The following is a 57017-nucleotide window of genomic DNA, read 5'->3' on the forward strand; positions in this document are numbered from 1 at the left end:
CGTTGAGTGGGTTAAGCGTCAGACTGCCGGGATTGGCCGTGCGATGAAGGTCGGTAAAGAGGGGATCCTCGGCCTGACCTGCGCTATCGAACATTACCTGACCGCGCGTAAAGAGAGCGGTGATGAAATGGTCGCGAAGATGACCCCGTTCATTAACCAGCTTAATGCCCTGAACGGCGTCGCTGCCCGGGTGGTGTGGGACAGTGCGGGCCGTGATATCGCACGTACCGAAATCAAATTTGATGAAGCCGTTACCGGTATTGCCACCGGTGAGCTGGTCAGCGCGCTGAAGCAGGGCCAGTACGCCATTTACTTCCGTGGTTACAAAGCCAATGAAGGGATTATTGAGGCGGATGTCCGCAGCGTGAACGGCGAACAGCTGGATATCGTCGCCCGTCGTATTGCTGAAGTACTGAACAAGGAGCAACAAGCATGAAACTGACCCCGAATTTTTACCGCGACCGCGTCTGCCTTAACGTCCTGGCGGGAAGCAAAGCGAATGCCAGCGCTATCAACGAGGCGGCGGAAGGTCACGTACTGGTGGGTGTGCTCTCCAAAAATTATCCGGACGTGGCGAGCGCCGTGGCGGACATGCGTGAATACGCGAAGCTTATCGATAACGCGCTCTCCGTAGGACTTGGAGCGGGCGATCCAAACCAGTCAGCGATGGTCAGCGAGATTTCTCGCCAGGTGCAGCCGCAGCACGTGAACCAGGTGTTCACCGGCGTGGCGACCAGTCGCGCGCTGCTGGGGCAAAACGACAGCGTGGTCAATGGTCTGGTTTCACCAACCGGTACACCGGGAATGGTGAAAATCTCTACCGGACCGCTGAGCAGCACCGCGCCTGACGGTATCGTACCGGTGGAAACCGCGATTGCGTTACTGAAAGACATGGGCGGCAGCTCCATCAAGTACTTCCCGATGGGTGGCCTGAAGTGCCGTGACGAATACAAAGCGGTGGCAGAAGCCTGCGCCCGTCACGATTTCTGGCTGGAGCCGACCGGTGGCATCGATCTGGAGAACTTCGAAGAGATCCTGCAGATAGCCCTGGATGCCGGTGTCAGCAAAGTTATCCCGCACATTTACAGCTCAATCATCGACAAAGCCAGCGGTGATACCCGCCCTGAAGACGTTCGTACTCTGTTGGAAATGACGAAGAAGTTAGTGAAGTAGTTCGATAGCCCCTCACCTCAACTCTCGCCCCAAAGGGGTGAGGGCTGGGTGAGGGGATCCCTCAATATCTTCAAGGAGTTAATATGCTTACCGCACGTCATCTGCTTGTTGCTTCATGTTCCCTGCTGGCGGCTACCGCCACCGCCCAAACCCAGTTCGCCTGGGTCGGTACCTATAACCCGAACGGCGAGGGGCTGTACCGCTTCTCGGTTGACCCGCAAAGCGGCGCGCTCGGGAATAAAACCCTGGTCAGTGCATTGCCCAATGCCGCACAGCTGACCGTCTCCCACGACGGCAATACGCTTTACGTTGCCAGTGAAGTGGAGAAGGGCGTGGTGCAGGCGTGGCGTATCGGCGAGAAAGGTGAGCTGAGTGAGCTCAACGAGGTGGCCTCCGGTGGCGCAGGGCCGGTGTATCTTTCCCTGACGCCGGACGGTAAGCATTTGCTGGTGGCAAACTACGTCAGCGGCTCGATTGCGGTGCTGCCGGTGAAGGCCGACGGCAGCCTCAGCGAGGCGAGCGACAGCCATCAGGATGAAGGCCCTGCGGGAGCGGCAAAACCGGAAGCGGCGGTGGAAGGCAGTTTTGCCGTGAGCGATCATAATGGTCCACACGCCCATATGATAGCCGCCGATCCCAGCGGCAAATTTGTTTACTCCACCGATCTCGGTCTCGACAGAATTTATCAGTACCGCTTTGATGCGGCGAGCGGCAAGCTGACGCCGAACGATCCGCCATTTATTGCCGCGTCGTCAAAAGGGGCGGGGCCTCGCCACTTCGTCTTTACGCCGAAGGGTGACGGACTGTGGCTGATTAACGAAGAGTCTTCTACGCTGACGTACTATCATCGTGATCCGCAAAACGGCACCCTGCGTGAAGGTAAGACCCTCTCTTCATTGCCTGCTGCGTTTAAGGGGACCAACTTTGCCGCCGGACTGGTGCTGAGCCAGGATGGTAAACAGCTGTATGTCGCCAACCGTTTGCATAACAGCATTGCGCACTTTACTGTAACGGCAGAGGGGACGTTGATGCACCAGCAGGATGTCTGGACCCGTGGCGACTACCCGCGTTCGTTGACCCTGGACGCACAGGGGCGCTGGCTGTATGTCATGAACCAGCGTAGCGATAACATCACGCGTTTTAACGTGTCGGCGAAAGATGGCAAATTAACCTTTGCAGAGGACTACACGGCGGTGGGCAGCCCATCGCAAATGGTCATATCATCAAAATAGAATACAGCAGGACGGGCGCGGAAAGCGCCCGTGAACCCAAGAGGAAACTGGCGTGCGATTTCCCAACCAACGTTTAGCGCAACTGTTTGATTTGCTGCAAAACGAAACGCTACCGCAGGATGAGCTGGCGCAGCGCCTGTCGGTTTCCACCCGTACCGTGCGAGCGGACATTACCGCCCTTAACGCGCTGTTGCTGCACTACGGCGCGCAGTTTGTTCTTGCTCGCGGCAGCGGTTATCAGCTCAGGGTTGATGACCCAACACGTTATCAGACGCTGGCGGCGACGCCGGCAAAAGCATTACGCATTCCACGTACCGCCGTTGAGCGGGTGAATTACCTGTCGGTGCGCTTTCTGACCTCGGCCTTTTCCCTGAAGCTGGAAGACCTGGCGGACGAGTGGTTCGTCAGCCGTGCCACACTGCAGGGTGATATGGTCGATGTTCGCGAACGTTTCCAGCGCTACCAGCTGACGCTGGAGACCCGGCCGCGCCATGGCATGAAGCTTTTTGGCAGCGAAGTCTCGACCCGCGCCTGCCTGACGGATCTGCTGTGGGCGCTGGCCCAGGAAGACGAAACTAACCCGCTTATCACCGAAGAAGCACTGAACGCTGGCGTTCCCGAGCGTCTCGCCAGCGTATTGCCTGAAGCGCTGGCTCGTCATCATGTGCGGCTCACCGCGGAAGGTGAGCGTTTTGTACGTATCTACTGCGCTGTGGCGGTACGTCGCATCAGCGAAGGGTATCCGTTGTCGGAATTCAATGCGGAAGATGTTGCCCAGAACGTGCGCGACGCCGCGCGTGATATTGCCGCATCGCTGCAGCAGCTGGCAGGAAAACCGATCTCCCCGGCGGAAGAAGAGTGGCTGTGCATTCATATCACCGCCCGCCAGGTACAGGAAGTGGACCCGGGCACCATCAGCGCCGACGATGACGAAGCGCTGGTGAACTACATTCTGCGTTACATCAATACGCAATATAACTACAACCTGCTGGACGATGCGCAGCTGCATGCCGACCTGCTCACCCACATCAAAACCATGATCACCCGGGTGCGCTATCAGATAATGATCCCTAACCCGCTGCTCGATAACATTAAACAGCACTATCCGATGGCGTGGGACATGACCCTGGCCGCGGTATCCAGTTGGGGGAAATACACTCCCTACGTCATCAGCGAAAACGAAATTGGTTTTCTGGTACTGCATATCGGCGTGGGCCTCGAGCGCCACTACAACATTGGCTACCAGCGCCAGCCGCACGTGCTGCTGGTATGCGATGCCGGTAACGCCATGGTGCGGATGATAGAGGCGGTGCTGCTGCGTAAATATCCGCAGATTGTAATAAGTGAAACCCTGTCGCTACGTGACTATGAGCTACGCGATACCATCAGCGAAGACTTTGTTATCTCGACGGTTCGCATCAGTGAAAAAGAGAAACCGGTTGTGACTATCGCCCCCTTCCCGACGGACTATCAGCTGGAGCAGATAGGCAAGCTGGTGCTGGTGGACAGAACGCGCCCGTGGATGCTGGAAAAGTTCTTCGATGCTGCCCATTTCCGGGTAGTGAATGAGCCGATGGATCAGCAAACGCTGTTTCGTACACTGTGCGATGAGCTGCACGAGGAAGGGTTCGTCGATGCGGAGTTCCATGCTTCGGTGGTGGAGCGCGAAGCTATTGTCAGCACCATGCTGGGAGAAGGGATCGCGCTGCCGCACGCCCTGGGGCTGCTGGCGAAAAAAACGGTGGTTTATACCGTACTGGCCCCGCAGGGGATCCAGTGGGGCGATGAAACCGCACACGCTATTTTCCTGCTCGCCATCAGTAAAAGCGAGTACGAAGAGGCGATGGCCATCTACGATATTTTTGTCACCTTCCTGCGCGAGCGAGCCATGACGCGGCTGGCTTCCTGTCAGACGTTCAGCGAGTTTAAAACCGTGGCGATGGAGTGCGTTAGCCGGTTTTGAGACGCCGCTAGCACAAACACATTTCTGCTGATGGAAGGGGTGCCTGAGAGCCTCAGCCCTTGATACACTCGGTGATGGCAAAGGGGCGTGAACCCCTTAGCCTGGGTTGTAACCTTAACCATCGGAATGGCATGCCAATCGCGCGGCAACCTCCAGAGAGCCACTGCGAAAACGTATTTCACAGAGGGACTTCCGGTTTATCAGAGAGAGTGCGATCAAGGTTGCTGCTATGATCAACACAATTCTGGTAGTGGGTTGACGTCGTTTCATGGTTACACCTCCTTGCTTAAGGCGCTAACCCTCACGTCGGATCAGGACGTGAGGGGCAGCCCTTTCTCGATTTAGAATCTGAAAGAGGCTATCCACGTCCCGTCCCATGCAAGAGACAGTCCGTCTCAAGCACCCGCAACGACTCTATCCCATTGAATGAAGATGAACTGCTGGCGAATTTCGCTGCTGCGTAGCGTTATCAGGAGAATGTGTGCAACAGGAAATATTGCAGGGAAAAATGGAGTGCGGCCTGTAAAAGCCGCACTGAAGGAGGTTAACGCAGGTGATGTACCACCTGGTTGCTGCTGCCGCGCCAGATGAGCGCCGGGTCTTTCAAATCCTGCACAAACTTGCCGTCAACCAGCACGTTGATAAGGTTCACCACCGCCATCTGCGCGTCGTTCAGTTCATCGAGCTTATAGCCGGTCCATACCCAGATATCCTTGCCCGGGCACTCTTCGCGGACTCGCCGCACCAGCGCCAGAATATCCGGGACGTTCTGCGGGTGTAACGGATCGCCACCGGAGAGCGAAATCCCCTGACGCAGGATCCGCGTATCGTTAAGATCGGCAATGATGCGATCGGCCATTTCCGGCGTAAAGGGCTCGCCGGAATTAAGCCGCCAGGTGCTTTTGTTGTAGCACCCTGGGCACTCGTGGACGCACCCCGAGACAAACAGGGTGCATCGCGTACCGGGGCCGTTGACGATGTCGACGGGGTAGTACTGGTGAAAGCGCATTAGCCGATCTGCCCGTTCCCTAAATGTTTCACCCGACGTTTCACTTCTTCCTGTTTACCGGCGTTGAACGGACGTGCATCCGGGCTGCCGAGGTAGCCGCACACGCGGCGGGTGACCGACACGCGAGAGGCATCGTGGTTGCCGCATTTCGGGCAGGTAAAGCCTTTGCTGGTGCACTCAAACTCGCCGGTGTAGCCACATTCATAGCACTCGTCGATAGGCGTGTTGGTGCCGTAGTACGGCACGTGCTGGTAGCTGTAGTCCCAGACGTCTTCCAGCGCTTTCAGGTTGTGCTGGATGTTCGGGTACTCGCCGTAGCAGATGAAACCGCCGCTGGCGAGAGGCGGGTACGGTGCCTCAAAGTCGATTTTGTCGTACGGGTTGACCTTTTTCTCCACGTCGAGGTGGAAGCTGTTGGTGTAGTAACCTTTATCGGTTACACCGTCGACGACGCCGAACTCTGCGGTATCCAGGCGGCAGAAGCGATCGCACAGGTTTTCGCTTGGGGTGCTGTAGAGGCTAAAGCCGTAGCCGGTTTCCTCTTTCCACTGATCCACCGCATCACGCAGACGTTGCACGATAGCGACGCCTTTCTCACGCAACGCTGCGCTGTCGTAGACGTGCTGGTGAGTAAACAGGGCGTTGATAGTTTCGTGGATCCCAATGTAGCCGAGCGAAATGGACGCGCGACCATTTTTGAAGATCTCAGACACGTCGTCGTCGGCTTTCAGGCGCACGCCGCAGGCACCTTCCATATAGAGAATGGGTGCAACGCGGGCTTTCACCCCTTCGAGGCGGGCGATACGCGTCATCAGCGCTTTGCGCGCCAGCAGCAAGCGGTCGTCGAGCAGCTTCCAGAAGGTGTCTTCGTCGCCCCGGGCCTCAAGCGCGATGCGCGGCAGGTTGAGGCTGATAACGCCGAGGTTGTTACGACCGTCGTGAATTTGCTCGCCGTTCTCGTCTTCATAAACGCCGAGGAAGCTGCGGCAGCCCATCGGGGTTTTGAAGGAACCGGTCACTTTCACTACCTGGTCGTAGTTGAGAATATCCGGATACATACGCTTGCTCGCGCACTCCAGCGCCAGCTGCTTGATGTCATAGTTCGGATCGCCCGCACGGTGGTTCAGTCCATCGCGAATGGCGAAGACCAGCTTCGGAAACACCGCGGTTTTACGGTTTTTGCCAAGACCTGCAATACGGTTACGCAGAATTGATTGCTGGATCAGGCGTGACTCCCAGCTGGTTCCGAGACCAAAACCGAAGGTCACGAACGGCGTCTGGCCGTTGGCGGTATGCAGCGTGTTGACTTCATACTCCAGCGACTGGAAGGCGTCGTAGCACTCTTTCTCGGTGCGGGAATGTGCGTAGCCGTCGGCATCCGGGATCTGCCACTCTTCGGCAGTTTTACGATGCTTGTTGAAGCTTGCGGTGACAAACGGCGCCAGCACTTCATCAATGCGGTTAATGGTGGTGCCGCCATAAATGTGGCTCGCCACCTGGGCGATAATCTGCGCCGTGACCGCCGTGGCGGTAGAGATAGATTTTGGTGGCTCAATCTCTGCGTTGCCCATCTTAAAGCCCTGGGTCAGCATCCCTTTCAGGTCGATGAGCATACAGTTGAACATCGGGAAGAACGGCGAGTAGTCGAGATCGTGGTAATGGATATCGCCACGCTCGTGCGCCTGCACTACATCGCGCGGCAGCAGGTGCTGACGGGCATAGTGTTTGGCGACGATCCCCGCCAGCAGATCGCGCTGGGTCGGGATGACCTTGCTGTCTTTGTTCGCGTTTTCGTTAAGCAACGCCGAGTTGGTCTGTTCAACCAGGCCGCGGATCTCCTGATTCAGACGACCGCGTTTTTCACGCTGAACGTCACGATCGTGACGGTATTCGATATAAGAACGTGCCAGCTGCTTGTACGGGCCCGACATCAGCTGGTTTTCGACCGCGGTCTGGATCTCGCTGATATCAACCTGGGCACGGCCCTGCATTTGCTGGCTAACGACGCCTGCGACGGTGGCGCAATAGTCTGCGTCATCGACATCCGCTGCTTTTGCCGCACGCAGAATAGCTTCCTGAATGCGTTCTGATTTGAAAGGCACTTTACAGCCATCTCGTTTCATCACATGCGGTGTCATGATCACTCCATATTATAAGAACAGGTTATCCACAGAAGGGGGTACTGACGACAGGCGTTATTCATTCGGCTAACCAACAACTTCCTGTCATCCCGGCCCTTTTTATCCACATCCCATCACCGCCATCGTTCGATGAGAGTCGTTGACATAATAGACGATAAATACAATATGTAGGGCCGGGGTGCATTCTAAGTTCTATATATAGTGATTTGCATCAAACATGTTTGCGTTTTTTTTGATTCAGAACAAAGTAAAAATCGGATTGCACAGAGGACGGGCGCTGAGGGTAAATGTAAATTATGCGCTGAATTTTCTGAGTAAAAATTCAACAAAAACACGGACTCGCGGTGCCAGGCGGTGATCGACATAGCGGACGGAAAGGGGAAGCGCGGCGGGCCAGGCGTTTTTCAGCACCGGAACCAGCGTTCCGTTGGCAATATGCGGGGTAAGGTACCAGTCGGCGAGGGTGATGATACCCATACCGTTGATCGCCGCATCGACCAGCACATCGGGGTGGCTGGCGATAAGCCAGGCCTGCTGTTCATCCGGCTGCCAGCGGTCGTCGAGCCAGCGCTGCAGCTTACCGTTACCGGTATTGCGATGCACCAGGCAGCGATGATGGCGAAGATCTTCCGGCGTCTGTGGAACACCTTTCTCCGCCAGATAGGCCGGTGAGGCCACCATTTGCTGCTGCATGGCCTGCAGGGGGCGGCTGACGATGCGGTCGTCGTGCCCCAGGTTTTGTCCGATGGCGACATCGATACGTTCACCGATCAGATTCACCCGACGCGGATCCATCGCCAGATCGAAGCGCACCAACGGGTACTGCTGCTGAAACTCATGCAGTACCGGCACCAGCCGGTAGCGGCCGAAGCCGGGAATGACGCTGACGCGTACCAGCCCCTCTGGCTCGCTGTGCGGTGAGGCGAGCGCCTGGCCCAGCGCTGACCACAGCGGAGCGACCTGATCGCGCAGGGCCGTGCCTTCTTCCGTCAGCACCACGTAGTGCGTATTGCGGGTGAAGAGAATTCGCCCGAGGCGCTGTTCCAGCAGGCGGATGCTCTTGCTTATAGCCGCAGGCGTGATGCCCAGTTGACGGGCGGCAGCGGTAAAACTTTGCTGCTCGGCGGCGGCAAGAAACGCGGGTAAAAGACGGTGCACATCCCCCGGAAGCGACATGGTATTAACCTTTGGTTAAAACAGATGTGCCTGACTATAGACTACAGGTTGCCCTCCAGCCATGAAAAGATAGCCAGCCTGAATCGAACGGAGAATACATCATGAAAAAAGCGCTTATCCTGTCTGGTCATCGCTATCCCGAACGCTCACGAGTTAACGCCGCCGGGCTTGAGGCCCTTCGCGTACTGCCGAATGTCACTGTCCATGAGTTAACGAAGGCTTACCCTGATTTTGCTATCGACGTGCAGCGTGAACAGCGGCTGCTGGTGGAACACGACGTGGTGGTGATGCTGTTCCCGTTCTGGTGGTACTCTTCGCCATCGATCCTCAAAGAGTGGCAGGATCAGGTGCTGGAGTACGGCTTTGCCTACGGCTCAACGGGCACCGCACTGCACGGTAAGCCCTTTATGCTGATGGCCTCCACCGGTGGTTCGCCGGAGGCCTACTCGCCTGAAGGTTACAACCGCTACCCGGTGGAAGATCTTCTGCTGCCGTTCCATGCCATGGCTAACCTGACCGGGATGATCTGGCAGGAGCCTGCATTACTCATGGGAGCGAACGAGATTAGCGATGAGGCACTCGACCGCGGTGTTAACGGCTGGCTGACACGCCTGCATGCGCTGCTGGCCGTCTGAATCAGGCTATCAGCGTATCGTTGAGCAGATCGACCAGCATGAGCAGGGCGTAGCGTGCCAGCTGCGGGTTAGCGGGCAGCGGTAACACCCCGGCGGCCATATTGCTCAGCGGATGCTGTGACGGCGTCAGGGCAAAGATGGTCGCTCCCTGCATACGAGCCTGCAGCGTGGCGCTTTGCAGAACGCTATCGGCGTGGCCGGTTGCCAGCACCAACAGCAGATGCTCATCGCTGAAGGTGCTGGCCGTCATCCGCATTAACGTTGTGTCCTGGCATAAATTCATCACGATCCCGGGTGAAAGCAGCTGGTGTTGCAGCAGTGAGGCAAGGGCCACGTCCTGGGGACCGAGAGCAAAACAGTGCACCGCCCGGGCGTTGAGCAGGTGGGCTTTGAGCTTCTCAATGCTGTTTTCCTGGATCTGCTGCAGCTGGGTCGCCAGCGCATCGCCCACCTGGTTATACGTTTCTCGCCATTGATCCGGCAGCGCAGCAGTATCGGTATTGAGCCAGGTGGTCCGACGTTCGCTGGCCTGTGCCAGCTGTTTACGCAGATCGCGGATGTCTTCACAGCCGACGGAGCGGGCAAAGCGGGTGATAGTGGCCGGGCTGACGCCTGCGCGAGCCGCCAGTTCATCGATAGAGGCGCTGGCAGTGAAGCTCAGATTTTCGAGAATAAACGCCGCGACGCGTGACTCCTGAACACTAAAGTGCGCCGCCCCTTTCTGTAACACGCCTACGATATCCATCTCAGTTCCTTATCAACGACCGCCGCTTTGAAATTAATTTTCAATGGCTGATGTCTTTTTATACCACTGGCGACGCGGTCTGCCTACATTTCAGCGCGTTAAGCGGATGGTGTTGGGCTGAAATTGCGCAAAAATTAAGCCTCGATCACATCAATGAAAATAAATTTCATATAGTTTTCTCGATTACATAATCTTAACAATGTCGTCAGGGGGAGTTATGCATCGTATCGTGTTGTGCTGTGCCGCAGGGATGTCTACCAGCATGCTGGTGAATAAAATGAAGGCGGAAGCCCAGACGCGGGCGTTAGCGCTGGAGATCTACGCGGTGCCGGTTGCCGAGTTTGAACGCGAGCTGCCGCAGGCGGACGTTATTCTGCTGGGCCCACAGGTGAAATATGAAGCGCCACGCCTGGCCGCCATCGCAGAGCCGCAGGGCAAAGCCGTCGCGGTTATTGAAATGACCGACTACGGGATGATGCGCGGTGCGGCGGTGCTCGACAAAGCCCTGGCCCTGATTCGACGCTGATTTTCTCTTAATTTACGTAATCCATAACGTGCGAGATTTCTCTCGCGCGCAGGTCTTCTGCACGCTTTAAAAGAGGTCACCATGAAAGCATTAAAAATCGCCGTGATCGGCGGCGGTAGCAGCTACACGCCGGAGCTGGTCGAAGGGATTATCAATCGTTACCCGCAGCTTGCGGTGTCGGAGCTGGCGCTGGTGGATGTGGAATCGGGCCGTGAAAAAGTCGAGATTATTGCCGCGCTGACCCGCAGAATGCTGAAGCACAACGGGCTGGAGCAGGTCGCAGTCAGCGTTCACTTCACGCTTGATGAGGCCATTCGTGGGTCGAGCTTTGTACTGACGCAGCTGCGGGTTGGACAGCTGGCGGCAAGAGCCGCGGATGAGCGTCTCGGTCTGAAATACCATCTGCTGGGGCAGGAGACCACCGGCGTTGGCGGGTTTGCCAAGGCGCTGCGTACCATTCCGGTCATCCTTGAGGTGGCACGCAAGGTTGAGGCGCTGGCGCCCGAGGCTTTCATCCTCAACTTCACCAATCCGGCGGGCATTGTTACCGAGGCGGTAAGCCGTTACAGCAAAGCGAAAATCATCGGCCTGTGTAACGTCCCTATCAACATGCAGCACATGATAAGCGGCATGCTCAAGGCTAAAGATGACGAGGTGCGGCTACGTTTTGCCGGGCTGAACCATATGGTGTGGGTGCACAACGTGATGCAGGGTCGTGAAGACGTCACCGCGAAGGTGATTGACATGCTGTGCGACGGTACGGCGCTGTCGATGAACAATATTAAAGAGCTGCCGTGGCCTCCGGCGTTTCTCCGCGCCCTCAACGCTATTCCTTGCCCGTACCACCGCTATTTCTGGCTGACTCCCGCCATGCTTGCCGAAGAGATTGAAGCGGCAAAAACCAAGGGGACTCGCGCCGAACAGGTGATGAAGGTTGAACAGGAGCTCTTTGCGCTATACGCCAGTCCATCGCTGGAAGAGAAGCCGGAACAGCTCAGCTTCCGTGGCGGTGCGTACTACTCAGAAGTGGCGGTTGAGCTTATCAACGCCATCCACAACAACCTTGGCAAAGAGATGGTGGTGAACACGCGCAACAACGGGGCGATCCACGGCCTGGACGACGATGCTGTGGTGGAAACCAACAGCATTATTGATGCCCAGGGGGCGCGTCCATTGGCGTTTGGCCCGTTGCCGCCCGCCATGAACGGGCTTACCCAGCAGGTCAAAGCCTTTGAACAACTGACCATAGAAGCGGCCGTACACGGCTGCCGTAAAAGCGCGCTGCTGGCGCTGGTCACCAACCCGCTCGTCGGCAACGTCACCGACGCCCAGGCGCTTTTGGATGAAGTGCTGACCCTTAACCGTCAATGGTTGACGCAATTTAACTGATCGCAATCGCTTCTGGGGATCACACCATGTCGAATTCTTCGTGGATTGAACGTTACGTCATGCCGGCGGCGCTGAAAATTGCCGGGCAAAAACATGTGCTGTCGGTGCGAGACGGCATCATCCTCAACATGCCGTTTATGCTTATCGGTTCGTTTTTCCTGATTTTTGCCTATTTGCCGATCCCCGGATATCCGGAGATGATGACCCACCTCTTCGGCGACGTCTGGCGCGAGAAGATGCTTTACCCGGTGAAAGCGACGTACGACATCATGGCGCTTATCTCAAGCTTCGGTATCGCCTACCGTCTGGCGGAGAAGTACCGCACGCTGGATCCGCTCAGCGCCGGGGCGATGTCTCTGGTGGCGTTCGTCATGACCATTCCGCAACATACGCTGTTTGCGCCGGTTAACGGTGCCGCAGCGCAGGTGGTTAAAGGTGTTATCCCGGTCAATCTGGTGGGCAGCCAGGGGCTGTTTGTCGCCATAGTGATTGCCCTGCTGTCGACGGAAATCTACCGCTTTGTCGCCGGACGTAACCTGGTTATCCGCATGCCGGAAGGGGTGCCACCGGCGGTGGCCAAATCCTTCCTCGCGCTGGTGCCGGGCTTCTGCGTGCTGGCCGTGGTGCTGGCGCTGCGGTTGCTGGTAGAAGCGTCACCGTTCGGTGACATTAACAGCATGATTGCCACTATTATCGGCATTCCGATGCATCATGTTGGCGGCACGCTGCCGGGGATGATTATCTCGGTCATTCTGATCGGGATTTTATGGACGCTTGGCCTGCACGGCGATGCCATTGTGCTGGTATTCATCCAGCCGGTATGGTTGTCGAATATGTCGGAGAACCTGACGGCGTTCCAGAACGGACAACCTATTCCGCATATCATTACTCAGCAGTTTTACGATCTGTGGATCGCGCCCGGCGGCACCGGCGCACTGCTGGGGTTGGTCATCTTCATGCTGGTGCGTAGCCGTAGTCAGCAAATGAAACAGCTCGGAAAAATCGCCGCGCCGGGCGCGCTGTTTAACATCAGCGAACCGATGGTATTTGGGATCCCGCTGGTGATGAACCCGTACTTTTTCCTGCCGTTTATTCTGACGCCGGTGCTGCTGGTGATTGTCTCGTATACCGCGATGGCGACCGGGCTGGTCGCGCCGCCGGCGGGGATTGCGCTGCCGTTTACCACCCCGATATTCATTAGCGGGTATCTGGCAACCGGTGGGCATATTTCTGGCACGGTGCTGCAGGTGGTAAACCTCGGGATTTCTCTGGTGGTCTACTATCCGTTCTTTCGCGTCTGGGATCGCCTGAAGCTCAAAGAGGAGCAGGCCTCGCTCAACAAAGAGAAAGTGGCAGCCGCTGCCCCGGCAGGTATTACCCCGCCGGGAGAGAATGCCTGAGCACGGCTACTTCTGTAGCCACCATACGGCTTCAAACGGGCGCAGGGTCATGGCGCCCGGTTTGTCTGCCACTTCGGCGTAGTTGCTGATGAGCACCTGCCATTCGCCTGATACAGAAGGCGGTGTCCACGGCTGCACGCTATTGCTGAGGTTAGCGACCACCAGCAGCGTTTGTCCCTGCCATTCGCGGCGATAGCACCACAGCGCCGGGTGCTCCGGGAGCATATCCTGGTAGCTGCCGAAGGTCAGCACCGGCTCCTGCTTGCGCAGCGCGATAAGACGCTGATACGTATGGAAGACAGACTCCGGGTCGCGCAGCGCGCGTTGTGCGTTTATCTCACGATAGTTATCACACAAGCCAATCCACGGCTCGCCGGTGGTGAAACCGCCGTTGGCATCGGCGCTCCACTGCATCGGCGTGCGTCCGTTATCGCGGGATTTACTGGCGAGGATCGCCAGCAGTTCGTCGGCATCACGCCCCTCGGCGCTCAGGGTGGCAAACATGTTGTGGCTTTCAAGGTCGCGATAGTCGGTTATCTGGCGAAAATGCGGGTTGGTCATCCCCAGCTCTTCCCCCTGATAGATGTAGGGCGTGCCCTGCATCCCGTGCAGCACCATCGCCAGCATTTTGGCGGCCGGTACGCGTAGCGCGCCTTCATCACCAAAGCGTGAGACGATGCGCGGCTGATCGTGGTTACACCAGAACAGTGCGTTCCAGGCAACGTTGTGCATACCCTGCTGCCAGTGGCTGAACAGGGCTTTGAGCGCCACAAAGTCGGGCCGTGCCTGGGTCCATTTTTCACCGCCCGGATAATCCACCTTCAGATGATGGAAGTTAAAGGTCATCGACAGTTCGCCACCATCGAGAGCCGCGTAGCGCTGGCAGTGCTCAAGGGTGGTTGAGGACATTTCACCGACGGTCATCAGGTAGCCTGGCGTAAACACGTCGCGGCTCATCTCCTGCAGGAATTCGTGAACGCGCGGGCCGTCGGTGTAAAAGCGGCGGCCATCACCTTCATCGTCGTTCGGGAAATCGAGGTCTTTAGAGATGAGGTTCACGACATCAAGTCGTAAACCATCGACCCCACGATCGGCCCAGAACTCGCACACTTTTTTAAGTTCGGCACGTACCTCCGGGTTCTCCCAGTTGAGGTCCGCCTGCTCGGGGGCAAACAGATGCAGGTAGTACTGGCCGCTTTCGGCATGCCATTCCCAGGCGTTACCGCCAAATTTTGAACGCCAGTTGTTGGGCTCATCGCGCCAGATATAAAACTCGCGGTACGGACTCTGTGGATCCAGGGCTTCGCGAAACCACGGGTGCTGGGTGGAGGTATGATTGAACACCATATCGAGTACGATGCGGATATTCCGCACTTTCGCCTGCGCGACCAGCTCATCGAAATCGTCCAGCGTGCCGTAGGCCGGGTCAATGGCGGTGTAATCCGCCACGTCATAGCCGTTATCTACCTGCGGCGAAACATAAAACGGCGTCAGCCAGATGGCGTCTACGCCAAGCGTTTGCAGGTAATCAAGACGCGCCGTGACGCCACGTAAATCGCCGGTGCCGCTGCCGGTAGTGTCCTGAAAGCTCTTAGGGTAAATCTGGTAGATAACACCGTTTTGCCACCAGTGGGGAAGGGTATTCATTATGCATTCCTGGTAATACAAAGGGGGCGCAACGGCGCCCCAAACAAAGAGTTAAACGATTTGCAGCGTGCCCTGGCGGAATTTGCGCTGATAGACCATCGACGTCAGCACAATCGGTACCACTACCGCGATAACCATCGCGATGGCGTACACCTGCCAGAACTTAGGCTGAATAGAGAGAATGCCCGGCAGACCACCCACGCCAATGCCGTTGGCCATCACGCCGTTCAGGCCACAGAGCAGGCCCGCGAGGCCGGAGCCGACCATCGCGCAGAGCATCGGGAAGCGGTACTTGAGGTTGATACCGTACATCGCCGGCTCGGTGACGCCGAGGTAGGCGGAAATGGCCGCCGGAACCGAGATTTCGCGCTCGTTATGTTTGCGGCTGGAGATAATAATCCCGACCACCGCCGACGCCTGGGCGATGTTAGAGAGCGCAATCAAAGGCCACACCGGCGTTCCGCCCATGCTCTGAATCATCTGCATATCGATAGCAAGGGTGGTCTGATGCACGCCGGTGATCACCAGCGGGGCATACAGGAAGCCAAACAGCGCCGCGCCAATTGGGGCAAAGCTGCCGGTCAGCAGATGACGCACGGCGAAGGCCACACCGTCGCCAATCATGCGGCCGAACGGGCCAATCAGCGCGTGAGCGAGGAAAACCGCGAGGATCAGTGAGCACACTGGCACAACCACCAGATACAGGTAGTCAGGCACCACGCGCTTCATCCAGGTTTCGATATAGCCCAGCGCCAGGCCCGCCAGCAGTGCCGGGATCACCTGCGCCTGATAGCCCACTTTCGCAATGCTGAACAGACCGAAGTTCCACACTTCTGGCACCTGCTGGCCCAGCAAATAGGCATTCATTAACTGTGGAGAAACCAGGGTGACGCCAAGCACGATCCCTAGGATCGGCGTGCCGCCTACTTTCTTCACCGCCGACCAGCAGATCCCAACCGGCAGGTAGAAGAAGATGGCTTCGCCAGGTAGCCACAAGAAGTCGTAGAGGGTTTTCAGCCACGGGTACATCTGTGCCAGCGTCTGGCCGTTGCTCATCGGCACATCGCCAATGACGCTGCGGAAACCGAGGATCAAACCGCCGCTAATTAACGCCGGCAGCAGCGGGAAGAAGATCTCAGCAAAGTGTGAGATCAGCTGCTCGTGCCACTTCATGTTCTGACGAGCCGCCTGTTTAGCCTGCTCTTTATTCGCCGCCGACTGCCCGGTGGTTGCCAGCAGCGCTTTGTAGTAATCATCCACGTTGGTGCCGATCACCACCTGGAACTGCCCGGCGTTGGTAAAACAGCCTTTCACCATCGACAGGTTTTCAATGGCCTTTGGGTCGGCTTTTTCCGGAGCGTTCAGCACGAAACGCAGGCGGGTAATGCAGTGGCTGACCGTCGCGATGTTCTCTCGGCCGCCAACCAGCGTAATCAGGGAGTCGATATCCTGTTGTTTCACTTTGCTCATCATGAAGCCTCATGGCAGATGAAAGATGTTGCGTAATGACCTGAGCGTATAGTGTCCGTTTCGCTTTCCTGGGTAAATGGGAACGTTCCCGAAACGCAGCGAAGATCACATATTTGCCGAAAGGATGCTCAGCTGAGGTGGGCGGGAATGATGATTTGCTGCGGTGAGATGTGGCCGGAGATCTGCTCGATCAACTGCTGTGCGGCGCGGCTTCCCGCCTCGCCGTAGCCGGGATCGACGGTGATGATTTCCGGGTGCAGAAACTTCATCAGCGGCGTGTTACCCACGCTCGCCAGTTGCAGCGTGTCGATACGCTGCTCCTGCAGATATTTGCTGGCACCGAGCGCCAGGGTATCGGTCGCGCAGACCAGCGCCGTGGTATCGGTGTTCATCACGCTCGCCACGCTATCGTAGCCCTGCTTCATCGCAAGCCCTGGCAGGGCGGCGACCGGGTGCAGTTTATGAGCTTTACAGAATGCGAGGTAAGCCTCATGACGGCGTTTGCCGGTGGTGACATCGCTGTGCGGTACGCCGAGGAAGCTGATAGAGCGATGGCCGTCGTCGTACAGACGCTGCATCAGTATATTAATGGCGCCTTCATCGTCATAGCAGACGGAGGCAAAACCTTTGGCATCACGCGCCAGCAGCACCAGTGAAGACTGCCAGGGGGCCAGCGCCGCCTCGTTGATACCGGTGAAACCAAACAGCACTACGCCGTCGATGTTGCGGCGGCTCAGCATCCCAAGGTGCTCTTCGACAAGCGCCGGAGAGAACTGGCTTTCAATCATGATAGGGTCGTATCCGCGCTCGTAAAATGCCGGAAGCATGGTCTGCACCGCGAGGTTTTCCGACAGCGAATCCAGACGGGTGACGATAATCGCCACCACTTTGTCGCTCTGACCTCGCATAGCGCGCGCCGAACGGGAGGGGGAAAACTCGTGCTGCTGCATCACCGCTTCAACACGCTCGCGCGTGCGTTCGCTGACTCCGCTTTCGTTATTCAGTACGCGCGAGACGGTCGATTTACCGACTCCGCTTAAGCGAGCGATGTCTTTGATGGTCAGCCGGTTTTGCATCCTCTTTTCCCTGGTTAGCTAAAATAGTGAGCAAGGTCAGTTGCAATGTATTCGCCACGTGAAATAATTTGTTGAGGGGCGGTTTAGTTGCAAGCGCGTATCATAACGCCATAATCGCCCAGAACTGTAGCCTTTACATTGCTATACTGTGCGAATGAACAAAGGTTCGAATTTCTTTTCACTTACCGGAGGCCGTATGGATCCTGATCCCACGCCCCATCCCCGATGGAGCAACAATCTAGTCCGGTAAGCTAGTCTTCACTGCTTTGCCGGATGTGTAAGGCAGTGGCATCTTTGATGTCCCTGTAGTAAAGCGATGTGTCTGACAGGCACGGCCTTGCCGTGCCCGTTGATTATGCCGTGCTCGCGTGTCGCGGGCGCGTAGGGATGTACTATGTTGAAGAATTTTACCCGGCAGCTCCTTGATCAGCTTAGCCGCCATTTGCCTCGTCGCCTGATCCAGCGCGACCCAATGCCAGACGCTAAAAATCTGACCGGCGTCGCCATTCCCGACTCACTCAGCAAGCACTGTCTGAACGTCGCGGCGATGGATGAAAACGAAGTCTGGCGCGCATTCGACAGCCACCCAGAAGGGCTGAACGCACAGGAAGTTGAACAACATCGCGAAAAGCACGGTGAGAACAGCATTCCGGCCCAGAAACCCGCGCCATGGTGGGTGCATCTGTGGGTCTGCTACCGTAACCCGTTCAACCTGCTGTTGACGGTGCTGGCTATCATTTCGTATTCCACCGAAGACCTGTTTGCCGCCGGGGTTATCGCCCTGATGGTGGTCATTTCCACCCTGCTGAACTTTGTTCAGGAAGCGCGCTCCACCAAAGCCGCAGATGCCCTGAAGGCTATGGTGAGCAACACCGCGACCGCGCTGCGCGTCAGCAACGAGCTGGGTGAAAGCCGCTGGGTTGAAGTGCCTATCGATCAGCTGGTGCCTGGCGACATTGTGAAGCTCTCCGCAGGTGACATGATCCCGGCAGACTTGCGTGTGCTGCAGGCCCGCGACCTGTTCGTGGCTCAGGCATCGCTGACCGGCGAATCGCTGCCGGTGGAGAAGGTTGCCAGAACCCGCGATCCGGAGCAAAGCAACCCGCTCGAATGCGACACCCTGTGCTTTATGGGCACCAACGTCGTCAGCGGCTCCGCGCAGGCAATGGTGTACTCCACGGGGGGCAAAACCTGGTTTGGCCAACTGGCTGGTCGCGTGGGTGAGCAGGAAATCGAAGCGAACGCTTTCCAGAAAGGGATCAGCCGCGTCAGCATGCTGCTGATCCGCTTTATGCTGGTCATGACCCCAATCGTGCTGCTGATTAACGGCTACACCAAGGGCGACTGGTGGGAGGCGGCGCTGTTTGCGCTTTCCGTGGCGGTAGGTCTGACGCCGGAAATGCTGCCGATGATTGTGACCTCGACGCTGGCGCGCGGGGCGGTGAAGCTCTCGAAACAAAAAGTTATCGTCAAACACCTCGACGCCATTCAGAACTTTGGCGCGATGGACATTCTGTGCACCGACAAAACCGGCACCCTGACGCAGGATAAAATTGTGCTGGAGAATCACACCGATATCTCCGGTAAAGCCAGCGAGCTGGTGCTGCACACGGCCTGGCTGAATAGCCATTACCAGACTGGCCTGAAAAACCTGCTTGATACCGCCGTACTCGAAGGGGTGGATATCTCTGCGGCCCGCCAGCTGGCGAAGCGCTGGCAGAAAATTGATGAGATCCCGTTCGACTTTGAACGCCGCCGCATGTCGGTGGTGGTGGCCGAGCAGGGCGACGTTCACCAGCTCATCTGTAAAGGGGCGCTGCAGGAGGTGCTGAACGTCTGTACTCAGGTGCGCTACAACGGCGATATCGTGCCGCTGGATGACACCATGCTGCGCCGCATCGCGCGCGTGACCGAAACCCAGAACCGTCAGGGACTGCGGGTGGTCGCCGTGGCGACCAAATACCTCGCTGCCCGCGAAGGCGATTACCAGCGTGCGGATGAATCAGACTTGATCCTTGAAGGTTACATCGCCTTCCTCGATCCGCCGAAAGAGACGACCGAACCTGCGCTGAAGGCGCTGAAAGCCAGCGGCATCACCGTGAAAATCCTGACCGGCGACAGCGAGCTGGTGGCGGCGAAGGTGTGTAACGACGTGGGCCTCGACCCGGGTCATGTGGTGGTGGGCAGTGATATTGAAAATATGGGTGATGACGAGCTGGCGCTGCTGGCACGTCGCACCACGCTGTTTGCCCGCCTGACGCCGATGCACAAAGAACGTATCGTGACGCTTCTCAAGCGTGAAGGGCACGTCGTAGGCTTTATGGGCGATGGCATCAACGATGCCCCGGCGCTGCGTGCGGCGGATATCGGTATTTCCGTGGACGGCGCGGTAGATATCGCCCGTGAAGCGGCGGATATCATCCTGCTGGAAAAGAGCCTGATGGTGCTGGAAGAGGGCGTTATCGAAGGGCGTCGTACCTTTGCTAACATGCTGAAGTACATCAAAATGACCGCCAGCTCTAACTTCGGTAACGTGTTCAGCGTGCTGGTCGCGAGCGCCTTCCTGCCGTTCCTGCCAATGCTGCCGTTACACCTGTTGATTCAGAACCTGCTGTACGATGTATCCCAGGTCGCTATTCCGTTTGATAACGTTGACGATGAGCAAATCAAGAAGCCACAGCGCTGGAATCCGGCCGATCTTGGGCGCTTCATGCTGTTCTTCGGCCCGATAAGCTCCATCTTCGACATCCTGACTTTCTGCCTGATGTGGTTTGTGTTCCACGCCAATACGCCAGAACACCAGACCCTGTTCCAGTCAGGCTGGTTCGTCGTAGGGCTGCTGTCGCAGACGCTGATTGTGCATATGATCCGTACACGTCGCATTCCGTTCATCCAAAGCCGCGCCGCCTGGCCGCTGATTATGATGACGGTGGTGGTGATGATCGTGGGTCTGGCGCTGCCGTTCTCACCGCTGGCGTCCTATCTGCAGCTGCAGGCGCTGCCGCTCTCTTACTTCCCGTGGCTGGTGGCCATCCTTGCGGGTTACATGACCCTGACCCAACTGGTGAAAGGCTTCTACAGCCGTCGCTACGGCTGGCAGTAACCGCTGCTTTGCTCTGCCGCCCCCTTCTTTCCGGAGGGGGCTTCCTCGCAACTTCCTGCTCTCGTCCTTGACGGCTTTTTGCCTGCATGTTAACTCAATGTTTTGCTTATTTGGCCCGTCGTGAAGGAAAACCCATGAGAAAAACAATGCCTTACAGCCTGCTGGCCGCAGGGATGATGATAGCTTTTGGCGCTTTCGCCGCGCCTGCCGGGGATTTGCCGCTGATGCCGTGGCCGGCGCAGGTCAGCAAACCGGCTACCGACGGCGCGCTGGCGCTGGATTATCGCCTGACGATTAACGTTAACGGCGACGATATGGATGAAGCGGTAACGCGCCTGCGCGAGCGGATTTCCCGCCAGACCGGCTGGACGCTGGCGGCGCAAAGCTCGCCCGCCAAAACCCCAACCATCACCATCAATGTCGCCCGCAAAGTTTCCCCCATCCCACGACCGGACAGCGACGAAAGCTACAAGCTGAACGTGGATGCTAACGGGATCACGCTTAATGCCAATACCCGATTTGGCGCGCTGCATGGCATGGAGACCCTGCTGCAGCTCATTCAGAACGGCCCGGAGAAAACCAGCGTGCCGTTTGTGGCAATTAACGATGCGCCGCGCTTCCCGTGGCGCGGGCTGCTGCTCGATTCCGCCCGTCATTTTGTGCCGCTGGACGACATCAAGCGACAAATCGACGGGATGGCGGCCGCAAAGCTGAACGTACTGCACTGGCACCTGACCGACGACCAGGGCTGGCGCTTTGCCTCCACGCGCTATCCTAAGCTGCAGCAAAAGGCCAGCGACGGACTCTATTACACTCCGGCACAGATGAAAGAGATTGTGCGCTATGCCGCCGCGCGGGGTATCCGGGTGGTACCGGAAATCGACATGCCGGGCCACGCTTCCGCTATTGCAGTGGCCTACCCGGAGCTGATGAGTGCGCCAGGACCCTATGAGATGGAGCGCCACTGGGGCGTGCTGAAGCCGGTGCTGGATCCCACCAAAGAGGCAACCTATACCTTCGCCGACGCGATGATCGGCGAACTGACGGCTATCTTCCCCGATCCTTACCTGCATATCGGCGGTGATGAGGTGGACGACAGCCAGTGGAAAGCCAATCCGGCTATTCAGAAATTTATGCAGCAGAACAAGCTCGCCGACAGTCACGCTCTGCAGGCCTATTTCAACCGTAAACTGGAAACCATTCTTGAGAAGTACAAGCGTCAGATGGTGGGCTGGGATGAGATTTATCACCCAGATCTGCCGAAAAGCATCCTGATCCAGTCATGGCAGGGACAGGACGCGCTGGGAGAAGTGGCGAAGCACGGCTATAAGGGCATTCTCTCCACCGGCTTCTATCTCGATCAGCCGCAGTACACCGCCTATCACTACCGCAACGAGATCTATCCACAAGGGCTGAACGGGGTCGATACCCTCACCGATGCCGACAGTGCTCAGAGCTGGGCATTCTCCATGCCACGGCTGAAGGGCAGTGCGGTTGAGGGCAGCTTTACGCTGGTGAAAAATAGCGATGGCTGGCGTGGGTTTATTGATTTTAACGGCAAATCTCGCCGTGAAGTCCACGATATCGAGTGGATTTCTGACGACCAGCTGACCTTTACCGTGGATACCTGGATGGGGGAAACGCGCCCGGTTGTCACGGTGAATGACGACACGCTCAGCGGCTATTTCCTGATAGGCAACACCCGCTACCCGATCGCAGGCAAACGCCTTGAGGAAGTGCCGAAGGGCATTCAGCCGGTAGTGCCGGATGCGGAACAGCAGAAGAACCTGCTCGGCGGCGAGGCGGCGCTGTGGGCGGAAAACGTGGTGGCGCCGGTGCTCGACATTCGCCTGTGGCCGCGAGCCTTCGCGGTGGCAGAACGCCTGTGGTCCGCCGAAGATGTGAAGGATATCGACAACATGTACCAGCGCCTGCAGGCGATGGACAGCTGGTCGACGGTATCGGTCGGGCTTGAGCAGCACGCCCAGCAGATTGCGCAGTTCACCCGTCTGGCTAACAGCAGCAACACGCTCCCGCTGCAGATCCTCGCTCAGGCGGTGGAGCCTGCCCACTACTACACCCGCCAGCATCTGAAGTTCCAGGCCGGAAACTATCATCAGTTCGAACCGCTGAACCGCTTTGCCGATGCGATACCGGCTGAGAGCACCAGCGTGCGCCAGATGGACCGCTGGGTTGAACGCCTGATTAGCGACGCTGAGGACAATGAAAGCGCTGATGCGCTGCGCCATCTCTTCACCCGCTGGCAGAACAATACCGCTGACGCCCTGGCGCTCAGTGACGGACAATATCAGTTGAAGGCGATGAAACCGGTTATCCAGAACGTAGACAAGCTGGCGGCTATCGGGCTGCGCTTAACGGATCTGGTGGTGCGTCAGGGAACGCTTGATGACAAAGAGATCGCGGCGATTCAGGCACAGCTTGATGAAGCAGCAAAAACGCAGGACGAAGTGGTGATTGCGGCGGTGTATCCGCTGGAGAAACTGCTGCGCGCGACGCGCAACGAGTGATAGCAATTCCCCCTCGCCTGTGGAAGGTGAGGGGGGAGCGATTAGCGACGTACCGCGATCGCTTCGATTTCAATCTTCACGTCTTTCGGCAGGCGAGCCACTTCGACGCAGGAACGCGCCGGGAATACGGCTTTGTGCTCAGTGAAGAAAGCTTCGTAAGTGGCGTTAACGGTGGCGAAATCGTTCAAATCTTTCACGAAAACGGTCGTTTTAACAATGTCACCTACTTTCAGGCCCGCAGCTTCAATGATCGCCTGAACGTTTTCCAGGGACTGACGCGCCTGCGCTGCGACATCTTCTGCCACGGCGCCGGTTTTCGGGTCTACCGGGATCTGGCCAGAAGTGATTACCATGCTACCCAGATCAACGCCCTGTACGTATGGGCCGATGGCTGCAGGTGCACTTTCCGTCGCGATAATTTTACTCATGATATCTCCTGAATACAGCGGTAAAAGGGTCCCGCCCATTATAGGGAGAGCGGGACACGATACCAACCGCAATTAGTTAGCCAGCACCACATTATGAGAAAACTCTTTTTCGCAGTATTTGCATTTGAGACCGATGTCGTTTGCGCGCTTTTTCACTGTGAAGCTGGAAGAGACCGGTTCGGCATGGCTGATGCAGTTGCTGTTCGGGCAAACCAGCACGCTGTCGATGCGCCCCGGCAGGCTCGGACGTGATTTTCCGACGACTTCATAATCGTCGATGCGGTTAACGGTGGCATCCGGTGCGTACAGCGCCAGCTGGTTTACCTGCTCGTCGGTCAGGAAGGTGTTTTCAATTTTAATCAGGTCTTTACGACCCATTTCACCGGACGGCAGGTTGAGGCCGATAGTAATGCGCTGATCGGTTTTGGTCAGTTTGAACAGCGTCAGCAGCGTAAAACCAATCTGTGCAGGGATATGGTCGATTACGGTGCCACATTTGATGGCTTCTACCTGCAGTTTGTTATCGTGTGTCATGTTCATTCCCCTTACAGTTCCAAATCGCGATTCAGTACCAGCGCCAGCAGTGCCTGGCGTGCGAAGATGCCGTTACCGGCCTGCTGGAAGTACCAGGCATGCGGCGTTTTGTCGACGTCGGTGGTGATTTCATCGATGCGCGGCAGCGGGTGCAGCACCTTCATGTTGTTACGGGCGCCTTCGAGGTCGCTGGCGCGCAGAATAAACTGCGCCTTCACGTTGGCGTATTCCGACGGATCCAGACGCTCTTTCTGCACGCGGGTCATATACAGAATGTCCACTTCTGCCATCACTTCATCGATGGCGTTGTGCAGGCTCCAGGAGATACCTTTCTCATCCAGCATGTCGAGAATGTACTGCGGCATGGCCAGCGCATCCGGCGCGATAAAGTAGAAGCGGTTGCCGTTGAATTTCGCCAGCGCCTGGGTCAGCGAGTGTACGGTGCGGCCATACTTCAGGTCACCGACCATCGCCACGTTGAGGTTCTCGAGGCGGCCCTGGGTTTCCTGAATGGTGAAGAGATCCAGCAGGGTTTGCGTTGGGTGCTGGTTGGCACCGTCACCGGCGTTGAGGATTGGCACGTTGCCGGAGAACTCGATCGCCAGACGCGCCGCGCCTTCCTGCGGGTGGCGCATCACGATGGCGTCAACGTAGGTGCTGATAACCGAAATGGTGTCGGCCAGGGTCTCGCCTTTTTTGCCAAGCGACGTATTGCTGCTGTCAGAGAAACCGACCACGCTCGCCCCGAGGCGGTGCATTGACGTTTCGAACGATAAACGGGTACGGGTCGAAGCCTCAAAGAAACAGCTGGCGATCACTTTATGTTTCAGCAGTTCCGGTTGCGGATGTGCTTTCAGTTTCGCTGCGGTCGCCAGCACCAGTTCGAGGTCTTCGCGACCGAGATCGTTTATGGAAATGATATGTTTTTGATATAGCGGGTTGGCCATGGTTATCTCCTGATCGCTGGGCAAAAAAAAAGCCCCTTAAATAAGGGGCTTCGAATAGGTGAGCAACGGAAAGAAAAACGGCAGGCCAGCGTCCTTTTTCAGACGCGGTAAGACGAAATGTCGTACACACTGGACCATGCTTCCTCCCGGCAAATTGCCCGGCATTATACGCAGCTCATTTTTCGGATCAAGCGATTAATGCACGATTTAACCACGGCAAACGCTTATATGTGAATATTAATTCATCATGAGTAAGTAATTAATCTGCTTCTGTACCAGGGCGGTGCGCTTCACGCTGCGCGGAGCGACCCAGACAATACTGCTACCCGCAACGACCCCCAGGATTTCCGGTAACGCGTGATAATCAAGGATCCGCGCCACCGCGCGGCCGTATCCCGCGGCGGTATGGATAAGGATAAATTCGCTATTGTGCTCAACGCTGACCACCATTTCAGCAATCGATCGCGCGGCGTTGGGTGCCGGGCGCAACTGTGGATTCACGGAATAAATCTTTTGTCCCTTGGCATTTCTGATTTTTATGACGCCGAGCAATTTTAGCAACCGCGACACGGTAGACTGGCTGATGCTGCTAAAGCCATGGCGCTGCAGATCGCTGCGAAGTTCTTCCTGCGACAGATAGCTCTTCTCGGCAATCAGTCGCTGACAGACGGAAAGCTGCAGCTGCTCTTTGTCGCTGGTGGGCTGTTCAAATTTCATTATCGGATGTCCTGGTTGATAAAACATACGTGATGCAATCATCAATGACTTGCTTTCCGATTTTATGGCTAATCCTTTGTTTACCCAGAAAAAACGCCCCAAACGGGGCGTAAACCATTTTCAAGTAATAGAGATGGCGCCGGCAAAGATCTGCACCAGGGTGTAAACCGCCACAAGAATTAGCGCGATGAGCACGCAGGCTTCCATCCCGTTGAAGCAGCGCTGCTGACTGTGTTTTTTCTTCCAGACGTACACAATCGCTCCCGGAATAAACAGTAGTGAACTGAGCAGCATTGAGTTCCCTGCCGCAAAGCAGAGCCAGAAACCGTACACCGTGGCGATAATACTGATCACCCAATCGCGGGCCAGTTTCTCTCCTGGCTTGTAGTGTTCACGCGTCCACACCAGCTTCAGGCCGTAGGCGGCGCTGAACAGGTAAGGAGGCAAAATGGCCGCCGTGGCGATGGAGAACAGCACCTGATACCCCGCCTGGTAAAACAGCGCCAGCAGCAGGAACAACTGCACCAGACCGTTGGTAATCCACAGCGATACCGACGGCGACTGGCGGTGGTTTTCATGGGCAAAAATTTCCGGGAACACGCCGTCCTGCGCCGCGACTTTGGGCAGCTCAGAGGCAAACAGCGTCCACGCCAGCAGAGCCCCGGCAACGGACAGCACCACGCCGCCGGCGACAAATTTGGCGCCCCATGGACCAACCACGCTTTCCAGCACGCCCGCCATGGACGGGTTTTTTAACCCGGCAAGCGTTGCCTGATCGAGGATCCCCATCGACAGCACGCTCACCAGCACGTAGATAGCCAGTGCTCCAAGCAGACCGACCACCGTGGCCTTGCCGATATCGCGACGGTTTGCGGCGCGGGCCGAGACCACCGTCGCTCCTTCAATTCCGATAAATACCCAGGTGGTGACCAGCATGGTGCTTTTCACCTGGTTGAACAGATCCGGATGGGTGCCGTCGACCTGCATCATGCGACCCCAGAAATCGGCGGTCAGCACACCAAGACGGAAGGCAATAAACACCGCAATGATGAAGATAATCAACACTAACACTTTGATAACGGTCAGGATGGTGTTGATCCACGCCGCTTCGCGCACCCCGCGCAGCACCAGCGTATGTACCAGCCATAGCACGATAGAAGCACCGATTATCGAGGCTAAGTTGTTGCCATCACCAAATACCGGGAAGAAAAAGCTCACCGCGCTGAACAGCAAGACGGCATAGGAAACGTTACCAAGCCAGGCGGAAAACCAGTAGCCCCAGGCCGCCTGGAAGCCGATGAAATCGCCGAAGCCGGCACGGGCGTAGCTGTAGATCCCGCCTTCAAGATGCGGGCAGCGCGCGCTGAGGTTTTGATAAATAAAAGCCAGGCACAGCATGCCGATGCCGGTGATGACCCAGCCAACAATCAATGCGCCGGGAGAAGCCACGAGAGCGAAGTTCTGCGGCAGGCTGAACACCCCGCCGCCGATCATGGAGCCGATGACCAGCGCAACCAGCGCGCTCAGCCCCAGCTTTTTCTCCCCGCTGCCAGCCGCGACGGCGCCGTCATCCTTTGCTAAATCAGACATTGTTATTCTCCTGTCAGGATGCCGCACCGGGCGGCATCCGCATTCAGGGGTCACTCGCCAAGGGTGGCGACCATGACCGCTTTGATGGTGTGCATGCGGTTTTCCGCTTCGTCGAAGACGATGGAATTCGCCGACTCAAACACCTCGTCGGTCACTTCCAGCCCTTTCAGGCCATAGGCGGCTTCAATTTCGCGTCCCACTTTGGTGTGCTCGTTATGGAAGGCGGGCAGGCAGTGCATGAATTTGACGTTCGGGTTGCCGGTCGCCTTGATGACGCTGGCGTTAATCTGATACGGCGTCATCACGTTGACGCGCTCAGCCCACGCCTCTTTTGGCTCGCCCATCGACACCCAGACGTCGGTATAGAGGAAGTCGACCCCGTGCACGCCCTCTTCGACGCTTTCGGTCAGCAGGATGCGGGCACCGGTTTCTTCCCCGATGGCGAGACACTGTTTCACCAGCTTTTCATCCGGCCAGAAGGCGCGCGGTGCGACCAGGCGAATGTCCATGCCCATTTTTGCGGCACCGACCATCAGCGAGTTACCCATGTTGTTACGGGCATCGCCGAGATAGGCAAAACGCAGCTGCGGCAGGGTTTTGCCCGGCGCGTGCTCAAGCATGGTCATCAGGTCAGCGAGGATCTGCGTCGGGTGGAATTCATCGGTCAGCCCGTTCCACACCGGCACACCGGCAAACTCGCCAAGCTCTTCGACGATAGGCTGGCCGTAACCGCGATATTCAATGCCGTCGTACATGCGTCCGAGCACTCGGGCGGTATCCTTCATCGACTCTTTATGGCCAATCTGCGAACCGCTTGGCCCGAGATAGGTCACCTGCGCGCCCTGGTCGAAGGCACCGACTTCAAACGCACAGCGGGTGCGGGTGGAGGTTTTTTCAAAGATCAGGGCAATGTTTTTCCCGACCAGCGTCTGTTTCTCGCGCCCGGCTTTTTTGTCGGCTTTCAGGGTGATGGCGAGATCGATCAGGTACTGGATCTCTGCCGGGGTATAGTCCAGCAGTTTCAGAAAGTTGCGGTTTTTCAGATTGATAGTCATCGCTAAATCCTTATTTACATCAGTAAGCCGGATGAGCCGGGCTGTTTTCGGGGCGAATGAGAGTGCCTTTTTCTCCGGCGAGGATTTCTGGCCCGTCGGCAAGTGCGCCAATTCCGGCGATGCCGTGGCAACGCTCAACGAAGTGGCTACAGGCGGCGACTTTCGGCCCCATCGATCCGGCGTCAAAAGTCAGTTCGTTCAGTTGTTCCGGGGTGACCTGCGCCAGCGGGCGCTGAGTCGGTTTGCCCCAGTCGAGATACACGGCGTCTGCGTCGGTGAGGATCAGCAGCGCATCGGCGCGGATTTGTCGGGCAAGTAACGCGGCGGAGAGATCTTTGTCGATCACCGCCTCAATGCCGTGATAGCCGTCGGCCTGTTCAACCACCGGCACGCCGCCGCCGCCGTTGCAGATAACCAGGTGATCGCGGGCGATCAGTGCGCTGATGGCATCACGCTCCACGATCTGCTGCGGCTGCGGAGAAGGCACCACCCGACGGAAGTACGGACCATCGGCTTTAAATACCCAGCCTTTTTCCGCTTCCAGCTCGCGGGCCTGCGCCTGGTCGTACACCGGGCCGATGTACTTGGTGGGGTTACGGAAGGCCGGATCGGCAGGGTCGACTTCCACCTGCGTCAGCAGGACGCTGACTTCACGCTGCGGCAGCTGGTTTTTCAGCGCCTGCTGCAGCATGTAGCCAATCATCCCCTGGCTCTCTGCGCCCAGGATATCCAGCGGGTAGGGGGCGACCTTGCTGTACGCGCTGTTTTGCAGCGCCAGCAGGCCAACCTGCGGGCCGTTACCGTGAACCAGCACCACCCGCCACTGCTGGGTGAGCCCGGCGATGGTTTTCGCCGCCAGTTCAATGTTGCGGCGCTGGATATCGGCTTCCAGCGGCTCGCCGCGTTTGAGCAAGGCGTTGCCGCCGAGGGCGACGACCAGAGTGGGTTTCGTCATAGTCATCTCCTCAGATCCCGTCACGTTCCAGCGGGCAGCTCATGCAGCGCGCACCGCCGCGGCCACGTCCGAGTTCATCGCCCGGAATGGGCAGCACGGTGATCCCGGCTTTGTCGTATTTCTCGTTGGTCCAGGTGTTACGCTCGTAGCCAACCACCACGCCCGGGCGCAGCGTCAGGACGTTGTTGGCGTCGTTCCACTGTTCGCGCTCGGCTTCAAAGGCGTCGCCACCGGTGGTGATAAGCCGTACCTGGGTAATACCGAGCGCTTTTTCGATGGCGTGCAGCAGGTCCGTTTCCTGGGTGCGTTTGAGCCCACCACGGCCATCCGGAGTCAGCGTCCAGCACTGGGCGTCTTTGCGAACCACTTCCGGATAGACCGAGAAGGTGTCGACGTCGATATGGGTCATGACGGTGTCGAGGTGCATGCAGGAGCGATGTTTCGGCAATTCGACGGCAATGACTTTTTCTGCCTGACGATGTTTGAACAGGGCGTTGGCAAGGAATTCCACCCCCTGCGGTGTAGTACGTTCCGACATCCCGATTAATACGGCGCCGCGGCCAATGACCAGTACATCACCGCCCTCGAGGGTGGCGTGGTCGTAATTAATATTTTCGTCGCCGAAGTATTTAATAAAATCGCCATCGGCAAACTGAGGATGCCAGCGATATATCGCGCGCAGGTTATTGGTTTCGCGCTGACGGGCCGCTTTAGCCATTGGGTTGATGGAGACGCCGTTATAAATCCAGCACGAGGTGTCGCGGGTAAATAAATGGTTAGGTAATGGCTTCATAATAAAGTCATTAACGTCGTGGGTATCCACCACCATATTCTTAATTGATGCCGGAATTTCACCGTAGGTGACGCCGCCGCTTAAATGGCGCGCCAGTTCGCGGCGCGGCAGGTCGGCAAGCCAGGCGCGTACATCGGCGGCAAACGTTGGTCCCAGACGATAGTCGGAAACCTGGGTAGACAGCAGCCAGTCGCGGGCTTCGGTGACCTCCAGCGTTTGCGTTAGCAGGTCGGTCAGCAGCAGTACTTCAATGCCCTGCTGGCGTAGCGTGTTGGCGAAAATATCGTGCTCTTCCCCCGCGCGCTCAACCGAAAGTACATCATCAAAAAGGAGATCCTGGCAATTAGACGGGGTCAGCCTTTTAAGACTTAAATTAGGGCGATGGAGCATAACACTGCGTAATTGACCAATTTCAGAACCGACATAATGCTTTTCCATAATTATTCCTTTAACCATTTTTTAGAATAAAAAGGGTGGCTGCGAAAATGAATTCGTAGTCGTTTTGAGTGAATGACTTCGCGGTTATAGTTGAGTTTTTTGATATTTAAGATTGTGACTTAAATCACAGCTGGCAGGGTAATTAAAAGCAAGTGCTTATTACATGATAGGGGTCATATATTATATATAAACTTTGGTGTATTAAGTGAATGGCTAAGCATCAGGAAGGGTGATTATTTCTCGCTGTTAATGTGATGTAGATATTTAATATCTATTTATGATTGTTAATTTGTTGATTTTATATGGTTTTATTTAGTTACAGGCATGGTTATTCATTTTTCTTGTTCCTTTATTTTTCTCTTTAGTTAAATCTGAAAATAATTATTGCATGAAGATGAAATAAATCAGGATGAATAAACTGTGAGGCCGGGTGAGGTTTTTAAATAACACACCAGCGATCAGCAGGTTAAGAGAGGCCGGTGGAAGGGAAGAAAAACGGTTATGCATAATTCATGAATAATATTCGGATGTGGATTAACCATTAATTAACAATCCCGGCAATAAACATGCGTTGGCGCAAATCTCCATCATAAAGCGGTAGCAGACGGCGATCGGCGGGAGTATAACAACAAAAAATGAAACGATGTTTTGATTGAGGTGTAAATCATGATTGTTGGCAACATCCACCATCTGCAGTCCTGGCTCCCGACGGAGCTGCGTCAGGCGATTGAATTTATCAAGGCGAACGTCACCGCGGCGACTCCGCCCGGCAAGCACGATATCGACGGCAGCCGGCAGTTTTACCTGGTGTCGGAAGACATGACCGAGCCCTTCGCCGACCGTCGGGCGGAGTATCACGCGCGTTATCTCGATATCCAGATCGTACTGCAGGGGCAGGAAGGCATGACCTTCAGTACGCTACCGGCGGGTCAGCCCGCGATCGACTGGCTGGCTGACAAGGACATCGCATTTTTACCGGAGGGGGCGCAGGAGAAAACCGTCATCCTTAATGAAGGGGATTTTGTGGTGTTTTATCCGGGAGAAGTGCACAAGCCGCTGTGCGCGGTCGGGAAACCGGCGAAGGTGCGTAAGGCCGTCGTGAAAATTCGGGTGGAATAAGCGTTAACCCCTCTCCCGTGCGGGAGAGGGGGCTGGGATTTACTCGCCGAGGGTGGCAACCATCACCGCTTTGATGGTGTGCATCCGGTTTTCGGCCTGGTCGAACACAATGCTCGCCGCGGATTCAAACACCTCGTTGCTGACCTCCATGCCGCCGTGCAGGCCAAACTCTTCCGCCATTTTCTTGCCGACGAGGGTTTGGTCGTCATGGAAAGCCGGCAGGCAGTGGAGGAACTTCACCTGCGGATTTCCGCTGAGCTGCATCATCTTGCTGTTGACCTGGTAGTCGCGCAGCAGCGCAATTCGTTCTGCCCACTTCTCTTTTGGTTCGCCCATCGACACCCAGACGTCGGTATAGATGAAGTCGGCACCTTTCACCCCTTCGGCAATATTTTCCGTCAGCGTCACGTTACCGCCGTTTTTCTGCGCCAGCGCCGTGCATTCGGTCACGAGGCTCGCCTCTGGCCAGCAGGCTTTCGGAGCGACCAGACGCAGATCCAGCCCGGTCAGCGCGGCGGCCTCAAGCATCGAGTTGCCCATGTTGTTACGGGCATCCCCGGCGTAGACCAGCGTCATCTCGTTGAACGATTTACCCGGCAGGTGTTCCTGCATGGTTAACAGATCTGCCAGCAGCTGGGTCGGGTGAAACTCGTTGGTCAGGCCATTCCACACCGGCACGCCGGAAAATTCCGCCAGGGTTTCCACGATTTCCTGGCCGTGACCGCGATACTGAATACCGTCGTACATCCGGCCCAGCACGCGGGCGGTGTCTTTAATTGATTCTTTATGCCCAATCTGGCTGCCGTTAGGGCCGAGATATGTCACGCGGGCACCCTGATCGTAAGCGGCAACTTCGAAAGAGCATCGGGTACGGGTCGAGTCTTTTTCGAAGATGAGCGCGATGTTTTTACCGATCAGTTTTTGCTTCTCAGTACCTTGTTTTTTATCAGCTTTCAGACTGGAAGAAAGCTGCAGCAGATGGGTGATTTCGGCAGGGGTAAAGTCGAGTAATTTTAAGAAGTGCTTATGGTGTAACGTTGTCATGTTTGCCTCTCATGGCTCAAGCCACTTGTTGAATTAAAATTCACTTTATATGTATTAATATTCACTTGCAACCCCGGTTCACAAATCTTTTGCACAAAGGTGGAGGCAACGTCAGTGGTATGTGACAATAAGAGTATCTGCCGCACATTATGAGGAACGAGCCATGGCAAACCCGGAACACCTGGAAGAGCAACGCGACGAAACGCGTCTGATCATTGAAGAACTACTGGAAGACGGCAGCGATCCGGATGCGCTGTACACCATCGAGCACCACCTTTCCGCCGACGACTTTGAAACGCTGGAGAAAGTGGCGGTAGAAGCCTTCAAGATGGGCTACGAAGTCACCGAGCCGGAAGAGCTGGAAGTGGAAGAGGGTGATGTGGTTATCTGCTGCGATATCCTGAGCGAGTGCGCGCTGAAAGCGGAACTTATCGATGCGCAGGTAGAACAGCTGATGAACCTGGCAGAAAAACATGGCGTGGAATACGACGGTTGGGGTACCTACTACGAAGACCCGAACGGTGAAGAAGGCGAAGACGGCGACGACGAAGATTACGTCGACGAAGACGACAACGGCATTCGCCACTAAGTAATAATCTGTGCGGCGGGGCTCCTCGCCGCACAGCAGGATTCAGGTATGGATTACCCGCAAATACTCGCTCCCGTATTACAGTTCCTGCACTGCCCGACCCCCGCCGCGTGGGTGGAAGAAGCCCGTAAACCCGAAAGACTTCCGCTGTTGCTCACCGATCACATGGTGTGCGAGCTTAAGGCCGCGCAAACCGCCATGCTGTTGGTGCGTAAGTACATTGCTGACAAGCAGGGTGCGGAGGCGCTGCTGGCATGGCTGCACCCCTATGAAGCCTTCACCTTCCGCGAAGGGCCGGAGCCGGATTTCGCCGCGCTGCATAAGCAGATTGGCAAAAGCATTATGCCGAAGACCGATGACCCTTGGGGACAGGCGCTTATCGACAGCATGGTGCTGCTTATCAAAGAGGAGCTGCACCACTTCTGGCAGGTGCGCGAGATGATGGTGGCGCGCGGTATTCCTTACGTCAAAATCACCGCCAGCCGCTATGCGAAGGGGATGCTGAAAGAGGTACGCACCCACGAGCCGCTTACCCTTATCGATAAGCTCATCTGCGGGGCATACATTGAGGCGCGCTCCTGTGAACGTTTTGCCGCGCTGGCACCGCATCTGGACGCCGACCTGCAGAAGTTTTATTTGTCGCTATTGCGCTCGGAGGCTCGCCATTATCAGGATTATCTGGCGCTGGCCCAGCAGGTTGCGAAAGAGGATATTACATCAAGGGTAAAATTCTTCGGGGAAGTGGAAGCGGCGCTCATCAACACGCCGGATGAGGAGTTCCGCTTTCATAGTGGGGTTCCGGTATAGCCCGGAAAATCTGGCAGGACTTATAACCCTTTCAACATCCGCACTTCGCAATCGACGTGTCCGGTACAGCCCAGCGGCTCGGCGATATGCTCAAAGCCAAGGTGTTCGTACAGACGAATTGCCTCGGTCAGAAATGCGGTGGTCTCAAGGTAGCACTGTTTGAATCCCTGCTCGCGCGCGAAGTCGAGCGCCATCAGGGCCAGCTTCTTCGCCAGACCCTGACCGCGCACGGAAGCGAGAAAGTACATCTTCTGCAGTTCACAGATACCCGGCTCACTGCACGATAGCGGCGCAACGCCGCCGCCGCCAACGACTTTCCCGTCCTGTTCCACCACCCAATAGGCATGACCCGGCTGGCTGTACAGCTCGAACAGCTCATCAAGATTAGGATCCGCCACGGTGTAGCCTTTGTCGGCCGTAAGACCGTACTCCGCTGACACCTGGCGGATAACGCCGGCAATGGCCGGGTTATCCGTGGCGGTTATCCGGCGCAGCGTGGGGGGGAATAGCGTGGAATTCATTTTGTTACTCAATCAAAAATTCATCATAGTTATATTTGATACCACTCTATATTCATTCATGCAAGACTGAGATAATAACTGAAGAAAATTTTCATCATTAGCCTATTGTTTATGTCGTGTTGCTCAAGTTTTATTCTTTAATTTTACTTTATTTTCATTATGGCCGTAAAGCACGAACATATTATTTATCAGGATGATGAATCCATGAATACAAATATGCTTTTATCAATATCTCTGCCATATGAGATTTTTTCAACTGCCCATCGTTTTGACGATCATTATGTCGATGATATGCAGTTCGGTGATTTGCATGATGAGGATTTTAAAAGGCTGGGATTAGCGGATATTTCTGCTCGCGTCGATCCCTTCAGGTGTCTGGAATTTGATCCGCTGACTTCTTTTAGTACCCATGCCCCTGATTTCAATTTTAAGCAGCCGAAAGGGAGGTCGATTAGCCGTCAGCGGTGTGCTGATATTATGTTTGATGAGATGAAAGCGTTATCCAGACAGTTTGCCAGTGGGCAGTATGCGCCGCTTATTGGCGAGTTGATTGACTATTTTCATTTTGGCAGCGGGCAACCCTGGTCCGGTCAGCTTCTTGACCAGGCTTATGATGAAGTCATTCGGGGGATTGGCACAAATGATGTGTTGATGAAAATTCAGAGGGCAATAAGTGAGCGTTTGCGTTCGAAACCAAAGGCAGGACTGGATTCTGAATTTATTTTTGGTCTTCAAGCTGATTTGAATAGATTCCGGTTGCCAAAATTCAACCGTTTTAAAGACAGGTTTAATGGGTTGGGAATCAGCGTACACGATTTTTATGCGCAAAAAATAAGCCTTATTCGTTTCCAACGTTATGCCATGTCATGGGATGGTCTTCTTTATTTTAAAGGGCAAGACCATTTTGGATTAGGCAAAGAGGATATTACTGACAAACTCTATAATAAATTTCGTTTTTTCCGACTCTGGTTTTTTCTGCAGCGCCATCGTGATTATGCATACAAACCTTTTTTGACAAATTGTAGTGCCAATGTACACATTTGGGGCGGTGCATGAAACCTGAGCACTGGAGGCGTAATTTAATTAGTGGTAGCCTGTTACTATTGATCTGCGGTTACCTGCTCTGGGCTCAACGGCCGGTGACTATCATTCGGGCAGGAGAACGATTTGAATATGAGCCCAAGCATTTTCATGGGCTTTATGCCAGCAGTCTGCGTGGGTTTATCGACTTTGAAGCCTATGATATTGCTGTTGACCATTTGGCATTAACCGAGTGGGGACGTATCCACTGGTATCTGGAGCATAAAAATGAACTGAAGAAAAAATATCGGATACCACTGAGTCATTCCTATCGTATTGTATTTTGGGATATTGGCGGAGGTTTTATCAACGGTGATAAATCCGGCGATGGCGATCTTTTCTGTTTTACGCCCCAAAAGAATACCAATAAAAATTGTATTGAAAAAAATATTTTTCTAAGTGTGGAATTTGATGCGGGAGGTTATGAGAAATTTTATTTCGATAGCCAGGACTATTACTGGATCACCATGTCGGACGGGAAGCTAGTGAGAATAAAAAATGCGTTATAAAAAACGCCGAAGAGAGTCTTCGGCGTTTTAGCATCAAGATTACAGAGCCGCAATAACCGCTTGCTGCTCAATCAGCTTCGCTTTCGCTTCAGCATAACCGTTCAGCTTTTCACGCTCTTTAGCGATGACCGCTTCCGGCGCGCGCGCCACGAAGCCTTCGTTGCTCAGTTTGCCTTCAATGCGACCGATTTCCGCTTCGATTTTGGCCACTTCTTTCGCCAGGCGAGCCAGCTCATCTTCTTTGTTGATGAGGCCAGCCATCGGGATCAGCAGCTCGGCGCCGTCGATGATTTTGGTCACGGAAACCGGACCTTTGTCATCGGCAGGCAGCACGGTGATGCTTTCCAGACGCGCCAGGGTCTGCAGGAAGCTCTGGTTCTCGTTCACGCGACGCACGGCGTCGGTGCTGCAACCGCGCAGCAGCAGCTCCAGCGGTTTGCCCGGAGCAATGTTCATTTCCGCACGGATGTTACGTACGGCGATGATGGCCTGCTTCAGCCATTCGGTGTCCGAAGCCGCGGCTTCATCAACCTGGGCTGCATCGTATACCGGGAACGGTTGCAGCATGATGGTGTCAGCGGTGATACCGCAGATGACCTTCACACGCTGCCAGATGGTTTCAGTGATGAACGGGATAATCGGGTGCGCCAGGCGCAGCAGACCTTCCAGCACGGTCACCAGCGTATGGCGGGTACCGCGCAGCTCTGCTTCTGTACCACCGTTCATCACCGGCTTGGTGAGCTCGAGGTACCAGTCACAGAACTGGTTCCAGGTGAATTCGTACAGGATGCCCGCGGCGATGTCGAAGCGATAGTTGTCCAGCGCTTCGCGATACGCTTTCACGGTCTGGTTGAATTCAGCCAGGATCCAGCGATCAGCCAGCGACAGTACTTTCTCGCCGCCGTTGAAGCCACAGTCCTGGTCTTCGGTGTTCATCAGCACGAAACGGCTGGCGTTCCACAGCTTGTTACAGAAGTTACGGTAACCTTCCAGACGTTTCATGTCCCAGTTGATGTCACGGCCGGTAGAGGCCAGTGCCGCTAGGGTGAAACGCAGGGCGTCGGTGCCGTGCGGCTCAATGCCGTCCGGGAACTGTTTGGAAGTACGCTTACCGATCTTCTCAGCCAGCTGTGGCTGCATCATGTTACCGGTGCGTTTTTCCAGCAGGTCAGCCAGGGAGATACCGTCAACCATATCCAGCGGGTCAATCACGTTGCCCTTGGATTTGGACATCTTCTGGCCTTCATCGTCACGAATCAGACCGGTCATGTAGACGGTCTTGAACGGCACCTGCGGCTTGCCGTCTTCATCTTTGATGAAGTGCATGGTCATCATGATCATGCGGGCAATCCAGAAGAAGATGATGTCGAAGCCGGAAACCATCACGCTCGTCGGGTGGAACTGACGCAGGGCGTCGGTGTTTTCCGGCCAGCCGAGGGTAGAGAAGGTCCACAGCGCTGAGGAGAACCAGGTGTCCAGCACGTCCTCGTCCTGGCGAAGCTGGATGTCGGCACCGAGGTTGTTTTCCTGACGTACTTCTTCTTCACTGCGGCCAACGTAGACGTTACCCTGCTCGTCGTACCATGCCGGGATGCGGTGACCCCACCACAGCTGACGAGAGATACACCAGTCCTGAATATCTCGCATCCAGGAGAAGTACATGTTTTCGTACTGCTTCGGTACGAACTGGATGTCACCGTTTTCCACCGCTTCAATCGCCGGTTTCGCCAGCGGCGCAACGCGCACGTACCACTGGTCGGTCAGCATCGGTTCGATAACCACGCCGCCACGGTCGCCGTAAGGTACGGTCAGGTCGTGCGGTTTGATCTCTTCCAGCAGACCCAGGGCGTCAACGGCGGCAACCATCGCTTTACGCGCAGCAAAACGCTCCATTTTCTGGAACTCTACCGGGATATCACTGGAGTAGACGGTCGTTTCAACGCCGTTGGTGTCATATACCTGCGCGCTTTCGCGGATGTCGCCGTCGAAGGTCAGGATGTTGATCATCGGCAGGGCGTGACGTTTGCCTACTTCATAGTCGTTAAAGTCGTGTGCCGGGGTGATCTTCACACAGCCGGTGCCTTTTTCCATGTCGGCGTGTTCGTCGCCCACAATCGGAATACGGCGGTTAACCAGCGGCAGCACCACGAATTTACCGATTAAGTCTTTGTAACGCGGATCTTCCGGGTTAACGGCCACGCCGGTATCACCCAACAGGGTTTCCGGACGGGTGGTGGCAACCACCAGATAATCTTTACCGTCTGCGGTTTTTGCGCCATCGGCCAGCGGGTAGCGGATGTGCCACATGGAGCCTTTGGATTCGCGGTTTTCGACTTCGAGGTCAGAAATCGCGGTGCGCAGTTTCGGATCCCAGTTGACCAGGCGCTTGCCACGGTAAATCAGATCTTCTTTGTGCAGACGGACAAACACTTCTTTCACGGCATTGGAAAGGCCTTCGTCCATGGTGAAGCGCTCACGCTCCCAGTCCACGGAGTTGCCCAGACGACGCATCTGGTTGGTAATGGTACCGCCAGACTCCGCCTTCCACTGCCAGATTTTGTCGATGAAGGCATCGCGACCGTAGTCGTGACGGGTTTTGCCTTCTTCGGCCGCAATCTTGCGCTCAACCACCATCTGGGTCGCGATCCCGGCGTGGTCGGTACCGACCTGCCACAGGGTGTTTTTACCCTGCATACGCTGATAGCGGATCATGGTATCCATGATGGTTTGCTGGAAAGCGTGACCCATATGCAAACTGCCGGTGACGTTCGGCGGCGGGATCATGATGCAGAAACTTTCCTGGCTTTCATCACCATTTGGTTTGAAATAGCCCTGCTTTTCCCAGTGCTCGTAAAGCGGCTGTTCGATATCTTGTGGGTTGTATGTCTTTTCCATTATTTCCAGGTTGCCGTGGTCAGGTTAAAACCGGCGAGGCGATAAGCTTTATAGCGATCGCGCGCCAGTTGTTTTAAAGAATCTTCATGAGGAACGAAGTCTATCACTTCTGTGAAAGCGGTGGCAAAATCTGCAAAGCCGGTGCGTAAACTAATCAACAGATCCCGTGGGCTGCTGTTGCGCTTCTGCGGCCAGGCTATCTCCACCGGGGCTCCGCCACGCGGGCCTTCACCCGACAGGTTATGCGGCACAAAGCTTTCCGGCGGCCGCGTCCACAGCGCTTCGTCGAGGCGAATGGCCTGCGCTTCGTCTTCACAGGCAATCAGGACACGTTTACCGCTGCGCCAACGTTCTGCGGCAAGTTCACACACCAGTTGCTCCACGGCGCTCAGGCCGTCGGCGGTGTTGTCGTTGTCCAGAAGATAGAACGTCGCATTCTTCATATATGGGGCTTCTTGTGATGGATTTAAAGCATGTTGCCCGGTGGCGCTGCGCTTACCGGGCCTACAGTGTGCTGCCGTTTGTAGGCCGGGTAAGGCGTCGCCGCCACCCGGCATTTAACATTACTCTTCGCCGTTAAACCCAGCGCGATTGAGCAGGAACTGCGACAGCATGGCTACCGGACGACCGGTTGCACCCTTGGCTTTACCGGAGCGCCACGCGGTACCGGCGATATCCAGGTGCGCCCAGTTGTACTTGCGGGTGAAGCGCGACAGGAAGCAGGCTGCGGTGATAGCTCCGCCAGGACGACCGCCGATGTTTGCCATATCGGCAAAGTTGGATTCCAGTTGTTCCTGGAACTCATCGCCGAGCGGCAGACGCCATGCGCGGTCGCCGGACTGCTCGGAAGCCCCGATCAGCTCATGCGCCAGCGGATTGTGGTTCGACATCAGGCCGGTGATGTGGTGGCCCAGTGCAATCACGCAGGCGCCGGTCAGGGTGGCCACGTCGATGACGGCTTCTGGCTCGAAGCGCTCAACGTAGGTCAGCACATCGCACAGCACCAGGCGGCCTTCGGCATCGGTGTTCAGCACTTCTACCGTCTGGCCGGACATGGTGGTCAGCACGTCGCCCGGACGATACGCACGACCGCCAGGCATGTTCTCACAGCCCGCCAGCACGCCGATGACGTTGATAGGCAGCTGAAGCTCTGCCACCATCCGCATCACGCCGTAGACCGCCGCCGCGCCGCACATGTCGTACTTCATCTCGTCCATGCCTTCGGCAGGCTTGATGGAGATACCGCCGGAGTCGAAGGTCAGGCCTTTACCTACCAGCACGACAGGACGTGCGTCTTCCGCCGGGTTACCTTTGTACTCAATCACCGACATCAGGGATTCGTTCTGCGAACCGTTCCCTACCGCCAGATAAGAGTGCATACCCAGTTCTTTCATCTGCTGCTCGCCAATCACGCGGGTGACGACGTTTTTGCTGTAAGCATCGGCCAGCTGACGCGCCTGGGAAGCCAGGTACGCGGCGTTACAGATGTTCGGCGGCATATTGCCGAGATCTTTCGCGGCCTTGATACCGGCAGCAATCGCCAGACCGTGCTGAATGGCGCGCTCGCCGCTGGTCAGTTCGCGACGAGTCGGCACATTGAAGACCATTTTACGCAGCGGGCGACGCGGCTCGCTCTTGTTGGTCTTCAGCTGATCGAAGCTGTAGAGCGTCTCTTTCGCGGTTTCCACCGCCTGACGCACTTTCCAGTAGTTGTTACGGCCCTTCACGTGCAGCTCGGTCAGGAAGCAGACCGCTTCCATTGAACCGGTGTCGTTCAGGGTGTTGATGGTTTTCTGGATAACCTGCTTGTACTGGCGCTCATCCAGCTCGCGTTCTTTGCCACAACCGATAAGCAGGATACGCTCTGACAGCACGTTCGGTACGTGATGAAGCAGCAGGGTCTGGCCCGGCTTACCTTCCAGCTCACCACGACGCAGCAACGCACTGATGTAGCCGTCGCTTATCTTATCGAGTTGTTCGGCGACCGGGGAGAGGCGACGCGGCTCAAAGACACCGACAACGATGCAGGCACTCCGCTGTTTTTCCGGGCTACCGCTTTTTACACTGAACTCCATGCACTACGCTCCTGAATCTTAAAGACAACAGCAGTGGCTACGGATAGAATTGAAACCTTTCGTAACTCATGTCCGCTGTTGCGGTGACTTCATGATATTCTTACTGTGTTTACGGTTTGAACACGTTCGAGAACGGATAACCGCCGAGTAGTTTAATCTTAGCGATGTTTTCGACGACTCAAGAGAATAAATGACGTTTAAGCCATGAAACAAGCTATTTTCCTGCAACAAGACGGGTTTTTACGGGCGTATTTATAGTGATAATCATAAGATATTTGATGCGGGAGACGCTGAAAAGCCAGCTTGCCATCCTTTTCATCCTGCTGCTGATCTTTTTCTGTCAGAAGCTGGTGCGGATCCTGGGCGCAGCGGTCGATGGTGAAATCCCGACGAATCTCGTGCTTTCTCTGCTTGGACTTGGGGTCCCGGAGATGGCGCAACTCATTTTGCCGCTGAGCCTGTTCCTGGGGCTCCTGATGACGCTCGGCAAACTGTATACCGAAAGTGAAATTACGGTCATGCATGCCTGCGGTCTGAGCAAGGCGGTGCTGATTAAAGCGGCAATGCTGCTGGCGCTGTTAACCGGCGCCGTGGCGGCAGTGAACGTGATGTGGGCAGGCCCGTGGTCGGCTCGCCATCAGGATGAAGTGCTGGCAGAAGCGAAAGCCAACCCCGGCATGGCTGCACTGGCCCAGGGCCAGTTCCAGCAGGCCACCAACGGCGATGCGGTGCTGTTTATCGAAAGCGTTGATGGCAGCAGCTTTAAAGACGTGTTCCTGGCGCAGCTGCGGCCAAAAGGTAACGCGCGTCCGTCGGTGGTGGTTGCCGATTCCGGCCATCTTTCTCAGCATAAAGATGGTTCGCAGGTGGTTACCCTGAACCAGGGGACGCGTTTTGAAGGCACCGCGATGCTGCGTGACTTCCGCATCACCGACTTTAAAGATTACCAGGCGATTATTGGCTACCAGGCGGTGGCGATGGATCCGACCAATACCGAGCAGATGAACACCCCAACGCTCTGGAACACGGATACCGACACCGCGCGCGCCGAACTGCACTGGCGCTTCACGCTGGTGTTTGCCGTGTTTGTGATGGCGCTGATGGTGGTTCCGCTGAGCGTGGTGAACCCGCGTCAGGGCCGCGTACTGTCGATGCTGCCTGCGATGCTCCTGTATCTGGTGTTCTTCCTGCTGCAGACCTCGCTGCGCTCCAGCGCCAGCAAAGGGAAGCTGGATCCGATGATCTGGATGTGGGGCGTAAACCTCTTGTATCTGGCGCTCGCGGTGGCGCTGAACCTGTGGGATACGTTGCCGGTACGCCGGTTGCGCGCCCGTTTTGCCGGTAAAGGAGCCGTATAATGCAGGCATTTGGCGTACTTGACCGCTATATCGGTAAAACTATCTTCAACACCATCATGATGACGTTGTTCATGCTGGTGTCGCTCTCGGGCATCATCAAGTTTGTCGACCAGCTGAAAAAATCGGGCGAGGGTACCTACACCGCGCTGGGCGCCGGGATGTATACCCTGCTCAGCGTACCGAAAGATATCCAGATCTTCTTCCCGATGGCGGCGCTGCTTGGCGCACTGTTAGGCCTGGGGATGCTGGCGCAGCGTAGTGAACTGGTGGTGATGCAGGCCTCCGGCTTTACGCGCATGCAGGTAGCGCTCGCGGTGATGAAAACCGCGATCCCGCTGGTGCTGCTGACCATGGCAATCGGCGAATGGGTGGCTCCGCAGGGCGAGCAGATGGCACGTAACTATCGTGCGCAGCAGATGTACGGCGGTTCGCTGCTTTCCACCCAGCAGGGGCTGTGGGCGAAAGACGGGCACAGCTTTGTTTACATCGAGCGCGTGAGAAGCAACGACGAGCTGGGCGGCGTGAGTATTTACTCCTTCAACGACAACCGTCGTCTGCAGTCGGTGCGCTATGCCGCTACCGCGAAGTTTGATACGGACAACAAGCTGTGGCGTTTGTCGCAGGTTGATGAATCTGACCTGACCGACCCGAAACAGATTACCGGCAGCCAGACGGTGACCGGCACCTGGAAAACCAACCTCACGCCAGACAAGCTCGGCGTAGTAGCGCTGGATCCGGATGCGCTGTCAATCAGCGGCCTGCACAACTACGTGAAGTACCTGAAGTCCAGCGGCCAGGACTCCGGGCGTTATCAGCTCAATATGTGGAGCAAAATCTTCCAGCCGCTCTCGGTGGCGGTGATGATGCTGATGGCGCTGTCGTTTATCTTTGGCCCGCTGCGTAGCGTACCGATGGGCGTGCGCGTGGTGACCGGGATTAGCTTCGGCTTCGTATTCTACGTGCTGGATCAGATTTTCGGCCCGCTGACGCTGGTGTACGGCATTCCGCCGGTGGTGGGTGCTCTGCTGCCAAGTGCGAGCTTCTTCCTGATAAGCCTCTGGCTGATGATGCGCAAGGCGTAGATTTTACCCCTCGCGCTAACCCTCTCCCCGGTGGGGAGAGGGTATCTCCAGAGCGGTGCTTAACGCTTTCTTCCGCCCAGTAAACTTCCTAACATCCCACGCACAATCTGGTTCGTCACCTGACGCGCCGCGCTTTTCGCCATGGTCTGCACCACGCCGTCACGCTGGCCGCCGCGCGGGCCGGTAGAGCCAAAAAGAATATCCTTCAGCCCACCGAGTATTCCGTCGTCAACGGCAACGTTCTGCCCTTTGGCCGGGGGGGCCTCCTGTTTGTCGGTGGCAACCTGCACGCCTTTTTGCAAAATTTCAAACGCCGACTCGCGGTCGATAACGTCTTCATACTTGCCGTACAGCGGCGAGTTGTTGATAAGCCCGTTGCGCTCGTCGTCGGTGACCGGTCCCATGCGCGAGCAGGGCGCGATAACCATCGCACGCTCCACTACGGACGGGCTGCCTTTCTCGTCGAGGAAGGAGATAAGCCCCTCGCCGGTGCCCAGCTCCTGAATGGTTTTCTCGGTATCAAACGCCGGGTTGGCGCGCATGGTCTGCGCGGCGGTTTTCACCGCTTTCTGATCCTTCGGCGTGAAGGCGCGCAGCGCGTGCTGCACACGGTTACCGAGCTGGCCAAGCACGTTGTCCGGAATATCGGAAGGATTCTGCGACACGAAGTAAACGCCGACCCCTTTGGAGCGGATAAGGCGAATAACCTGCTCGATTTTATCCAGCAGCACCTGCGGCGCATCGCTGAACAGCAGGTGCGCTTCGTCGAAGAAGAACACCAGCTTCGGTTTCTCGAGATCGCCCGCTTCCGGCAGCTGTTCATAAAGCTCGGAGAGCATCCACAAGAGGCTGGCGGCGTACAGCTTCGGCATCTGATAGAGCTTCTCGGCGCTCAGGATATTGATAATGCCTTTGCCATTGCTGTCGGTGCGCATCCAGTCTTTGATATCGAGCATCGGTTCGCCAAAGAAGTGCTCTGCGCCCTGTTGCTCAAGGGTCAGCAGGCCGCGCTGAATAGCCCCGACGGAAGCCGTGCTGATGTTGCCGTACTGGTTCTGGAACGACTTCGCGTTATCGCCGATGTACTGGGTGATGGCGCGCAGATCTTTAAAATCGAGCAGCAGCAGACCCTGATCGTCGGCGATGCGGAAGATAATGTTCAGCACCCCGGACTGGATCTCGTTGAGGTTCAGCAGACGGGCGAGCAGCAGTGGGCCGAGATCGGACACCGTTGCGCGTACCGGGTGACCCTTCTCACCAAAAATATCCCACAGCACTACCGGGTTCGCGTGCGGTTCCCAGTCGGTAATACCAATCTTTTTCAGCCGCTCCAGCAGCTTCTCGGAGGCTTGCCCCTCTTTGGCCACCCCGGTCAAATCGCCTTTTACGTCGGCCATGAATACCGGTACGCCGATCTCAGAGAACGATTCTGCCATCTTCTGCAGGGTGACGGTTTTCCCCGTCCCGGTGGCACCGGTGATTAAACCGTGACGGTTCGCCATGCCTGGCAATAAAAACAGCTCTTCTTCAATAGTGCGAGCTATCAGCAAGGGTGCGCTCATGTTTCTTCCTCCATTAGTCCTGCGAGCAGTATAGGCAACCTGAAGATAAAGTGATTCAGTAAATTCTGTTCTTTGCGATGCGCTTTCCAGGGCGCACTATGCTTTGCATACCGTTTACTTTTTTTTGGAAGATTATGTCCAGATTCTTTTTTAATGACCGCAAACAGCTGGTCAACGATGCCATCGAAGGCTTAGTGTTATCGGCGCCGCACGGCAACCTGGTGCGCCTGGATATCGACCCGGCCATCCGCGTGGTGGTACGTGGCGACTGGGATAAAAGCCGCGTCGCGGTGATCTCCGGCGGCGGCTCCGGCCACGAACCGGCGCATGCCGGGTTTGTCGGTAAAGGCATGCTTACGGCGGCGGTGTGCGGCGATCTGTTCGCCTCGCCGAGCGTCGACGCGGTGCTTAACGCCATTGTGGCCGTGACCGGCGATCGCGGCTGCCTGCTTATCGTCAAAAACTATACCGGCGACCGCCTCAACTTTGGCCTCGCCGCCGAGAAAGCCAAACGCTACGGCCTGAAGGTGGAGATGGTGATCGTCGCCGACGATATCGCGCTGCCGGACAACAAACAGCCGCGCGGTATCGCCGGCACGGCGCTGGTGCACAAAATTGCCGGGCACGCGGCGGAGCAGGGCAAATCGCTGTGCGAAGTGCGCGACATCGCGCAGGACGCCTGCAACAGCGTGTTCAGCCTTGGCGTGGCGATGGAGAGCTGCAACCTGCCGGGCAGCGAAGAAGATGAAGGGCGTATCAGGCACGGCCAGGTGGAGCTGGGGCTGGGTATTCACGGTGAACCGGGGGCATCGATTGTCGATAGCCACAACAGCAAAGCCATCATCGACACGCTGGTCGCACCGCTGAAGGCTCAGGTGGGCGATGCGCGGGTGGCGGTGCTGATCAACAACCTCGGCGGCGTATCGGCGCTGGAGATGGCGCTGCTGACCAAAGAGCTGGCGCATTCCGCGCTGAAAGACCAGATTGCCTGGCTGATTGGCCCGGCGCCGCTGGTGAGCGCTCTCGACATGAAAGGCTTCTCGCTTTCGCTGCTGAAGCTTAACAGCACTTTTGAAGCCGCCCTGCGGGAAGACGTTGACACCGTGGGCTGGCAGAAGCCGGTGGCGTTCGCTCCGGTGAGAACGGTGAAACACGCTAAAATTCACGACCGCATTGACTTCACCCCTTCGGATAACCCACAGGTGAGGGCGGCGGTAGCAGCGGTAACCAGCACGCTTATCGGCCTTGAGAACCAGCTGAACGCACTGGATGCAAAAGTTGGCGACGGTGATACCGGCTCGACCTTTGCCGAAGGCGCACGGGAAGTGGCCCGCCTGCTCGCGCAGGGACAGCTGCCGCTCAACGACACGGCGAAGCTGCTGCAGGTGGTGGGCGACAGCCTTGCCACGGTGATGGGCGGCTCCAGCGGCGTGCTGATGTCAATCTTCTTCACCGCTGCCGGGCAGTCGGTGCAGAACGGCAAAGGCGTGGCAGAAGCGCTGCTGGATGGACTGAAGCAGATGAAGCAGTACGGCGGTGCCGACCTCGGCGACCGGACGCTTATCGACGCGCTACAGCCGGCGCTGGAAACGCTGCGTAGTGGTGGAGACCTGCAGGCCGCGGCAAGCGCTGCGCAGCAGGGGGCAGAGCGCACCGCGACGATGAGCAAAGCCGGAGCCGGGCGCTCTTCCTACGTGAATAAAGAGAACCTCGACGGCGTGATGGACCCGGGCGCGGTGGCGATTGCCGAAGTGTTTAAAGCCCTCCGGGCCTGATAACAGCCCTCTCCGGGGAGAGGGCTTATGGCTTAGAAATCAGCCTTCAGCACCACGCGGTAGCGGGCTTTACCTTCCCGCACGTGCTGTAACGCCTCGTTGATTTTCGACATCGGGAACAGCTCGGTGGTGGGAGCCACCCTGCTGCGCCCGGCGAATTTCATCAGCGTGCGCAGCTCAGACGGATTACCGGTAGCCGAGCCGGAGACGCTGCGGTCGCCCTGAATCAAAGTGAACGCCGGAACCGACAGCGGCTTCAGCACCGCGCCGACGGTGTGGAAGTTGCCGCCATAGGCCAGCGCTTCAAAATACGGCTGCCAGTCGAGGCTGACGTTCACGGTGTTGATGATGAGATCGTACTGCCCCGCCAGCGCCTTCAGCGCCTCTGGGTCACGGCTGTTGACTACCTTATCCGCCCCCATGGCACGCACTTCCTGCTCTTTCGCCGGGTTAGAGCTGAAGGCAGTGACTTCGGCACCCATCGCCCGCAGCAGCTTAATGGCGATGTGCCCAAGGCCGCCAATGCCGATAACCCCGACGCGGCTGGTGGCGGTGATATGGTGCGTCAGCAGCGGTTTGAAGACGGTGATACCGCCGCAGAGCATCGGGCCTGCGCTTTCGATATCGATGCTGTCCGGCAGCGGGATGACCCATTGCCAGTCGGCCCGCAGCTTATTGGCAAAGCCACCGCGGTTCATGATGGTGGCGGTAGAGCCTTCGAGGCAGTTGATTTGGTTGCCGCTGATGCAGGCATCGCAATGCCCGCAGCTGCGCGCCGTCCAGCCCACGCCCACGCGCTGGCCGATTTTCAGCCCCTTGCTTTGCGCCGCGCTGCCGAGCGCGGCCACGCGGCCAATCACCTCATGACCGGCGACCAGCGGGTACTGGGAGATCCCCCACTCGTTGTCGATCATCGATAAATCGGAATGGCAGATACCACAGTAATCCACCTCCACTTCGACATCGTCCGGCAGCAGTTCACCTGCATCGTACTCCCAGACCTCCAGTTCGGCGCCCGCTTCTTTTGCGGCGTAGCTTTTTATTTTCGACATGATGCTTTCCCGTTGTTGGTGTTGAACTGGAAGTGTAGAGCATGGGGTTGTGGGGTGCTTCGCAGAAGGTGGTGGGAAGGCGGTGAACACCGCACCAGACAGTTCCCTCTCCTTTGAGGGTTCGGGAGTGATCCCCTCTCCCTTGAGGGAGAGGGTTAGGGTGATAAATGTGACTAACCTACTGAGCCGATGAATTTTTCAGCACTTAGCGCACACCACCCGCAACGCCGCTTGCATGGTGCAGCATGACAGGTATAATCCATGACGTTTCCGCATCCCCTTCCGTGCCGGAGTGGCGAAATCGGTAGACGCAGTTGATTCAAAATCAACCGTAGAAATACGTGCCGGTTCGAGTCCGGCCTTCGGCACCATACGATGCAATCAAGTCGCCCAAGGGCGGCTTTTTTTGTGTTCTGATTGCTATCTAACTGCATTTCTTTATGTAATTTTTCAGATGATTGTTGTGCAGGATACTCGTAGCTCATCGCAACTTATTGATTTTTCATCATCGTTTTCATATAGTCTTTTCATGGTTATTGCCATAGGTTGATTTTAAACGTTCACTTACCAAATAAGAGCTACAAAATGTCTAACCAGAATATCGAGTTTATTGGGCTGGATAATATTCATCTAGATATTGAAAACCCACGTCTACCTTCCTCTATGAAAAAAAACAAACCTAAAAAAGAGGATATTGTAAATTGGATGCTTAATGATGCATCAATTATAGAGCTGATGCTTGCAATAGGGCAGGCTGGTTTTTTCATCGGGGAAGCGCTTTTAGTCGTTCCAGACCCAAAAAAGAGTGGGCACTATATTGTTGTTGAGGGTAACAGGCGCTTGACATCTGTTATTTTATTAAACGAGCCTGGAATAGCTAAATCACAAAAATTAAAAATTGAAAAAGTACTTCAGGAAACAGATGAGAGACCGAGTGAAATACCTTGTATAATATTTGATAATCGAGATAAAATTAATAAATATCTTGGTTATAGACACATTACAGGAGTTAAATCATGGGGGTTGCTTCCAAAGGCTAGGTATTTGAATGAGTTGGCAAAAGATCTTGAGGATGATGATTTTAACTCAAAATGCAGAAAGCTAGCTAAGTCAATTGGGAGTCGCAGTGATTATGTTAAGAGTTTATTAACTGCATTTCAATTGTATTTGATAATAGAAGATGAAGGTTTTTTTAAGATAAAAGGACTAGATGAAACAACGCTTCATTTCAATTATCTCTCCGACTCTCTCGGTAAAGAGAATATTAGAGATTATATAAGGGTTGATCTTAAATTAAACAATCCTACTGCTGATGTAAGTATTGTACAACTCGAGTTGCTAACAAAATGGTTTTTTGAGAAGAATGAAAATAGCAGAAGTAGAGTATTAGGAGATAGCGCAAATCTTAAAATGCTAGATAAGGTTCTTGGGGATACAAGAGCTGAAGAGTACTTTAGGACGGGAATGGGAACAATTACCGAAGCGTTCAATCTGATTGCTGTGGATGCCGACTCATTTAATCAAGAGATTGAACAGTCACTTGCTGGTTTAAGACGCGCAAATAGTACAATTCATAATGTTGATAAACATTTGGATTCAACACGTTTAAAGTTAAAAGAAATCTTTACCATTGCAAAAAACATGAATGCCATCATCATTAATATGTCGGAAGATAAGTGGGATGATTAATTTTAAATCATTTAGCAGAACTCCAAGCGAAACGCTAGGAAATTCGCATTATTTCTGCGATTATATAGAACTATTATCTTTAATAAATGGAGATGATGGTATAAGTATTAGTGAGGTCTATGATAGGTTTTTGGAAGATGAAAAAATCCCAAACATTGGTTCCGAACACTCTGGCGAAACGAATCAGGAATGGGAAGGAAGAATTGGTAATTGGTTTGAGGAAATAAATGCAAGAAACAGTCATTATGGAAATCAGTACCCTTTTATGTTGACGGATAGCCGAGTAAAGCGTAAGGAAAATATTTCCGATGAGCAATACCTCTATTTACTTTTGCTTTTATGCTCATCTTTGAGTTATGTAAATGGCTATCATATGCTAACTTCTTTATTTGAGAAGGTTAGTTATTATGCAATGAAAAGTTTCCTTCCATCATACTCAAAAGTATATGTTTTCGGAGTTTCAGCTGGTGATAATGATCGATATATTGGAAGTTTGGAAGAAAAATATAGACTTCTAGCTGATGATCTCGGATTAACCATAGCACAGCATGAAGACGCATTTCGTGTTGGCGATAATGGTGATGGTGGGGTAGATATTGTCGCATGGGTACCATTTAAAGATGATCCAAATCTAGAACGGAAAATGGTTTTTTTAGGACAAAGCGCTGCAGGGAAGAATTGGACTAATAAGCAAGGGAGTGTTGACCGTGCTAGAAATTATATAATTGATTTACCATATAGTGCTCAAAATGTTCTTTTTGTTCCTTATGATTTTCGTAATTATCAGCGATTGTTTTGCCAAAGAGGAGAAATCACAGCATCATTAATTTTTGATAGGCATAGAATTATAAATCTAGTTAATGCCAGTGCTTTGCTTAACGACCCTTTAGGGGGTAACTTTCGTGAGATTGTTAACTACAGCTTAGAATATATTGAAGACATTGTATAAATAATAGGGACACATCTTTATGTGTCCCTATTGGTAATGTATTTAAAGAAATGATGTCATATTTTTTCTATTATAGAATTAAGACTCTTATGGTTTCTTAAACTTGATATACCATCTTCAACATGTGCTGCCCATGCTTTTAGAATATCTTTTTGTTCAATTTGTGGATATAGCATTTTGAGTATTAACTCTGTCACTTGTAGAGTCTCTCCCAACCATGTGATTTTGTCCAATACTAATGAACCGTCAAGCTTTTTATTATTATATTCTGTAGAATATCGAAACTCAGTTTCTATTGAACGGAAAAAAGCCAAGCGTGCTGAAATATTAGGTGTTATTCCAGTATGACTTTTTAGTTTTTTAAGTTGTTCTTCAGTCTGGCGACTAAGTTGCATTCTATTCGGGAGCATTAAACTGCCTCCTTAGTTAATTCCCAGAAATAACCTGACTTAAGTACAGATGACTTTGTTCGCGCGTTAAACACAATCTCATAAGCATGGGATATGTCATCGCGAAGTTGATCCACAAAATATCTCTCATCCACTTCAGTATCAGTCGACAACAGTACAACCTGATGGCTAGCAAATGGGAAGTAATGATTAATCAGCTTATCTCGATGCTGAGAGTCTAAACGCCCAAGTGGTGTATCAATAATCACTGGCAGGTCTCGACCAGAAGTTTTAGCCAGAGCTTCAAGAATCGCTATTGCATAAATTTGCTTTTCCCCAGCGGAAAGTAACTTACGATTAATAACAATATTATTTTCATCCACCAGTTCTACATCAAAAGTCTCAGGGTTGATATGGGCATTCAACTGTAAATCTTCTTTGCGGGCAAGTTTGTGGTAAGCTGCTTCAAAATTAGTTGAAAGAGTCTTTACTCTGGCCTGAGTCAGCAGCTCACTATAACGATCAAGCAAATTGATGGTTTCGTGAGCGTTATTTAATGCACTACTGTGGTTATGTTGGTTACGAGCTGCATCATGTGCTTTTTGTATCTGACGAGCGCAATCTAATTGCACTTGCTTTGCTTGCTTTGCTTCTTCAAGCAAAGATCGGTATTCCTGACGTTTAGCTTCGCGTTTACGATCTAGCTCGCGGAGTTTTTCAAAGATACCCATCAGCTGGTCATCTTCAGGTGCGCGGGCAATGTTCGCTGCGGCTTGTTCCAGCTGTTCTTCAACTTGTGCTAACTGATTACGGTACAGCTCGAAGCGTTGCCAGGATTTCTTGCTATCCTGTTCGATAGAATGCTGAATCATCCCAGCTTCACGCTCCGAGATATCAAACAACAGTTCACCTTTGGGCTTACCAGCAAGATATTCTTGCAGGTTATCCTCTATCGCTTCGGCTGCAATTTTCCCTGTACTACCGGAACGGAAGGAAATGTCATTTTTTAGCTGCGTCAGGAAATGATTTAGTTCTTTCTCAAAACTTATCGCCTGCTTTATTTGCATTTCAGCACTAATTTGTTCAAGCAAACGACTTAGCGTTTTCGGTGCAAGAGCATAAGGTAAAGAGCTCTCGCACTCATGGCGAAGTGCTTTTTCCAGGCGTTCTTTATCTTTTAAAAGCGTTTCAACTTTCTGCTTCTCCTGGGCTTTAGTCTGCGCAAAAGCACCGCCTTGAGCGTTCAGAAGAGCCTCATGCTGTACGATTTCCTTCGAAATTAAATCAATACGTTGCTTTGCAAAATCTGCCTTTTCGAGAATTTGTTCTGTCTTGAAGGAAAGCTCTTTTATCTGTTTTTCCAGCAGGGCTAGCTTCTGTTGTTGAGACTCTGCCAACTGACCAGATTGTTGCCGCTTAACAAAGATCATTAAGTCATTTCGCAGTTTTTCGATGAGATCTAAACCTAACAAACGGCGTACCGCGGTACGCAAAATATTGCCAGATTCATCCTCAGCAAGTTCAGCAATTTTCTCGCCATCAAAGAAAAATAGGTCGGCGATCCCATGTGGAATCAACTCATTCAGGAATCCCTGGCACTGGTCGTAACCCAGGCCTTGAATAACCTTGCCATCTTGCTGAAGCGAAAGTTTATCTCGTTTACCTTTTTGCCATGTGCGAGTGACAATAAACTCAGCTTCCTGGCCACCTTTATTGTAGGTAAAGCAGAGCTCGATTGATGCTTCGTCAGGTTGCTCAGATAATGAGTGGCCTTTATGGATCAGCGCACTCAGTTCTTCTATATATTCTTGTTGCTGGGTGGCCGAGCCAAATGTCAATCTGCCATATAACGCAAGGCGGATTGCTGACAGAATTGATGTTTTTCCCGCGCCGTTTAACCCGCCGAACAGTACGATCGGGCGCGGATTATCATTATTCGCCCGTTTTTTAGGTGCTAGATCAATGGTATGGGTACCACTAAAAACGCGGTAATTTCGCAGTACCAGTTGTTTAATTAACACGTTCTTTGTCCTCACTGGTAAGCAGGTTTGGCTCGCTCACATCGGTAATTCTGCGCTGCAGCATCTGTAATTCAGCTTCCAATTTGGCTACTTCTTCCTGATGAACATCTCGTTCATTGCGTTTCTGCAATGTTTCCTGCTGCTGCTTTATGTCTTCCAGGCTTCCCCAGTCTTGCTTGAGGATAGTACCCAGTTTTTCGAAAATACCCTGCCGACGGCTGAGACCTTCCATTGATACTTCAAGCTCGATCAGTTTCATAACCATCTCTGGAACAACGTCAAATCCCTGGGCAATCTGCTCAAGAAGATCGGCATCGCTGGCATCGAAACGAGATTGGTCATCAATTACCCAGTCCAGATCTTGGCCGTAAACCTCACGATAAATACCAGGAAGCGTGTCATACCAGTCAGGCTCATTCGGATCTTTTAACCATTCCTGCCGGATGGCATGAAGCTCAGGCTGAGTGATTAGGGTAATCGAGTGACCCTGTGCGTTCATATCACGTTCAATTGTCAGCAGATCTCTTAACCATTGCTGACGATATTTAAGCCAGTATGGACCTGGAACGTGTTTGCGCTCAGCAGTAAGCTCCTCACCATCTTTTGCATATTGATAGCTCACCTTTCCAGTACGACGCTTATAGTTGCGATAAGTATCTTTGTTAACTGGATCGGTCGTGAAAGCCAAAAGATCACGGTACTTCAGCAGCGGGGACATCCACTCTTCACCATTTTGGATCAGGCTCTCCATCGCTTTATCTTTGGTTACGACGGTACATGTCCAACAACCAAAGCGAGAGTTTCCGCATGAAGGGGTGCTGTCATCAATAACAAGCGGGCACTCGCCTTGTGCGGAAGAATCCATATAAAGCGTCCAGAGTGGACGGTTGTTCCCGCCCCATGGGCTTTCCCACTCATCAAAATCATCAGGCGCGTATCTGAAGGCTCCACGGAGTAATTTCCATACATCTTCTACATCCCAAGTATCAATTGGGGTGTAAATAAAAGCGTTGGAAAGAGTAGTGTGGCGTGCCAGACGTGAACCGTCGATTTTATGTTTTGCAATAACTTGCGCACGTGATGCACTCTCACTACTGCGAGAACCCAAAACAACGATGACTTCATCAAACTGGCTGACTTTATCTTTTATAAAGTCGCTCACCGGATTGATCTTCATACGTTCGGTACACCAACGGAAACTACGAGTTGGCGCGGGGTAACCCTTACCCAGTAAGTTCACCCAAAATGTTTCGTTAGTTTTCGGCGTAACAGCATGCTGTGTGATTGGCAAACTATCACGTTTAGCCCCGGCTTCTATTTGAAGCATGGTCTTTTTAATGAGATCCACTACAACAGGCGTTTCTACCAATGTATCGGATGAAACAACAAACACATCCTTTGTCCGCATTTCAGGCGGAAGGCCCATCAATGCCAGATACACCAGGGTAATCACAGCAGAGGAGTCTTTACCACCACTGTAACCAATTACCCACGGGCGCTTATCCGCACAATATACGCGCTGTACTTCAGCAACAAATTCGGCAAGCGTACGGCCAGCGAATTGCTCATCATTAATAAAATCTTCATAATCGGCCAGATCATAGGCCTGAGTTAATGTACTCATGATACAACCATCTGAGCTTCAAGCTCTTGTTCTTCGGGGGAAAGAGGGAGAGATAGCGCTATTTTCAAGGCGTTGCAAGTGAGTTGAATAGCCGTGCTGGTTTTGCTCAACTTACCATGTTGCATCGCGCGCTTAACCATTTCAGGGTTGCTTTTACGCCAGTCAAAAGTCTTCAGTTTGGTGATTTTTTCTTGCCAGTGTTCAGGCTCTTCAGCCATAAGAGCACGACCTAATAGTCCTAGAGCTTGCAGACCAATACCGTGAGCATGAACATAGTCCTGCCTTAGCTGCGCTGGAGAGACCTCCTTACGTGCAGCTAGTTGCCAATCTGGCATCACTTTAAATACAGTCTGCCAGTATAGTGCAGCAATGCTTGTATTGTCTTCGATGTTCCCTGCTTTAGGGTCTTTACCTAAAAGGGCTCTGGTGGCTTGTTTAATACTGCTTAGGGTGAATAATTTGTTGGAAAGCAGACTAATACTGGATTTCTCGAGCTCAGTTAGACCAACAAAGGGTTCAATAGACATAGCTAAGTAACGTGCCAGGTTTGAACTGACATCGCGATGATCGTAGAGTGCTGATAGCGACGGGCTAGGGCGGATGGCGTATTTGTTCAGATCCGCAAACATTTGCTGGCTGCGCCTTAATCCTTCATCTACGAAAAACAGCACTGGAATGTTGTCCTGACCAAGTTCAGGCCGTTCAGCTAATGCGTCCTCGATGGCTTTACGACGGTGTTGGCCATCGTTAATAAGTATCTGCGCATCCATTGGTACTCGTAGTGTCCCCAGATTGTTTGAATTCTGAAACTCGTCAAACTGGACATCAACGGCAATAGAAGCAGTTAATGCAGAAAAAACATAATCTTTTGGATTCTCCAGGAGATAGCGAACCATTTCAGGAATACGAGACTTGTTCAAAATGCGCTGTGCGCGAAGCTCTGGTGGGACATCTGTCTCATCAAAACTAAAAATCTTTGGAATGATGCGCATAGGGCAAGTGGCAATGTAAAAGGGGCGTCCCGCCTGAATGCCTCTGACTGCCGGGAAGGAGTACCAGTAGTTGGAATCGAATTGGGTCATTGATAAGTCCTGGCTGAGCTGGTCACATTACGTTTTATTTTACGTAATATGACCTTTTGTGAAAAGTTCTTTATTGGAACTTACGAGATTTTTTACGTAACTCAGGCATTCTCATTTGACGGTTTTCTCATCAGCTCTTTCCTCTCCACCATCTCCCCATCCTTAAAATACCTGCTCGGCCATAGCACTGAGGGGTGTAACCCCAGCGCTTCTGCTATCAAATACTCGCCCTTCGGCCAGGGGCGCGTCAGCGCGTTCGCCAGTGTTGATGAGCTGAGCCCTGCCGAACGCGACAGAGCGGCGAGTGAGGTTCCTTTCTTGTGTAAACCCGCGATGATGTCTGCCGGGTGCCAGTCTGTTGTCATGATTCCCTCCTGACGGTGTAACGTTAAAATTTAACCTAACAACATCATGCTACGTAATTCGTAGTTCAGTATTCAAGATAAAAACTACGTTTATCGTAGTTTTGCGAGCGAGGTGTGATATCGCTGCAAGGTGCATGAAACTGGAGTTTTTCAGAAAGTAACTGTATGTGACTACGTTTCTCGTAGTATCGGAAACACTAAAAAGCTACGACTATCGTAGCCATGAACGATACCGTTAATTATCAAAGTATCTTTTGCGAGCGCCTGAAATCTGCGCGGCTGGCGAAAGGACTTTCTCAGAAGAAACTTGGCATTCTGGCCGGGCTGGATGAGTTCGTCGCGAGTACGCGTATCAATCGCTATGAAAAGGGCGTGCATCAGGCGGGTACCGAGGTGGTTCATCAGTTGGCTTTAGCGCTGGATGTGCCTTCCGCCTATTTCTATGTTGCCGATGATCAACTTGCACAGGTAGTACTGAGCTGGAATCAGTTAGATAGTGATACCAGAGCGAAAATCATGGCTCTGGTCAGCTAACCCCGTAATAGCCGATTCTAGACTTTAAGGATGCTCTCAACATCTGTCTGTAATTAATAGCTAATACCGTATTTTTCCGAAATTTCATTTCATTATATTATTTTCCGATCCCCATCCAGAATATCCACTCTCACCAACGCACTTAATACAAAAACGCGTTACGCTACTCCCGTTTTTAAGCATGTTTTCAATCATCAATCTTTGACGGAGAATACATGAACGTACA

The 57017-nt window shown here is 54.3% G+C and carries 52 protein-coding genes, 1 tRNA gene and 1 pseudogene (2 of these 54 cut by a window edge); 25 read left to right on the plus strand and 29 right to left on the minus strand.

Translation table 11 applies throughout. The annotated features are described in order from the left end of the window. The 4 genes from C7387_RS16215 to C7387_RS16230 all read left to right on the plus strand — a co-directional run. On the plus strand, positions 1-436 hold the final stretch of the coding sequence (locus C7387_RS16215; protein ID WP_006816857.1) for a DgaE family pyridoxal phosphate-dependent ammonia lyase. Its footprint begins 683 nt before the window's first position; only the last 436 of its 1119 coding nucleotides appear in the window; the start codon falls outside the window, past its left edge; the stop codon is at positions 434-436. Continuing rightward, positions 433-1173 carry a 2-dehydro-3-deoxy-phosphogluconate aldolase gene (dagF, locus tag C7387_RS16220; RefSeq protein ID WP_120817077.1) on the plus strand — a complete coding sequence of 247 codons (741 nt, stop codon included), beginning with the start codon at positions 433-435 and terminating at the stop codon, positions 1171-1173. Before C7387_RS16215 ends, dagF begins: the two co-directional genes overlap by 4 nt. An 83-nt stretch (positions 1174-1256) precedes the next feature. Further along, positions 1257-2405 (plus strand): lactonase family protein, encoded by a 1149-nt coding sequence (locus tag C7387_RS16225; RefSeq protein WP_120817078.1) that lies wholly within the window; start codon positions 1257-1259, stop codon positions 2403-2405. A gap of 52 nt (positions 2406-2457) precedes the next feature. Continuing rightward, positions 2458-4368: a BglG family transcription antiterminator gene (locus C7387_RS16230; protein ID WP_120817079.1), complete on the plus strand. Its 1911-nt coding sequence runs from the start codon at positions 2458-2460 to the stop codon at positions 4366-4368. A gap of 114 nt (positions 4369-4482) precedes the next feature. Here the strand turns inward: C7387_RS16230 and C7387_RS23280 are convergent, their stop codons facing one another. The 4 genes from C7387_RS23280 to C7387_RS16250 form a co-directional block, all read right to left on the minus strand. After that, complete coding sequence (locus C7387_RS23280) at positions 4483-4638, minus strand: Hok/Gef family protein (RefSeq protein WP_071777478.1); 156 nt, start codon at positions 4636-4638, stop codon at positions 4483-4485. Positions 4639-4912: 274 nt separating this feature from the next. Further along, positions 4913-5377, minus strand: coding sequence for an anaerobic ribonucleoside-triphosphate reductase-activating protein (nrdG, locus tag C7387_RS16240; protein ID WP_038252552.1), 465 nt, complete (start codon positions 5375-5377; stop codon positions 4913-4915). Further along, complete coding sequence (gene nrdD, locus C7387_RS16245; protein ID WP_038252549.1) at positions 5377-7515, minus strand: anaerobic ribonucleoside-triphosphate reductase; 2139 nt, start codon at positions 7513-7515, stop codon at positions 5377-5379. The genes nrdG and nrdD overlap by 1 nt, the downstream gene beginning before the upstream one ends. 297 nt (positions 7516-7812) lie before the next feature. Then, the gene (locus C7387_RS16250) at positions 7813-8694 is read right to left on the minus strand and encodes a LysR family transcriptional regulator (protein WP_120817080.1); all 882 of its coding nucleotides are present in this window, start codon (positions 8692-8694) and stop codon (positions 7813-7815) included. Between the two features lie 101 nt (positions 8695-8795). Here C7387_RS16250 and C7387_RS16255 point away from each other — a divergent pair, with 101 nt between their 5' ends. Next, a complete protein-coding gene (locus tag C7387_RS16255; protein WP_120817081.1) occupies positions 8796-9329 on the plus strand; it encodes an NAD(P)H-dependent oxidoreductase in 534 nt (177 codons plus the stop codon). Between the two features lies 1 nt (position 9330). Here the strand turns inward: C7387_RS16255 and C7387_RS16260 are convergent, their stop codons facing one another. Continuing rightward, positions 9331-10074, minus strand: a complete 744-nt coding sequence (locus C7387_RS16260; protein WP_120817082.1) for a MurR/RpiR family transcriptional regulator — start codon at positions 10072-10074, stop codon at positions 9331-9333. A gap of 217 nt (positions 10075-10291) precedes the next feature. Here C7387_RS16260 and C7387_RS16265 point away from each other — a divergent pair, with 217 nt between their 5' ends. The 3 genes from C7387_RS16265 (at position 10292) to celB (ending at position 13389) form a co-directional block, all read left to right on the plus strand. Further along, positions 10292-10600, plus strand: a complete 309-nt coding sequence (locus C7387_RS16265) for a PTS sugar transporter subunit IIB (protein WP_038252539.1) — start codon at positions 10292-10294, stop codon at positions 10598-10600. A gap of 81 nt (positions 10601-10681) precedes the next feature. After that, entirely contained in the window at positions 10682-11989 is a 1308-nt protein-coding gene (locus C7387_RS16270) for a 6-phospho-beta-glucosidase (protein ID WP_120817083.1), read from the plus strand. A 26-nt stretch (positions 11990-12015) separates the two neighbouring features. Beyond that, a complete protein-coding gene (celB, locus tag C7387_RS16275; RefSeq protein WP_120817084.1) occupies positions 12016-13389 on the plus strand; it encodes a PTS cellobiose transporter subunit IIC in 1374 nt (457 codons plus the stop codon). A gap of 6 nt (positions 13390-13395) precedes the next feature. On the opposite strand, the gene treC is transcribed toward celB, so the two are convergent. From treC to treR, 3 genes are all read right to left on the minus strand, one after another. Continuing rightward, entirely contained in the window at positions 13396-15036 is a 1641-nt protein-coding gene (treC, locus tag C7387_RS16280) for an alpha,alpha-phosphotrehalase (RefSeq protein ID WP_006816870.1), read from the minus strand. A 51-nt stretch (positions 15037-15087) separates the two neighbouring features. Then, positions 15088-16509, minus strand: a complete 1422-nt coding sequence (treB, locus tag C7387_RS16285) for a PTS trehalose transporter subunit IIBC (RefSeq protein WP_120817085.1) — start codon at positions 16507-16509, stop codon at positions 15088-15090. A gap of 125 nt (positions 16510-16634) precedes the next feature. Next, positions 16635-17582 carry a trehalose operon repressor TreR gene (gene treR / locus C7387_RS16290; protein WP_120817086.1) on the minus strand — a complete coding sequence of 316 codons (948 nt, stop codon included), beginning with the start codon at positions 17580-17582 and terminating at the stop codon, positions 16635-16637. A gap of 196 nt (positions 17583-17778) precedes the next feature. On the opposite strand from treR, the gene mgtL reads away from it, so the two are divergent. The 3 genes from mgtL (at position 17779) to C7387_RS16300 (ending at position 23213) form a co-directional block, all read left to right on the plus strand. After that, positions 17779-17832, plus strand: a complete 54-nt coding sequence (gene mgtL, locus C7387_RS23405; protein ID WP_366207306.1) for a mgtA regulatory leader peptide MgtL — start codon at positions 17779-17781, stop codon at positions 17830-17832. Positions 17833-17976: 144 nt separating this feature from the next. Further along, positions 17977-20685, plus strand: coding sequence for a magnesium-translocating P-type ATPase (gene mgtA, locus C7387_RS16295; RefSeq protein WP_006816873.1), 2709 nt, complete (start codon positions 17977-17979; stop codon positions 20683-20685). Positions 20686-20819: 134 nt separating this feature from the next. Continuing rightward, entirely contained in the window at positions 20820-23213 is a 2394-nt protein-coding gene (locus C7387_RS16300) for a beta-N-acetylhexosaminidase (RefSeq protein WP_120817087.1), read from the plus strand. A gap of 41 nt (positions 23214-23254) precedes the next feature. On the opposite strand, the gene ridA is transcribed toward C7387_RS16300, so the two are convergent. The 4 genes and pseudogenes from ridA to pyrL form a co-directional block, all read right to left on the minus strand. Continuing rightward, complete coding sequence (gene ridA, locus C7387_RS16305) at positions 23255-23641, minus strand: 2-iminobutanoate/2-iminopropanoate deaminase (protein WP_038252528.1); 387 nt, start codon at positions 23639-23641, stop codon at positions 23255-23257. Positions 23642-23713: 72 nt separating this feature from the next. Beyond that, positions 23714-24175 (minus strand): aspartate carbamoyltransferase regulatory subunit, encoded by a 462-nt coding sequence (pyrI, locus tag C7387_RS16310; protein WP_038252526.1) that lies wholly within the window; start codon positions 24173-24175, stop codon positions 23714-23716. Positions 24176-24186: 11 nt separating this feature from the next. After that, positions 24187-25122, minus strand: a complete 936-nt coding sequence (gene pyrB, locus C7387_RS16315; protein WP_120817088.1) for an aspartate carbamoyltransferase — start codon at positions 25120-25122, stop codon at positions 24187-24189. A 2-nt stretch (positions 25123-25124) separates the two neighbouring features. Further along, a pseudogene (gene pyrL / locus C7387_RS23410) lies at positions 25125-25260 on the minus strand (pyr operon leader peptide). Here pyrL and C7387_RS23415 point away from each other — a divergent pair. After that, positions 25240-25356, plus strand: a complete 117-nt coding sequence (locus C7387_RS23415) for a hypothetical protein (protein ID WP_373896528.1) — start codon at positions 25240-25242, stop codon at positions 25354-25356. The pseudogene pyrL and the gene C7387_RS23415 overlap by 21 nt on opposite strands. Before the next feature lie 3 nt (positions 25357-25359). Here C7387_RS23415 and C7387_RS16325 read toward each other — a convergent pair whose 3' ends face one another. The 5 genes from C7387_RS16325 to arcA all read right to left on the minus strand — a co-directional run bounded on the left by C7387_RS16325 (position 25360) and on the right by arcA (position 30670). Then, on the minus strand, positions 25360-25839 hold the full coding sequence (locus C7387_RS16325) for an arginine repressor (RefSeq protein WP_006816878.1): 480 nt from the start codon (positions 25837-25839) through the stop codon (positions 25360-25362). A 120-nt stretch (positions 25840-25959) separates the two neighbouring features. Further along, on the minus strand, positions 25960-27429 hold the full coding sequence (locus C7387_RS16330; RefSeq protein ID WP_006816880.1) for a basic amino acid/polyamine antiporter: 1470 nt from the start codon (positions 27427-27429) through the stop codon (positions 25960-25962). A gap of 50 nt (positions 27430-27479) precedes the next feature. Then, a complete protein-coding gene (gene argF / locus C7387_RS16335; RefSeq protein WP_120817089.1) occupies positions 27480-28484 on the minus strand; it encodes an ornithine carbamoyltransferase in 1005 nt (334 codons plus the stop codon). 19 nt (positions 28485-28503) lie between these two features. Then, the gene (locus tag C7387_RS16340) at positions 28504-29439 is read right to left on the minus strand and encodes a carbamate kinase (protein ID WP_038252521.1); all 936 of its coding nucleotides are present in this window, start codon (positions 29437-29439) and stop codon (positions 28504-28506) included. 10 nt (positions 29440-29449) lie between these two features. Continuing rightward, complete coding sequence (arcA, locus tag C7387_RS16345) at positions 29450-30670, minus strand: arginine deiminase (RefSeq protein WP_038252519.1); 1221 nt, start codon at positions 30668-30670, stop codon at positions 29450-29452. Positions 30671-31336: 666 nt separating this feature from the next. Here arcA and C7387_RS16350 point away from each other — a divergent pair. Further along, positions 31337-31789: a YhcH/YjgK/YiaL family protein gene (locus C7387_RS16350; protein ID WP_120817090.1), complete on the plus strand. Its 453-nt coding sequence runs from the start codon at positions 31337-31339 to the stop codon at positions 31787-31789. A gap of 39 nt (positions 31790-31828) precedes the next feature. Here C7387_RS16350 and argF (C7387_RS16355) read toward each other — a convergent pair whose 3' ends face one another. Then, the gene (gene argF / locus C7387_RS16355; RefSeq protein WP_120817091.1) at positions 31829-32833 is read right to left on the minus strand and encodes an ornithine carbamoyltransferase; all 1005 of its coding nucleotides are present in this window, start codon (positions 32831-32833) and stop codon (positions 31829-31831) included. A 163-nt stretch (positions 32834-32996) separates the two neighbouring features. On the opposite strand from argF (C7387_RS16355), the gene rraB reads away from it, so the two are divergent. Then, positions 32997-33422 carry a ribonuclease E inhibitor RraB gene (gene rraB, locus C7387_RS16360; RefSeq protein ID WP_006816888.1) on the plus strand — a complete coding sequence of 142 codons (426 nt, stop codon included), beginning with the start codon at positions 32997-32999 and terminating at the stop codon, positions 33420-33422. 48 nt (positions 33423-33470) lie between these two features. Next, a complete protein-coding gene (gene miaE / locus C7387_RS16365; RefSeq protein WP_120817092.1) occupies positions 33471-34229 on the plus strand; it encodes a tRNA isopentenyl-2-thiomethyl-A-37 hydroxylase MiaE in 759 nt (252 codons plus the stop codon). Positions 34230-34249: 20 nt separating this feature from the next. Here the strand turns inward: miaE and C7387_RS16370 are convergent, their stop codons facing one another. Then, positions 34250-34750 (minus strand): GNAT family N-acetyltransferase, encoded by a 501-nt coding sequence (locus tag C7387_RS16370; RefSeq protein WP_038252510.1) that lies wholly within the window; start codon positions 34748-34750, stop codon positions 34250-34252. Positions 34751-34954: 204 nt separating this feature from the next. Between C7387_RS16370 and C7387_RS16375 the strand changes: the two genes are divergently transcribed. Further along, entirely contained in the window at positions 34955-35806 is an 852-nt protein-coding gene (locus tag C7387_RS16375) for a DUF3289 family protein (protein WP_040902714.1), read from the plus strand. After that, positions 35803-36339, plus strand: a complete 537-nt coding sequence (locus tag C7387_RS16380; RefSeq protein ID WP_120817093.1) for a DUF943 family protein — start codon at positions 35803-35805, stop codon at positions 36337-36339. Before C7387_RS16375 ends, C7387_RS16380 begins: the two co-directional genes overlap by 4 nt. 39 nt (positions 36340-36378) lie before the next feature. Here C7387_RS16380 and valS read toward each other — a convergent pair whose 3' ends face one another. From valS to pepA, 3 genes are all read right to left on the minus strand, one after another. After that, a complete protein-coding gene (valS, locus tag C7387_RS16385; RefSeq protein WP_120817094.1) occupies positions 36379-39234 on the minus strand; it encodes a valine--tRNA ligase in 2856 nt (951 codons plus the stop codon). Continuing rightward, positions 39234-39677, minus strand: coding sequence for a DNA polymerase III subunit chi (gene holC / locus C7387_RS16390; RefSeq protein ID WP_006816894.1), 444 nt, complete (start codon positions 39675-39677; stop codon positions 39234-39236). The genes valS and holC overlap by 1 nt, the downstream gene beginning before the upstream one ends. Before the next feature lie 120 nt (positions 39678-39797). Then, on the minus strand, positions 39798-41309 hold the full coding sequence (gene pepA / locus C7387_RS16395; protein ID WP_006816896.1) for a leucyl aminopeptidase: 1512 nt from the start codon (positions 41307-41309) through the stop codon (positions 39798-39800). A 257-nt stretch (positions 41310-41566) separates the two neighbouring features. Here pepA and lptF point away from each other — a divergent pair, with 257 nt between their 5' ends. Next, the gene (gene lptF, locus C7387_RS16400; RefSeq protein WP_038252503.1) at positions 41567-42667 is read left to right on the plus strand and encodes an LPS export ABC transporter permease LptF; all 1101 of its coding nucleotides are present in this window, start codon (positions 41567-41569) and stop codon (positions 42665-42667) included. Further along, positions 42667-43749, plus strand: a complete 1083-nt coding sequence (gene lptG / locus C7387_RS16405) for an LPS export ABC transporter permease LptG (RefSeq protein ID WP_006816898.1) — start codon at positions 42667-42669, stop codon at positions 43747-43749. The genes lptF and lptG overlap by 1 nt, the downstream gene beginning before the upstream one ends. 59 nt (positions 43750-43808) lie before the next feature. Here lptG and C7387_RS16410 read toward each other — a convergent pair whose 3' ends face one another. Beyond that, positions 43809-45311: a helicase HerA-like C-terminal domain-containing protein gene (locus tag C7387_RS16410; protein ID WP_120817095.1), complete on the minus strand. Its 1503-nt coding sequence runs from the start codon at positions 45309-45311 to the stop codon at positions 43809-43811. A gap of 134 nt (positions 45312-45445) precedes the next feature. Here C7387_RS16410 and C7387_RS16415 point away from each other — a divergent pair, with 134 nt between their 5' ends. Beyond that, complete coding sequence (locus tag C7387_RS16415; protein ID WP_120817217.1) at positions 45446-47086, plus strand: dihydroxyacetone kinase subunit DhaK; 1641 nt, start codon at positions 45446-45448, stop codon at positions 47084-47086. A gap of 32 nt (positions 47087-47118) precedes the next feature. Here the strand turns inward: C7387_RS16415 and ahr are convergent, their stop codons facing one another. Next, entirely contained in the window at positions 47119-48138 is a 1020-nt protein-coding gene (gene ahr / locus C7387_RS16420; RefSeq protein WP_120817096.1) for an NADPH-dependent aldehyde reductase Ahr, read from the minus strand. A 286-nt stretch (positions 48139-48424) separates the two neighbouring features. Here ahr and C7387_RS16425 point away from each other — a divergent pair. The 3 genes from C7387_RS16425 to C7387_RS16435 all read left to right on the plus strand — a co-directional run bounded on the left by C7387_RS16425 (position 48425) and on the right by C7387_RS16435 (position 50776). Further along, positions 48425-48509, plus strand: a tRNA-Leu gene (locus C7387_RS16425). 214 nt (positions 48510-48723) lie between these two features. Next, a complete protein-coding gene (locus tag C7387_RS16430; RefSeq protein WP_120817097.1) occupies positions 48724-49827 on the plus strand; it encodes a hypothetical protein in 1104 nt (367 codons plus the stop codon). Further along, a complete protein-coding gene (locus tag C7387_RS16435) occupies positions 49820-50776 on the plus strand; it encodes a hypothetical protein (protein ID WP_120817098.1) in 957 nt (318 codons plus the stop codon). The genes C7387_RS16430 and C7387_RS16435 overlap by 8 nt, the downstream gene beginning before the upstream one ends. A gap of 56 nt (positions 50777-50832) precedes the next feature. Here C7387_RS16435 and dndE read toward each other — a convergent pair whose 3' ends face one another. The 5 genes from dndE to C7387_RS16460 all read right to left on the minus strand — a co-directional run bounded on the left by dndE (position 50833) and on the right by C7387_RS16460 (position 56257). Further along, positions 50833-51186 (minus strand): DNA sulfur modification protein DndE, encoded by a 354-nt coding sequence (gene dndE, locus C7387_RS16440; RefSeq protein ID WP_120817099.1) that lies wholly within the window; start codon positions 51184-51186, stop codon positions 50833-50835. After that, positions 51186-53186: a DNA sulfur modification protein DndD gene (gene dndD, locus C7387_RS16445; protein WP_120817100.1), complete on the minus strand. Its 2001-nt coding sequence runs from the start codon at positions 53184-53186 to the stop codon at positions 51186-51188. The genes dndE and dndD overlap by 1 nt, the downstream gene beginning before the upstream one ends. After that, entirely contained in the window at positions 53176-54810 is a 1635-nt protein-coding gene (gene dndC, locus C7387_RS16450) for a DNA phosphorothioation system sulfurtransferase DndC (RefSeq protein WP_120817101.1), read from the minus strand. Before dndC ends, dndD begins: the two co-directional genes overlap by 11 nt. After that, on the minus strand, positions 54807-55892 hold the full coding sequence (dndB, locus tag C7387_RS16455) for a DNA sulfur modification protein DndB (RefSeq protein ID WP_120817102.1): 1086 nt from the start codon (positions 55890-55892) through the stop codon (positions 54807-54809). The genes dndC and dndB overlap by 4 nt, the downstream gene beginning before the upstream one ends. A gap of 101 nt (positions 55893-55993) precedes the next feature. Beyond that, on the minus strand, positions 55994-56257 hold the full coding sequence (locus tag C7387_RS16460) for a helix-turn-helix domain-containing protein (RefSeq protein WP_120817103.1): 264 nt from the start codon (positions 56255-56257) through the stop codon (positions 55994-55996). A gap of 222 nt (positions 56258-56479) precedes the next feature. Between C7387_RS16460 and C7387_RS16465 the strand changes: the two genes are divergently transcribed. After that, entirely contained in the window at positions 56480-56791 is a 312-nt protein-coding gene (locus C7387_RS16465; RefSeq protein ID WP_120817104.1) for a helix-turn-helix domain-containing protein, read from the plus strand. A 215-nt stretch (positions 56792-57006) separates the two neighbouring features. Next, positions 57007-57017, plus strand: the start of a protein-coding gene (locus C7387_RS16470) for a nucleoside deaminase (protein ID WP_120817105.1). 664 nt of this gene lie beyond the right edge of the window; only the first 11 of its 675 coding nucleotides appear in the window; its start codon is at positions 57007-57009; its stop codon lies off the right edge, out of view.

The sequence above is a fragment of the Yokenella regensburgei genome, from assembly GCF_003634235.1.
GTDB lineage: Bacteria > Pseudomonadota > Gammaproteobacteria > Enterobacterales > Enterobacteriaceae > Yokenella > Yokenella regensburgei.

What these genes read in the sequence shown, in the direction of transcription:
- dagF (WP_120817077.1), top strand. Translation starts at nt 433, where the DNA reads ATGAAACTGACCCCGAATTTTTACCGCGACCGCGTCTGCCTTAACGTC.
- C7387_RS16225 (WP_120817078.1), top strand. Translation starts at nt 1,257, where the DNA reads ATGCTTACCGCACGTCATCTGCTTGTTGCTTCATGTTCCCTGCTGGCG.
- C7387_RS23280 (WP_071777478.1), bottom strand. Translation starts at nt 4,638, where the DNA reads ATGAAACGACGTCAACCCACTACCAGAATTGTGTTGATCATAGCAGCA.
- nrdG (WP_038252552.1), bottom strand. Translation starts at nt 5,377, where the DNA reads ATGCGCTTTCACCAGTACTACCCCGTCGACATCGTCAACGGCCCCGGT.
- nrdD (WP_038252549.1), bottom strand. Translation starts at nt 7,515, where the DNA reads ATGACACCGCATGTGATGAAACGAGATGGCTGTAAAGTGCCTTTCAAA.
- C7387_RS16250 (WP_120817080.1), bottom strand. Translation starts at nt 8,694, where the DNA reads ATGTCGCTTCCGGGGGATGTGCACCGTCTTTTACCCGCGTTTCTTGCC.
- C7387_RS16255 (WP_120817081.1), top strand. Translation starts at nt 8,796, where the DNA reads ATGAAAAAAGCGCTTATCCTGTCTGGTCATCGCTATCCCGAACGCTCA.
- C7387_RS16260 (WP_120817082.1), bottom strand. Translation starts at nt 10,074, where the DNA reads ATGGATATCGTAGGCGTGTTACAGAAAGGGGCGGCGCACTTTAGTGTT.
- C7387_RS16265 (WP_038252539.1), top strand. Translation starts at nt 10,292, where the DNA reads ATGCATCGTATCGTGTTGTGCTGTGCCGCAGGGATGTCTACCAGCATG.
- C7387_RS16270 (WP_120817083.1), top strand. Translation starts at nt 10,682, where the DNA reads ATGAAAGCATTAAAAATCGCCGTGATCGGCGGCGGTAGCAGCTACACG.
- celB (WP_120817084.1), top strand. Translation starts at nt 12,016, where the DNA reads ATGTCGAATTCTTCGTGGATTGAACGTTACGTCATGCCGGCGGCGCTG.
- treC (WP_006816870.1), bottom strand. Translation starts at nt 15,036, where the DNA reads ATGAATACCCTTCCCCACTGGTGGCAAAACGGTGTTATCTACCAGATT.
- treB (WP_120817085.1), bottom strand. Translation starts at nt 16,509, where the DNA reads ATGATGAGCAAAGTGAAACAACAGGATATCGACTCCCTGATTACGCTG.
- treR (WP_120817086.1), bottom strand. Translation starts at nt 17,582, where the DNA reads ATGCAAAACCGGCTGACCATCAAAGACATCGCTCGCTTAAGCGGAGTC.
- mgtA (WP_006816873.1), top strand. Translation starts at nt 17,977, where the DNA reads ATGTTGAAGAATTTTACCCGGCAGCTCCTTGATCAGCTTAGCCGCCAT.
- C7387_RS16300 (WP_120817087.1), top strand. Translation starts at nt 20,820, where the DNA reads ATGAGAAAAACAATGCCTTACAGCCTGCTGGCCGCAGGGATGATGATA.
- ridA (WP_038252528.1), bottom strand. Translation starts at nt 23,641, where the DNA reads ATGAGTAAAATTATCGCGACGGAAAGTGCACCTGCAGCCATCGGCCCA.
- pyrI (WP_038252526.1), bottom strand. Translation starts at nt 24,175, where the DNA reads ATGACACACGATAACAAACTGCAGGTAGAAGCCATCAAATGTGGCACC.
- pyrB (WP_120817088.1), bottom strand. Translation starts at nt 25,122, where the DNA reads ATGGCCAACCCGCTATATCAAAAACATATCATTTCCATAAACGATCTC.
- C7387_RS23415 (WP_373896528.1), top strand. Translation starts at nt 25,240, where the DNA reads ATGTCGTACACACTGGACCATGCTTCCTCCCGGCAAATTGCCCGGCAT.
- C7387_RS16325 (WP_006816878.1), bottom strand. Translation starts at nt 25,839, where the DNA reads ATGAAATTTGAACAGCCCACCAGCGACAAAGAGCAGCTGCAGCTTTCC.
- C7387_RS16330 (WP_006816880.1), bottom strand. Translation starts at nt 27,429, where the DNA reads ATGTCTGATTTAGCAAAGGATGACGGCGCCGTCGCGGCTGGCAGCGGG.
- argF (WP_120817089.1), bottom strand. Translation starts at nt 28,484, where the DNA reads ATGACTATCAATCTGAAAAACCGCAACTTTCTGAAACTGCTGGACTAT.
- C7387_RS16340 (WP_038252521.1), bottom strand. Translation starts at nt 29,439, where the DNA reads ATGACGAAACCCACTCTGGTCGTCGCCCTCGGCGGCAACGCCTTGCTC.
- arcA (WP_038252519.1), bottom strand. Translation starts at nt 30,670, where the DNA reads ATGGAAAAGCATTATGTCGGTTCTGAAATTGGTCAATTACGCAGTGTT.
- C7387_RS16350 (WP_120817090.1), top strand. Translation starts at nt 31,337, where the DNA reads ATGATTGTTGGCAACATCCACCATCTGCAGTCCTGGCTCCCGACGGAG.
- argF (WP_120817091.1), bottom strand. Translation starts at nt 32,833, where the DNA reads ATGACAACGTTACACCATAAGCACTTCTTAAAATTACTCGACTTTACC.
- rraB (WP_006816888.1), top strand. Translation starts at nt 32,997, where the DNA reads ATGGCAAACCCGGAACACCTGGAAGAGCAACGCGACGAAACGCGTCTG.
- miaE (WP_120817092.1), top strand. Translation starts at nt 33,471, where the DNA reads ATGGATTACCCGCAAATACTCGCTCCCGTATTACAGTTCCTGCACTGC.
- C7387_RS16370 (WP_038252510.1), bottom strand. Translation starts at nt 34,750, where the DNA reads ATGAATTCCACGCTATTCCCCCCCACGCTGCGCCGGATAACCGCCACG.
- C7387_RS16375 (WP_040902714.1), top strand. Translation starts at nt 34,955, where the DNA reads ATGAATACAAATATGCTTTTATCAATATCTCTGCCATATGAGATTTTT.
- C7387_RS16380 (WP_120817093.1), top strand. Translation starts at nt 35,803, where the DNA reads ATGAAACCTGAGCACTGGAGGCGTAATTTAATTAGTGGTAGCCTGTTA.
- valS (WP_120817094.1), bottom strand. Translation starts at nt 39,234, where the DNA reads ATGGAAAAGACATACAACCCACAAGATATCGAACAGCCGCTTTACGAG.
- holC (WP_006816894.1), bottom strand. Translation starts at nt 39,677, where the DNA reads ATGAAGAATGCGACGTTCTATCTTCTGGACAACGACAACACCGCCGAC.
- pepA (WP_006816896.1), bottom strand. Translation starts at nt 41,309, where the DNA reads ATGGAGTTCAGTGTAAAAAGCGGTAGCCCGGAAAAACAGCGGAGTGCC.
- lptG (WP_006816898.1), top strand. Translation starts at nt 42,667, where the DNA reads ATGCAGGCATTTGGCGTACTTGACCGCTATATCGGTAAAACTATCTTC.
- C7387_RS16410 (WP_120817095.1), bottom strand. Translation starts at nt 45,311, where the DNA reads ATGAGCGCACCCTTGCTGATAGCTCGCACTATTGAAGAAGAGCTGTTT.
- C7387_RS16415 (WP_120817217.1), top strand. Translation starts at nt 45,446, where the DNA reads ATGTCCAGATTCTTTTTTAATGACCGCAAACAGCTGGTCAACGATGCC.
- ahr (WP_120817096.1), bottom strand. Translation starts at nt 48,138, where the DNA reads ATGTCGAAAATAAAAAGCTACGCCGCAAAAGAAGCGGGCGCCGAACTG.
- C7387_RS16430 (WP_120817097.1), top strand. Translation starts at nt 48,724, where the DNA reads ATGTCTAACCAGAATATCGAGTTTATTGGGCTGGATAATATTCATCTA.
- C7387_RS16435 (WP_120817098.1), top strand. Translation starts at nt 49,820, where the DNA reads ATGATTAATTTTAAATCATTTAGCAGAACTCCAAGCGAAACGCTAGGA.
- dndE (WP_120817099.1), bottom strand. Translation starts at nt 51,186, where the DNA reads ATGCTCCCGAATAGAATGCAACTTAGTCGCCAGACTGAAGAACAACTT.
- dndC (WP_120817101.1), bottom strand. Translation starts at nt 54,810, where the DNA reads ATGAGTACATTAACTCAGGCCTATGATCTGGCCGATTATGAAGATTTT.
- dndB (WP_120817102.1), bottom strand. Translation starts at nt 55,892, where the DNA reads ATGACCCAATTCGATTCCAACTACTGGTACTCCTTCCCGGCAGTCAGA.
- C7387_RS16460 (WP_120817103.1), bottom strand. Translation starts at nt 56,257, where the DNA reads ATGACAACAGACTGGCACCCGGCAGACATCATCGCGGGTTTACACAAG.
- C7387_RS16465 (WP_120817104.1), top strand. Translation starts at nt 56,480, where the DNA reads ATGAACGATACCGTTAATTATCAAAGTATCTTTTGCGAGCGCCTGAAA.